This is a genomic window from Streptomyces sp. NPDC004609 (assembly GCF_042873655.1).
Taxonomy (GTDB): Bacteria; Actinomycetota; Actinomycetes; order Streptomycetales; family Streptomycetaceae; genus Streptomyces.
Window position 1 is genome coordinate 1 of sequence record NZ_JBIALS010000039.1, and the last position, 57,671, is coordinate 57,671.

At 71.8% G+C, this 57,671-nt stretch carries 43 protein-coding genes and 1 pseudogene (1 of these 44 running past the window's edge); 12 read left to right on the forward strand and 32 right to left on the reverse strand.

The genetic code is table 11. The annotated features are described in order from the left end of the window. The 5 genes from ACFYT4_RS29795 to ACFYT4_RS29815 form a co-directional block, all read right to left on the reverse strand. Nucleotides 1-1,018 (reverse strand): AMP-binding protein (locus tag ACFYT4_RS29795; RefSeq protein WP_389275742.1); only part of this gene is annotated, 1,018 nt, incomplete at its 3' end. An 80-nt stretch (nucleotides 1,019-1,098) separates the two neighbouring features. Beyond that, nucleotides 1,099-1,539, reverse strand: a complete 441-nt coding sequence (locus ACFYT4_RS29800; protein ID WP_389275744.1) for a MaoC/PaaZ C-terminal domain-containing protein — start codon at nucleotides 1,537-1,539, stop codon at nucleotides 1,099-1,101. Then, a complete protein-coding gene (locus tag ACFYT4_RS29805; protein ID WP_389275746.1) occupies nucleotides 1,536-1,967 on the reverse strand; it encodes a MaoC family dehydratase N-terminal domain-containing protein in 432 nt (143 codons plus the stop codon). Before ACFYT4_RS29805 ends, ACFYT4_RS29800 begins: the two co-directional genes overlap by 4 nt. Continuing rightward, the gene (locus ACFYT4_RS29810; protein WP_389275748.1) at nucleotides 1,964-2,866 is read right to left on the reverse strand and encodes an SDR family NAD(P)-dependent oxidoreductase; all 903 of its coding nucleotides are present in this window, start codon (nucleotides 2,864-2,866) and stop codon (nucleotides 1,964-1,966) included. Before ACFYT4_RS29810 ends, ACFYT4_RS29805 begins: the two co-directional genes overlap by 4 nt. A gap of 49 nt (nucleotides 2,867-2,915) precedes the next feature. Further along, nucleotides 2,916-4,130, reverse strand: coding sequence for a lipid-transfer protein (locus ACFYT4_RS29815; RefSeq protein ID WP_389275751.1), 1,215 nt, complete (start codon nucleotides 4,128-4,130; stop codon nucleotides 2,916-2,918). Nucleotides 4,131-4,275: 145 nt separating this feature from the next. Between ACFYT4_RS29815 and ACFYT4_RS29820 the strand changes: the two genes are divergently transcribed. Continuing rightward, nucleotides 4,276-4,593, forward strand: a complete 318-nt coding sequence (locus ACFYT4_RS29820) for a zinc-binding dehydrogenase (protein ID WP_389275754.1) — start codon at nucleotides 4,276-4,278, stop codon at nucleotides 4,591-4,593. A gap of 329 nt (nucleotides 4,594-4,922) precedes the next feature. Here the strand turns inward: ACFYT4_RS29820 and ACFYT4_RS29825 are convergent, their stop codons facing one another. The 5 genes from ACFYT4_RS29825 to ACFYT4_RS29845 all read right to left on the reverse strand — a co-directional run bounded on the left by ACFYT4_RS29825 (nucleotide 4,923) and on the right by ACFYT4_RS29845 (nucleotide 8,676). Beyond that, a complete protein-coding gene (locus ACFYT4_RS29825; protein WP_389275757.1) occupies nucleotides 4,923-5,693 on the reverse strand; it encodes an SDR family NAD(P)-dependent oxidoreductase in 771 nt (256 codons plus the stop codon). Continuing rightward, on the reverse strand, nucleotides 5,690-6,220 hold the full coding sequence (locus ACFYT4_RS29830) for an acyl-CoA thioesterase (RefSeq protein ID WP_389275760.1): 531 nt from the start codon (nucleotides 6,218-6,220) through the stop codon (nucleotides 5,690-5,692). Before ACFYT4_RS29830 ends, ACFYT4_RS29825 begins: the two co-directional genes overlap by 4 nt. A 17-nt stretch (nucleotides 6,221-6,237) precedes the next feature. Beyond that, entirely contained in the window at nucleotides 6,238-7,848 is a 1,611-nt protein-coding gene (locus ACFYT4_RS29835; RefSeq protein WP_389275763.1) for a thiamine pyrophosphate-binding protein, read from the reverse strand. A gap of 34 nt (nucleotides 7,849-7,882) precedes the next feature. Then, the gene (locus ACFYT4_RS29840) at nucleotides 7,883-8,059 is read right to left on the reverse strand and encodes a hypothetical protein (protein WP_389275766.1); all 177 of its coding nucleotides are present in this window, start codon (nucleotides 8,057-8,059) and stop codon (nucleotides 7,883-7,885) included. 62 nt (nucleotides 8,060-8,121) lie between these two features. Next, entirely contained in the window at nucleotides 8,122-8,676 is a 555-nt protein-coding gene (locus tag ACFYT4_RS29845) for a 2,4'-dihydroxyacetophenone dioxygenase family protein (protein WP_389275769.1), read from the reverse strand. A 113-nt stretch (nucleotides 8,677-8,789) separates the two neighbouring features. On the opposite strand from ACFYT4_RS29845, the gene ACFYT4_RS29850 reads away from it, so the two are divergent. After that, nucleotides 8,790-9,794, forward strand: a complete 1,005-nt coding sequence (locus ACFYT4_RS29850) for an AraC family transcriptional regulator (RefSeq protein ID WP_389275772.1) — start codon at nucleotides 8,790-8,792, stop codon at nucleotides 9,792-9,794. A gap of 299 nt (nucleotides 9,795-10,093) precedes the next feature. Then, the gene (locus tag ACFYT4_RS29855) at nucleotides 10,094-12,034 is read left to right on the forward strand and encodes an alkyl/aryl-sulfatase (protein ID WP_389275775.1); all 1,941 of its coding nucleotides are present in this window, start codon (nucleotides 10,094-10,096) and stop codon (nucleotides 12,032-12,034) included. Nucleotides 12,035-12,355: 321 nt separating this feature from the next. On the opposite strand, the gene ACFYT4_RS29860 is transcribed toward ACFYT4_RS29855, so the two are convergent. The 10 genes and pseudogenes from ACFYT4_RS29860 to ACFYT4_RS29905 form a co-directional block, all read right to left on the reverse strand. Beyond that, the gene (locus ACFYT4_RS29860; RefSeq protein ID WP_389275778.1) at nucleotides 12,356-13,030 is read right to left on the reverse strand and encodes an esterase/lipase family protein; all 675 of its coding nucleotides are present in this window, start codon (nucleotides 13,028-13,030) and stop codon (nucleotides 12,356-12,358) included. A gap of 377 nt (nucleotides 13,031-13,407) precedes the next feature. Continuing rightward, nucleotides 13,408-13,623: pseudogene (locus ACFYT4_RS29865) on the reverse strand (acyl-CoA dehydrogenase family protein); the annotation flags it as partial. 212 nt (nucleotides 13,624-13,835) lie between these two features. Continuing rightward, complete coding sequence (locus tag ACFYT4_RS29870) at nucleotides 13,836-15,095, reverse strand: ABC transporter substrate-binding protein (protein WP_389275781.1); 1,260 nt, start codon at nucleotides 15,093-15,095, stop codon at nucleotides 13,836-13,838. Continuing rightward, complete coding sequence (locus ACFYT4_RS29875) at nucleotides 15,095-16,330, reverse strand: branched-chain amino acid ABC transporter permease (RefSeq protein WP_389275784.1); 1,236 nt, start codon at nucleotides 16,328-16,330, stop codon at nucleotides 15,095-15,097. The genes ACFYT4_RS29870 and ACFYT4_RS29875 overlap by 1 nt, the downstream gene beginning before the upstream one ends. Then, complete coding sequence (locus ACFYT4_RS29880; protein WP_389275787.1) at nucleotides 16,323-17,210, reverse strand: branched-chain amino acid ABC transporter permease; 888 nt, start codon at nucleotides 17,208-17,210, stop codon at nucleotides 16,323-16,325. Before ACFYT4_RS29880 ends, ACFYT4_RS29875 begins: the two co-directional genes overlap by 8 nt. Next, nucleotides 17,207-18,124, reverse strand: coding sequence for an ABC transporter ATP-binding protein (locus ACFYT4_RS29885; protein WP_389275790.1), 918 nt, complete (start codon nucleotides 18,122-18,124; stop codon nucleotides 17,207-17,209). The genes ACFYT4_RS29880 and ACFYT4_RS29885 overlap by 4 nt, the downstream gene beginning before the upstream one ends. Further along, nucleotides 18,121-18,969: an ABC transporter ATP-binding protein gene (locus ACFYT4_RS29890; protein WP_389275793.1), complete on the reverse strand. Its 849-nt coding sequence runs from the start codon at nucleotides 18,967-18,969 to the stop codon at nucleotides 18,121-18,123. Before ACFYT4_RS29890 ends, ACFYT4_RS29885 begins: the two co-directional genes overlap by 4 nt. Nucleotides 18,970-20,032: 1,063 nt before the next feature. Continuing rightward, a complete protein-coding gene (locus ACFYT4_RS29895; RefSeq protein ID WP_389275796.1) occupies nucleotides 20,033-20,986 on the reverse strand; it encodes an acyl-CoA thioesterase in 954 nt (317 codons plus the stop codon). Nucleotides 20,987-21,784: 798 nt separating this feature from the next. Next, nucleotides 21,785-23,740 carry a sulfatase-like hydrolase/transferase gene (locus ACFYT4_RS29900; RefSeq protein ID WP_389275798.1) on the reverse strand — a complete coding sequence of 652 codons (1,956 nt, stop codon included), beginning with the start codon at nucleotides 23,738-23,740 and terminating at the stop codon, nucleotides 21,785-21,787. A 453-nt stretch (nucleotides 23,741-24,193) separates the two neighbouring features. After that, nucleotides 24,194-25,153, reverse strand: a complete 960-nt coding sequence (locus ACFYT4_RS29905) for a formylglycine-generating enzyme family protein (RefSeq protein ID WP_389275801.1) — start codon at nucleotides 25,151-25,153, stop codon at nucleotides 24,194-24,196. A gap of 863 nt (nucleotides 25,154-26,016) precedes the next feature. On the opposite strand from ACFYT4_RS29905, the gene ACFYT4_RS29910 reads away from it, so the two are divergent. Continuing rightward, on the forward strand, nucleotides 26,017-26,751 hold the full coding sequence (locus ACFYT4_RS29910) for a dienelactone hydrolase family protein (protein ID WP_389275804.1): 735 nt from the start codon (nucleotides 26,017-26,019) through the stop codon (nucleotides 26,749-26,751). A 244-nt stretch (nucleotides 26,752-26,995) separates the two neighbouring features. Here ACFYT4_RS29910 and ACFYT4_RS29915 read toward each other — a convergent pair whose 3' ends face one another. Next, nucleotides 26,996-27,973, reverse strand: coding sequence for an aldo/keto reductase (locus ACFYT4_RS29915; protein WP_389275807.1), 978 nt, complete (start codon nucleotides 27,971-27,973; stop codon nucleotides 26,996-26,998). 348 nt (nucleotides 27,974-28,321) lie between these two features. Here ACFYT4_RS29915 and ACFYT4_RS29920 point away from each other — a divergent pair, with 348 nt between their 5' ends. After that, nucleotides 28,322-30,295 carry a TerD family protein gene (locus ACFYT4_RS29920; RefSeq protein WP_389275809.1) on the forward strand — a complete coding sequence of 658 codons (1,974 nt, stop codon included), beginning with the start codon at nucleotides 28,322-28,324 and terminating at the stop codon, nucleotides 30,293-30,295. Between the two features lie 209 nt (nucleotides 30,296-30,504). Here ACFYT4_RS29920 and ACFYT4_RS29925 read toward each other — a convergent pair whose 3' ends face one another. From ACFYT4_RS29925 to ACFYT4_RS29935, 3 genes are all read right to left on the reverse strand, one after another. Next, the gene (locus tag ACFYT4_RS29925) at nucleotides 30,505-32,055 is read right to left on the reverse strand and encodes an MFS transporter (protein ID WP_389275812.1); all 1,551 of its coding nucleotides are present in this window, start codon (nucleotides 32,053-32,055) and stop codon (nucleotides 30,505-30,507) included. A gap of 289 nt (nucleotides 32,056-32,344) precedes the next feature. After that, on the reverse strand, nucleotides 32,345-32,743 hold the full coding sequence (locus ACFYT4_RS29930; RefSeq protein WP_389275815.1) for a RidA family protein: 399 nt from the start codon (nucleotides 32,741-32,743) through the stop codon (nucleotides 32,345-32,347). Then, a complete protein-coding gene (locus tag ACFYT4_RS29935; RefSeq protein ID WP_389275818.1) occupies nucleotides 32,740-33,966 on the reverse strand; it encodes an acyl-CoA dehydrogenase family protein in 1,227 nt (408 codons plus the stop codon). Before ACFYT4_RS29935 ends, ACFYT4_RS29930 begins: the two co-directional genes overlap by 4 nt. Before the next feature lie 122 nt (nucleotides 33,967-34,088). Between ACFYT4_RS29935 and ACFYT4_RS29940 the strand changes: the two genes are divergently transcribed. After that, complete coding sequence (locus tag ACFYT4_RS29940; RefSeq protein ID WP_389275820.1) at nucleotides 34,089-35,705, forward strand: AMP-binding protein; 1,617 nt, start codon at nucleotides 34,089-34,091, stop codon at nucleotides 35,703-35,705. 15 nt (nucleotides 35,706-35,720) lie between these two features. Beyond that, entirely contained in the window at nucleotides 35,721-36,572 is an 852-nt protein-coding gene (locus ACFYT4_RS29945; protein WP_389275823.1) for a PaaX family transcriptional regulator C-terminal domain-containing protein, read from the forward strand. A 453-nt stretch (nucleotides 36,573-37,025) separates the two neighbouring features. Here ACFYT4_RS29945 and ACFYT4_RS29950 read toward each other — a convergent pair whose 3' ends face one another. From ACFYT4_RS29950 to ACFYT4_RS29975, 6 genes are read right to left on the reverse strand one after another with little or no spacing between them, the layout of a single operon-like run. Next, complete coding sequence (locus tag ACFYT4_RS29950) at nucleotides 37,026-38,195, reverse strand: cytochrome P450 (RefSeq protein WP_389275826.1); 1,170 nt, start codon at nucleotides 38,193-38,195, stop codon at nucleotides 37,026-37,028. Next, nucleotides 38,192-39,169: a methyltransferase gene (locus ACFYT4_RS29955; protein WP_389275829.1), complete on the reverse strand. Its 978-nt coding sequence runs from the start codon at nucleotides 39,167-39,169 to the stop codon at nucleotides 38,192-38,194. Before ACFYT4_RS29955 ends, ACFYT4_RS29950 begins: the two co-directional genes overlap by 4 nt. Nucleotides 39,170-39,171: 2 nt before the next feature. Next, nucleotides 39,172-46,527 (reverse strand): amino acid adenylation domain-containing protein, encoded by a 7,356-nt coding sequence (locus tag ACFYT4_RS29960; protein ID WP_389275832.1) that lies wholly within the window; start codon nucleotides 46,525-46,527, stop codon nucleotides 39,172-39,174. Next, nucleotides 46,524-47,096: a DUF6875 domain-containing protein gene (locus tag ACFYT4_RS29965; RefSeq protein ID WP_389275835.1), complete on the reverse strand. Its 573-nt coding sequence runs from the start codon at nucleotides 47,094-47,096 to the stop codon at nucleotides 46,524-46,526. The genes ACFYT4_RS29960 and ACFYT4_RS29965 overlap by 4 nt, the downstream gene beginning before the upstream one ends. Further along, complete coding sequence (locus ACFYT4_RS29970; RefSeq protein WP_389275838.1) at nucleotides 47,090-48,358, reverse strand: FAD-dependent oxidoreductase; 1,269 nt, start codon at nucleotides 48,356-48,358, stop codon at nucleotides 47,090-47,092. Before ACFYT4_RS29970 ends, ACFYT4_RS29965 begins: the two co-directional genes overlap by 7 nt. Then, nucleotides 48,355-50,016, reverse strand: coding sequence for a non-ribosomal peptide synthetase (locus tag ACFYT4_RS29975; RefSeq protein WP_389275895.1), 1,662 nt, complete (start codon nucleotides 50,014-50,016; stop codon nucleotides 48,355-48,357). The genes ACFYT4_RS29970 and ACFYT4_RS29975 overlap by 4 nt, the downstream gene beginning before the upstream one ends. Before the next feature lie 360 nt (nucleotides 50,017-50,376). Between ACFYT4_RS29975 and ACFYT4_RS29980 the strand changes: the two genes are divergently transcribed. Beyond that, nucleotides 50,377-51,381 (forward strand): ParB N-terminal domain-containing protein, encoded by a 1,005-nt coding sequence (locus ACFYT4_RS29980; protein WP_389275841.1) that lies wholly within the window; start codon nucleotides 50,377-50,379, stop codon nucleotides 51,379-51,381. On the opposite strand, the gene ACFYT4_RS29985 is transcribed toward ACFYT4_RS29980, so the two are convergent. Both ACFYT4_RS29985 and ACFYT4_RS29990 read right to left on the reverse strand, forming a co-directional pair. Further along, on the reverse strand, nucleotides 51,289-52,644 hold the full coding sequence (locus tag ACFYT4_RS29985) for an MFS transporter (protein ID WP_389275845.1): 1,356 nt from the start codon (nucleotides 52,642-52,644) through the stop codon (nucleotides 51,289-51,291). The two genes, ACFYT4_RS29980 and ACFYT4_RS29985, sit on opposite strands and share 93 nt — an antisense overlap. Then, nucleotides 52,641-53,795, reverse strand: a complete 1,155-nt coding sequence (locus tag ACFYT4_RS29990) for a sulfatase (RefSeq protein WP_389275848.1) — start codon at nucleotides 53,793-53,795, stop codon at nucleotides 52,641-52,643. The genes ACFYT4_RS29985 and ACFYT4_RS29990 overlap by 4 nt, the downstream gene beginning before the upstream one ends. A gap of 187 nt (nucleotides 53,796-53,982) precedes the next feature. Between ACFYT4_RS29990 and ACFYT4_RS29995 the strand changes: the two genes are divergently transcribed. The 4 genes in view from ACFYT4_RS29995 to ACFYT4_RS30010 are tightly spaced (at most 13 nt apart) and all read left to right on the forward strand, a layout consistent with a single transcriptional unit that may run on beyond the window. Beyond that, a complete protein-coding gene (locus tag ACFYT4_RS29995) occupies nucleotides 53,983-55,647 on the forward strand; it encodes a B12-binding domain-containing radical SAM protein (protein ID WP_389275851.1) in 1,665 nt (554 codons plus the stop codon). A gap of 3 nt (nucleotides 55,648-55,650) precedes the next feature. After that, complete coding sequence (locus tag ACFYT4_RS30000) at nucleotides 55,651-56,682, forward strand: sulfotransferase family protein (protein ID WP_389275854.1); 1,032 nt, start codon at nucleotides 55,651-55,653, stop codon at nucleotides 56,680-56,682. Further along, nucleotides 56,679-57,422: a class I SAM-dependent methyltransferase gene (locus ACFYT4_RS30005; RefSeq protein WP_389275857.1), complete on the forward strand. Its 744-nt coding sequence runs from the start codon at nucleotides 56,679-56,681 to the stop codon at nucleotides 57,420-57,422. The genes ACFYT4_RS30000 and ACFYT4_RS30005 overlap by 4 nt, the downstream gene beginning before the upstream one ends. Before the next feature lie 13 nt (nucleotides 57,423-57,435). Further along, nucleotides 57,436-57,671: the 5' portion of a rubrerythrin family protein gene (locus ACFYT4_RS30010; RefSeq protein WP_389275860.1), read on the forward strand. 226 nt of this gene lie beyond the right edge of the window; 236 of the gene's 462 nt are visible here — the first part of the coding sequence; its start codon is at nucleotides 57,436-57,438; its stop codon lies off the right edge, out of view.

Consider the following 57,671-nt stretch of genomic DNA (forward strand, 5'->3'; position numbering starts at 1 on the left):
GCACATGATCCTCATGAACCAGCATGGTGAGCACACCCGTCTCCGTCAGACCGTAACCCTGAGTGAAACGGGCCCGCGGAAAAGCCTTCATCGCCTCACGCAGAAGACTCTCCGGACTGCCCGCACCACCATAGGTAATGGTCTCCAGACCACTCACATCGTACGAACCGAACTCCGGATGCTCACACACCATCTGGACCATGACAGGCACCAGAATGCACGTCGTCACCCGATGCCGCTCCACCGCATCAAGGAAACCCTCCGCCGAGAAAACCGGAAGGAAAACCAGCGTGCCACCCACCACGCTCTGGTTGTACCAACTGCAGAACGCGGCGATGTGGAACAGCGGCGCGGTCACCAGGGTGACGCTCCCGGGCCGGACCGAGCGGTTGGTGAGCATCGAGCCGAACGTCGACGTCATCAGGCTGCGGTGGGTGGCCATGACGCCCTTGGGCAGGCCGGTGGTGCCGCCGGTGTACAGCAGCAGCCCCACCTCGTCGCCGCCGCGACGGACGTCCGGCACCGGCTCGGCGGCGGCCACCAGATCCTCGTAACCCACCATGCCCTCGGGCACGGGACCGTCACCGCAGTAAACCAGCGTCCGCAGACCGGGACAGCGCTCGTACAGCTCCGGTCCGAGGTCCGCGAAGCGGTCGTCGAGGAGCAGAATCCCGGTGCCGGAGTCGGCGACGGCGTAGGCGATCTCGGCCGACGACCACCGGGTGTTGATCGGGTGGGCGACGCCGCCCGCCCACCAGGAGGCGAAGAAGAACTCGTGGTGGCGGTCGGAGTTCAACGCCAGGATCCCCACCCGGTCCCCGGCCTTCAGGCCCAGACCCCGGAAGGCACCGGCCAGACGGGCAACCCGGTCGGCCACCTCCCGCGTGGTGCGGACCCGGTCGCCACACACCGTCATCGGACCGTCGGGGAACTGCTGAAGCGCCCGGTGCAGGGCCTGAGTCAGATACACAACATCCTCCGAGTGCTGCCCGACGGCGTCGGCGGGCCAACGGGGCAAGCCCCGGTTCGTACAGCGGGTTGGGCGCCCCGGTCGGCAGGGGGTGGATCCGGTCGGCCGGGGAGTGGGGCGGGGCGCCGTCAGGCCGCGAGGGCACCCTCGTCCAGCACGAACTCGGCGGTGCCGAGCAGGGCCGGGTTTCCGGTCTGGCGCAGCGCCTTCAGCTCCAGCTTCACGCGCTTGCCGCCGCCGGGCTCGTCGGTGATCGCGGCCACCCTGGCGGAGCAGGTGAGTTCGTCGCCGGGCCACATCTGATCGACGAAGCGGACCTTGAACCGGCGGATCTGCTCGACACCGATCCAGTCGGTGACGTAGGTGGCGAGCATGCCGGCCTGGAGCATGCCGACCGAGAAGACGCTCGGGAAGCCGACCGACTGCGCGTACACCTCGTCGTGGTGCAGCGGGTGGAAGTCACCCGAGGCGCCCTGGTACTTGACGTAGTCGGTGCGGGTCATCGGCGCGAAAGCGCGCGGCTCGGCCTCTTGGCCGACGGCCAGGGTCAGCGGGGTGACGGTGCTCATGCCTGCTTCTCCTCGGCCTTCGGCGGTCGGGCGGTCTCGACGATGGTGCTGTTCTGCTCGGCGACCAGCGTGCCGTTCTCGTCCCGGAACTCGGTGACCAGCTTGGCGAACTTCATCACGCCGCCGCGTTTGCCCGGCTTCTCGAACCGGTCGGTGATCCGGGTCTCGCAGGTGAGCACCTGCCCGGCGCCCGGCAGCGGGCCGTGGAAGACGTACTCCTCCTCACCGTGCAGGATGCGGCTGCGGTCGAAGCCGGTCAGTTTGGTGATCGTCCGCTCCGGGTCCTCCCAGATCAGCCGCGCGCTGGTGAGCATGGTCGGTGGGATGACCGGCTTGGGGCCGAAGTGCGCCTCGTTCTCGGACTTCACCGCGCGGGCGAACTCGCGGATCTTGCTGGAGTCGAGCGGGAACTCGTACGCGTGGCTCACTGGGCACCGCCCTGCGGGACGATGCGCCGGCGGGTGATCTCGACCGACTTCGGGAAGTCCTCGGCGCCCATGATCCCGGCGAGCTCGGCGACGCTCCACTGGTGGTCCGCGGAGTCGATGGCGTGGCCCAGCGAGTAGCCGCCGTACAGGCCGACGTGGCCGCCGTGGACCGAGAACGCCTGGCCGGTGAAGGGGCAGCCCGCGGTGGACAGGTAGGCCACGAGCGGGGAGACGTGCTTGGGGTGGTAGCGGTCGAAGGCGCTCTCGTCCTGCGGGGCGGCGACCGCGGCGCCGATGCCCGGTGTGGCCTTGACCGGCTCGGTGCGGCCGACGGGGGCGATGGCGTTGGCGCGTACTCCGTAACGGCCGAGCTCGCGCGAGGCGTTGACGACCTGGATGGCGAGTCCCGCCTTGACGGCCGAGTAGTTCCACTGACCGATGTTGCCGTGCAGGCCCGAGCCGGAGGAGGTCTGGATGACGGCGCGGTCGGTGGTGGCGCCGTTCTTGGACTGCTCGCGCCAGTAGCGGGCCGCCGCCCGGGTCACCGAGAAGGCGCCCTTGAGGTGTACGGCGACGACCAGGTCGAAGTGCTCCTCGGTCATGTTGACCAGCATCGCGTCGCGGATCACACCGGCGTTGTTCACGACCACGTGCAGGTCGCCGAAGGACTCCACCGCGGCGGCGGTCAGCTGCTCGCCGACGGCCAGGTCCGCGACGCTGCCCTCGACGGCGACGGCCTCGCCGCCGGCCGCGACGATCTCCTCGACGACGTCCTTGGCGCCCGCCACGTCGTTGACGACGACCTTGGCGCCCTCGGCGGCGAAGAGCAGTGCGTGCTCACGGCCCAGACCGCCGCCCGCACCCGTGATCACCGCGACGCGGCCATCCAGCTGTCCCATCAGATACTCACTTTCCATACGAGAGGGGGTGGTACTTTCCGACGCCGGGTCAGGAGAGCTTTTCGTAGAGGGTGACGACGCCGACGCCACCGAGTCCGAGGTTGTGCTGCAGGGCGAGGTTCACACCCTCGACCTGCCGGGCGTCGGACTTGCCGCGCAACTGCCACACCAGCTCGGTGCACTGGGCCAGACCGGTGGCGCCCAGCGGGTGGCCCTTGGACATCAGACCGCCGGAGGGGCCGACGACGACCTGACCGCCGTAGGTGTTCTGCCCGTCGGCGACGAACTTCTCCGCACCGCCCTCTTCGCACAGGGCGAGGGCCTCGTAGGTGAGGGCCTCGTTGACGGTGAAGCAGTCGTGCAGCTCGACGACCCTGATGTCCTTCGGGTCGACGCCCGCGGCCTCGTAGACCTGCCGGGAGGCGCGGCGGGTCATGCCGGCGCCCACCAGCTCGATCATGCTCTTGGGCTCGAACGACTCCTCGGTGTCCGAGACGAACGCCTGGGCCTTGATGGCTACTTCGGGGTTCAGGCCGTGCCGCCGGGCGAACTCCTCGGAGCACAGGATCGCCGCGCCGGCGCCGCAGGTGGGCGGGCAGGCCTGGAGGCGGGTGACCGGGCCGAAGATGTGCGGGGAGTCGAGGACTTCCTGCTCGGTGATGGGGGTGCGGAACACCGAGTACGGGTTGTTCGCCGCGTGGGTACGGGACTTGACGGCGATCTTGGCGAAGAACGCGGGATCGGCTCCGTACTTCTCGACGTATTCGATGCCCGCGCCGCCGAACAGCTGCGCGGCGCGCGGCAGCGACTCGTCGATGCCGTGCAGCTCGTCCAGGACGGCGTCGAAGCGGGTGGTGGGGCTCGGACGGTCGCCGACCCAGTGCTTGACCAGGGCGCCCGGCCGCATCTGCTCGAAGCCGACGGCGATGGCGCACTCGACGATGCCCGCCTCGACGGCCTGCTTGGCCAGCCAGAGGGCGGTGGAGCCGGTGGCGCAGTTGTTGTTGACGTTGACGACCGGAATGCCGGTGATGCCGACGCTGTAGAGCGCGGCCTGGCCACTGGTCGAGTCGCCGTAGACATAGCCGGCGTAGGCCTGCTGGACGAGGGCGTAGGAGATCCCGGCGTCCTCGACCGCGGCGCGGATCGCGCGCTCACCCATGACGTTGTACGTGTCGCTCTTGCCCGGTTTGGCGAACGGGATCATCCCGACGCCGGCGACAAGGACTCGACGGCCCATCGCTGCCTCCAAGTGGAGATTCATGTGAATGGATTTTTAGTTTGTTGAGCTTTCCGCCTACTGTCAAGGCCTTGTTAGCTCTCAACTATGAGATGCAGGATTGGGCGCTGGTGATCTGGCTCCGGGCGGGCGAGAGGACGACGCATCGCCTCGCGTTCCGGGCCGACGAGTGGACGCTGTTCGCCCGGGCGCGGCCCCCGGCGGTGGACGGACGCGGCCGCGCGTCGCCGGCGGCTTCGATGACTCCTTCGAGGCGGTCGGCCGGCCCGGCACCCTGCGCGCCGCCTACGACGCGACGCGTCTCGGCGGCTCTGTGATCCTGGTCGGTACGGGTTCCCGCACCGCAATGACCGACATCGGCGTGAGTGACCTCTTCGTCAACGAGAGGAGAATCCTGCCCGCGTTCTCCGGCGGCCACGATGTCCGGCGGCCTTCACCGAGGTCATCTGCCTGTGGCGGGCGGGCCGCCTCGGCCTCAAGGCCGTGATCACTCACCGTTTCCCGCTCACCGAGATCAACGAGGCCGTCCGCCAGATGCACACCGGCGAGGCCCTCCGGACCGTCATCGACATCGCCTGAGCCGACCGGCTCTGCCGCCGGGCCCCGCAGCGCGCGGGGCCCGGCCCATGGCAAAAAGGGCCGCCCGAAAACGTACGCTGGTACAGCCTCAGGCCGGCGGCAGGGTGTGCGGCGGCTGCGGACCGACGGACTGACCGGCCCCGGCGGACCCGATGCGGTCCACGGCCGGCGGGCCGTTCACTCGATCACCGGCCAGGTTCTTCACCAGCGCGGTGATCCCGTGGCGCGGGTCGCGGATCACTGCGCGGCGTACGCACCGTCGACCAGGTGGTGGCTGCCGTTCACGAAAGAGGCCCGGTCGGATAGCAGGAAGGCGGCCATCTCGGCGATCTCCTCAGCGGTACCGAGCCGGCCGGCCGGGTGCAGGCCGACGAGATACGCGCGCTCCGCATCGGTGGCGTCGGCCAGCAGAGGAGTCTCGATGAAGCCGGGCACGATCGCGTTGATCCGGACCCCGCGCGCCGCGTACTCCAGCGCCGCGGTCTTGGTCAGACCGATGACGCCGTGCTTGGCCGCGGCGTAGCCGGCGACGCCGGCGAAGCCGTTGATGGCACAGCTGGAGCCCATGTTGACGATCGCGCCGCCGCCGGAGGCGAGCATCATGGGCAGCTCGTACTGCAGCGAGTAGAAGACGCCGTCGAGGTTGGTGGCGATGACGCGCCGCCACTCGTCCTGCGGGTAACGGTGCGTCGGTACGACGGGGCCGCCGATGCCGGCGTTGTTGACCGCCAGGTGCAGGGCGCCGAGCTGGTCCACGGTGGCCTGGACGGCCCGCTGAACCGATGCCGGATCGGTCACGTCGACCCCGACCGCGATGGCCTTGGTACCGCCCGCCCGGAATTCATCGGCGACCGCTTGGGCGCCGGTCTCGTTGATGTCCGCGATGGCCACGGCGGCGCCGCCCGCTGCGAGGCGACGGGCCACAGCGCGGCCGATACCGGAGGCCGAGCCCGTGACCAGGGCGATCCGGCCGGCGAACTCGGTGGCGTAGTCGGTGGAGGGGTTCACCGGTCTGTCTCTCCCTGTGATCGGAGGGCCTGTCCGGCGTTCTCGCCGGTCGGCGAATCGGCGGCGCCGACCCGGTCGCGGAAGGCGGGTCGCGGTCCGGGATACCGGCCGAAGGCCTCGCGGGTCGCCTCGTCCATCGGCCAGGGGCGCCCGGTGTCGCGCGCCACAAGGACCGCGCTGGACTCGGCGACGACGGCAGGCTCGGCATGGCCGTCCTCGTGGATGGCGGCGGCCAAGGCCATGCTGCTGCGGCCCAGCACCGGGATCCACATCCGGACCTGGACGGACCGTACGGGGTACCAGACCTCGTGCCGGAACTCGACGAGGTGCTGGCCGATCACCAGGCGGGCGCGGGCGCCGAGCACGTCGAGGAGGCCTCCCTGGTGCCTGCCCGGCCTGTGCAGGTTGACCCCGAGCAGCCGGCTGCGGGCCTCGTCCAGCAGCCGCACGTAGGCGACATTGCTGACATGGCCGCTCGGCCCGAGGTCACAGACCCGGACATCCAGGTCGACGACGAGATCGGACATCGTGTCACCCACTCCTCTCACACCATGACGTTGACGTGCGGGTCCAGCTTGACGTCCACCAGGAACGGCCCGTCGAGTTCCGTGACGACGTCCTTGAGTGCGTCGAGGTCCTCCGGCTTCCGTACGGTCATGCCGCGGGCCCCCATGGCCTCCGCCAGCGGAACCAGCTCGGGCCAGGCGTTGAGCGAGTGGTCCGGGTCGACTCCGTAGTGGATCAGCTTGTAGTGCTCGGCGCCGTAGGCGCCGTCGTTGAGAACGACCACCAGCAGCGGCAGCTTCTCCCGGACGGCCGTGGTGAACTCGGCCATGTTCATCATGAAACCGCCGTCCCCGATGACGGCGACGGTAAGGTCGCCGGGCCGTGCGACCGCGGCGCCGACGGCTCCGGCCAGCCCGAGGCCGATCGAGCCGAAGCCGCCCATCGAGACGAAGTCCCTGGGGTGGGCCACATGGAGGTAGGGCCATACGCCGACCACGAACCGGCCGATGTCGCTGACCAGGACGCGCTTGCCGGGCAGGACCTCGTCAAGGCGGCTCATCGCGGTCCGCACATCGACGGTGCCGGCAGCCGTCCGGTCCTGGAAGTCGTCGGCGATCCGGTGCTCCCGGAGCCGCTGCTGGACCTTCTCCAGCCAGCCCCGGGGCGGGGAGTGGCCGGCCGCGCGCAGCGAATCGCCCATGGCCGCGGCAACGGCCTTCGCGTCGCCGGGTACGGCTTCGTCGACTCGGGTGAACCAGCCGAACGCGCCGGGGTCGGCGTCCACCTGAACGATCTTCTTGTCCCCCAGGAGCTCGCCATGGAAGCTGGTGGCGGAGTTCAGACTCGCGCCGAAGGCGATGACGCAGTCGGCCTCGGCGATGGCGGCCGTCGCCGCGCTGTGCGAGAGGTTGCCGAAGATACCGAGGCTGCCGGGGTGGTCGCGGAACCAGTCCTTCGCGAGCGCGGTGGTGGCGAGCGGGGCGGCGAGTTGCCCGGCGAGCGCCACAAGCTCCTCCCGGGCTCCCGATGCGACCGCACCCCGCCCGGCGAGGACCACCGGCCGCCTGGCACCGGCGATCAGCCCGAGCGCACCGTCCAACTCCTCCTCGGTGGGCAGGCCCGCGGAGCGCGGCAGAGGGCGGGCCACGGGCCGCTGCGCGCCCGCTTCCTTGCGGACCAGGCCGATCGGCAGGTCCAGGAGGATGGGGCGGTCCTCGGCCACCACGCGCTGCAGGGCCCGGTTGAGGTCGCGCACCAGGGTGGTCGGCTTGTACACCTTCTCGTACCCCGCACCGGCCATGGCGGCCACCGCGGCCAGGTCCAGCCGCTGGAAGTGGGTCGGCTCCGGCGGGGTCTCCCCGGTGAGGAGAAGCACCCGGCTGCGGCTGCGCACGGCCTCGATCAGCGAGGTGACGGTGTTGGAGACCGCCGGTCCGTGGGTGACCGAGGCCACGCCCACCCGACCGGTCATCCGCGACCAGCTGTCCGCCATGCCCACCGCGCTGCCCTCGTGGACCACGGGCACGAAGCGGCCCGTGCGCTCGATGTAGTCGCACAGGTACAGCATGTTGGCGTCACCCATGAGCCCGAACACCGTGTCCACCCCGTGTTCGAGCAACGCGGCGGCGACCTCCTGATAGACCTTCATTTCCCGGTGTCCTCACTTCTGGGGCGGCGCCGGCTCAGCGTGCCGGGACGATCAGGACCTTGGCGTCCTCCGGGGAGGCCGACGGGCTCACGAACACATCCGGCACCTCGTCGAGACCGACGGTGCGGGTGACCAGCGGTGCGACGTCGAAGTCGCCGCCCGCCGGGTGGGCGGCCGGGCGGCGGCGCTCCGCGGAGAAGCCGGCCGCCACGATCGGGCCCGCGTCCGCGCATCCGCGGCACGGCGATCACCGCGTTACGACGGCCCGCACGACTATTCCGTCTCCACGAAGCCGGCGCCGGTGGCACCGATGTAGCGCAGCTTGACGCCCTGGTCCTGGGCGAACCTGCCCAGCAGGTACTGGAGGCTGACCGCGTCGATGACCGAGTGGAACCGGCCGTCCTCGGAGAAGTTGACGTTGGCGCCGGTGACCATCACCAGCATCACCGTGTCCTCGGCGCTGTCCGCGGGGACGGTGAGCGTGTGGACCGAGCCGCCGGGCTCGAAGAGGTACGAGCCCGCGGTCTGCGGCTGGTCCGGGTACTCCTTGTAGATCCACGTGCCCCGCAAGGTGTACACCTCGGCGGTGCCGGTGTGGTAGTGGATGGGCACTTCGGCGCCCGGAGCCATGGTGACCATGACCACCCAGCGGCCGGCTTCCGGGTCGAGGCGGAGCAACTGCACGCTGGTACCCGGTCCGAGGGTGCTCTCGACACTCGGCACCTCGTTGACGTTGAGGGTCAGCAGTTCGCCCTGCGGCAGGCTGGGAATCGGCAGCCGGTTCCCGCTGGTCGTCGTCGCGAAGGCCGGCTTCGGTGCAGCGGGCACAGTGATTCTCCCTTGTCGGCTTCGGAGCAGTGCTCCACGGCGTGCTTCATGATGCGCCCGGCGCTCCGCTCCGGACTTGACACCAGACGACAGTTCTTTTGACCCTGGGCGACATGTCTCTGATCCGCGGCACCTCCCTGCAGGGCTATCCGGAGCTCGTACGGACGCTGGGCACCGACCCGGGACCACTGCTGGACGCTGCCGGCGTGCCGCGCGAGGCGGTGGGCGACCCCGGCACCTTCATCCGCTACCGGAGTCTGGTCGCCGCCGTGGAATCGGCGGCGCAGGCGACCGGGGCCCGCGACTTCGGGCGGCGGCTCGCTCTGCGTCAGGGCATCGAGATCCTGGGTCCGGTCGGTGTGGCGGCGCTGACCGCCCCGGGTGCCGCCGAGGCGTTCCGGGCGGTCGGCCAGTACCTGGCGGTCTACAGTCCGGCGATCAAGGGCACGATCGACCCCTGCCCGGGTTCCCGGTACGCGCGGTTCGAGTTCCGAGTGGAGCTCAGTCGGCTGCCGCCCCACCAACAGGTGATCGAGCTGTCGCTGGGTGCGTCGCTGCGGATGTTCCGGCTGATCCTCGGCGCGGGCTTCACGCCGGTCTCGGTCCACCTGCCCCACGACGCCGTCGCGCCCGCCGCGGACTACGCGGCCTACTTCGGCTGCACGGTCCGCTTCGCGGAACCGTTCAGCGGCTTCCGGCTCCGGCGGTCCGAACTCCGGCGGCCGCTGCCCTCGGACGGTGCCGTCCACGACGTCGTACGGGAGTATCTGCGGTCGATCGCCCCGCCGACCGGTGCCACGCTCGCGGAAGCGGCCTGCACCCTGGCCCGGCGGCTGCTGCCCACCGGCGGCCTCACCCTGGAACTGCTCGCCGGGCAGCTCTCGGTCCATCCGAGGACCCTGCAACGGCACCTGGCCGCGGAGGGGACCTCGTTCGAGGCCATGGTCGACACGCTCAGGCGGGACGAGGCCGTGCGGTATCTGCGCGACACCGACATGCCGCTCAGCCAGCTCTCGGGCCTCCTCGGCTACAGCGAACAGAGTGTTCTCACCCGGGCCTGCCACCGCTGGTTCGCTGCCGCCCCGTCGGCCTGTCGCCAGGCCCTGCGCCGACCCTGACTCACCGGTGCGACTGGCGGACAGGCCGGGCATTGTCGAAAACTATGTGAACAGATTTTCTGTTCACTTCAAAAATCCCTTGCTGTAGAGGCCTTGTTCGGTAGCTTCTATGAGATGCACTATTAGGCACGCATGCTCGGACGCGAGACGTCGTCGCGCCCCGGGCAGAGAGATCTGAGCCCACGAGCTCCCGGACAGCCGGCTCGGACGGCCGGCTCGCCGGATTGCGACCGACGCACGCCTCCGTCGTCCCCTGCCCCGCAGAGCTCATCCGCGCCTGTACGTCCTGAAGGTGTCCCATGCCCAAGCCTGCTCCAACGTCCAGCACCGCCGTCGCACCCAAGCCCGCCACGGAGGCCACGGCGGCGGCCCACCGCGAGATCGCGGGCCGACTTCCCTTCTCCGACCGCCGCGACTTCGAGGACGCGGCGCGCGGGTTCATCGGCACGCTCGACCCGCCGGTCATCCGGCGCGCGGACGGCCACCCGGTGATCGACCTGAGCGCCTACGAGTTCCTCCGGCCCGACGAGGCGCCGGCGACGGTCAACCCCGGCCTGTGGCGCCACGCGAAGCTGGCCGCCTGCCACGGCCTGTACCAGGTGATCGACCGCGTTTACCAGGTCCGCGGTTTCGACCAGGCCAATATGACGATCATCGAGGGCGAGAGAGGCCTGATCGTCATCGACCCGCTGATCTACGCCGAGACGGCGAAGGCCGCCCTCGACCTGTACTTCGATCACCGCCCGCACCGGCCCGTGGTCGCCGTGATCTACACCCACAGCCACGGCGACCACTTCGGCGGCGTCAAGGGCATCGTCGACGAGGCGGAGGTCAGGGCCGGACGGGTGACGGTGATCGCGCCGGAGGGCTTCCTCAAGGAGGCGGTCTCCGAGAACATCTACGCCGGCAACGCCATGACCCGGCGCGCCGTCTACATGTACGGAACGGTGCTGGGCCGCGGCACTCGCCGCCAGGTCAGCGTCGGGTTGACAGCCACGCCCGCGCGCGGCGGGACCTTTACGCTCATCCCGCCGACCGACACCGTCCACACCACCGGCGAGCGGCGCACGGTCGACGGTGTCGAGATGGTCTTCCAGATGGCCAACGGCACCGAGGCCCCGTCCGAGTTCATGATCCACTTCCCGGGTCTGCGGATGTTCTGCTCCGCCGAGGACGCGGTGCACACCATGCACAATCTGTACACCCTGCGCGGGGCGGAGATCCGCGACGCCGCGAGCTGGTGGAAGAAGCTCGACGAGTCCATCGAACTCTTCGGCGCCGACACCGACGTGATCATCGCGCAGCACCACTGGCCGCGCTGGGGCAACGCCGATGTGGTCACCTTCCTGGAGCAGCAGCGCGACATGTACAAGTACCTCCACGACCAGTCGCTGCGGCTGGCCAACCACGGCCAGACCATGGACGAGATCGCCGAGCAGATCCAGCTGCCGCCGGCCCTGGAGAACGAGTGGCACTGCCGCGGCTTCTACGGCACGGTCAACCACAACGCCAAGGCGGTCTACCAGCGCTACCTCGGCTGGTACGACAGCCACCCCGCACATCTGCACCGGCTGCCCCCCGAACAGTCGGCCCCCCGCTACGTCGAGGCGATGGGCGGCAGCGACGCCCTGCTGGACAGGGCCCGCACGGCGTTCGCGGCGGGCGAGTACCGCTGGGTCGCCGAACTCCTCACCCATCTGGTCTTCGCCGATCCGGGCAACGACGAGGCCCGCCACCTCCAGGCGGACGCGTTCGAGCAGCTCGGCTACCAGGCCGAGAGCGCGGTCTGGCGCAACGAGTACCTCGTGGGCGCGCTGGAACTCCGCCAGGGCATACGCGACCTGGGCGCCGTCAAGCTGGCCACCCCCGACATGCTGGGCGCGATGACCCTGGACATGCTGCTCGACTACGCGGGCATCCGCCTCGACGGCCCACGGGCCTGGGGCCGGAGCAGCAGCTTCAACTGGGTCTTCGAGCAGGCCGACGGCACCCAGGCACGTTACGCGGTCCGGCTGAGCAACGGCACCCTGCTCTACACCGCCGACAAGCACGTTCCGGCCGCCGACGCCACGGTCGCCTGGGACCGCGAGGCCTTCCAGCGGCTCCTCTTCGGCGGCTCGGACCTGGAGTCCGAGGTAGCGGCGGGCCGGGTGCGCATCGACGGCGACAAGGCGCTCGTGGCCGACCTGTTCGAGCTGCTGGACGACTTCCCGTTCTGGTTCCCCATCGTCACCCCCTGATCCGGTCCCCTGCGTGAGTCCCTTCCCCCGGCCCGCCGATGCGGTCGGGCCGTTGCTTCGGTAGATGTCGCGTCTTTGGCCCAGGCCCCGCACCGGGCGCTTCAGCAGTTCCGTCATGCCTGCCGCCCCGCCGGGCAGCTCGCCCGACCGCGGCTCGCGGGCGCCGACGGGCCGCTGCTCCAGTACCCCACCTCGCGGGAGTCCCACGCCGTGCCTCCCGGGCCGCACGCAGTCATCGGCGTCGCTGCCCACGGACGACCGCGGCCGGACCCCCCGTTCCCCGGGGGTCCGGCCGCGGTGGCCGATCGGCTCAGAGGCCCGTCACTGGACGGCCTGCATGGCGCGGACGGACACGGTGCCCTCGAAGATCAGGGCGATGTGTCCGACACAGCCGGCGTTCCAGTTGACGGCGCCCTCCAGCGTGGCGAAGCTGTCCGGCTGGACCGCCTCGTCGCACCACGACCAGATGGTGGTGTAGTTCACCGGGCCGGGGCTCGGATCGCCCCCGTTGAGCTGGTCCAGGAAGCTGCTGCCCGGCCAGGCCTCGCGGCAGGAGTCGAGCACGCAGGTGAGGGCGCCGTAGGTGCCGTAGTTGACACCGCCGATGGAAACCCAGTCGTCGACGTAGGAGGCGCCACCGAGGAACTTGATGTACCACCGGGAGTTGAGCGCACCCAGCGAGTGGCTGACGATGTCGACCTTCGCGGCACCGGTCCTCGCGCGCAGGGCATCGGCCTCGGCCTTGATCTCGGCGGCGGTCACGACACTGGACTGCGCCGTGTTGTACGAGATCGCGTGGAGCCGGTCGCGGGACCAGCCGGCAGCGACGAAGTCATCGATCATCTCGTCCCAGTTCCAGGACGCCCCGCCGAGACCGTGGACGAACAGCACGGGGTCACGGGTGTCGGCGTGTGCGGCGGGCGAGGCCGGCAGCAGCAGCGCGAGGGCTGCCGCGAAAGCCGTGCCTACTCTGCTGAGCGTTCTTGCGAATCGCATGAGTGCTCCTTGGTCGGAGTGGGCGCAGGTCCGGTTGCCGTGGTCGGTCGCCTTCAGCGACGGCACCGGCACGACCGGGCGACGGTTCGAGCGGCCGTACCGCAGGCGCGCCACCTGCGATTCGGAGTGTGCGGCCCGTGCTGAGCCCGGTCGAGGCCCTGGACACCACGTGTGGCGTCGGCCCCCGCATCGTGTCGCCGCGCACAGCCGGCGCTCGGCTGCGTTGGAAGCACGCCCAGTGGACGGCCTGGGAACCGGGGCCGGGGTGCTGATGGCCGCCGGCCCGTCGTCGCCCCCACGACGCCTCCGGCCCGGCTGCTCACCTCTTCGGCGGGAGCAGCCGGGCCGGGTGTCGTACTCGGGTGGCCGACAGGCCACCCGAGTACCTCGGCGATGACGGTTTTCATGACCTCGCTGGTGCCGCCGTGGATGCGGTTGACGCGGGTTCCGGCGCAGAGCCGGGCGATCGGGTACTCCAGCATGGAGCCGTAACCTCCGTGCGGCTGAAGGCACTTGTCGATCACCCGGCCCGCCACCTCGGTGCCGAACAGCTTGACCCGGGCGGCATCGGCCGGGGTCGGCTCGCCGGTCTCCTCCGGCAGCGGCGCCGCGGGTGGACGGGCAGGCCCGGAGGCGGCGGCAACTCCGGCTCCACCTACTCAACGGCCGCCCACGCAAACGCTCGGCTGGGGACCCCAGCCGAGCGCCTGCACAAACTGCTCGCGGCCTGAACAACCAGCCACGTGCGGCGACGACCCCCAGAAGCCGCCGATGTCCACACGAGGCCTGTGGAGCCCTCCGGGCGTCAGCCCTTGGTCGCCTCGTATTCGGCTACCGCCGGGACCTCGGTGGCGTCCTGGACGGCCTTCAGGCCACCCGGCACGTTCTCGGCCGGCCGCAGGACGTAGCTCTTGCGGTTGGGGGACTTGGCGGGGTCGGAGAAGTCCAGGACGCCGCCCAGGCCCTTGTCGAAGTTCTTGATGGTGTGCAGGCCCTTGGCGATGCCCTCGCGGCTGAGGTCCTTGGCCGCGCAGGCCGCCTTGAGCGCCTCGATGAGCACCGCGCCGTTGGTGGTTCCGACCTGGATACCGGCGTTGAGCTGCTCCTTCGGGTACTTCTTCTGATAGTCCGCGACCAGCTTCTTCACACCGGGCAGGTCGCTGCTCAGGGCGGGCAGCCCGCCCGTGATGTAGAGCATCTGCTCCAGTGCCGGCTTCGCGGGAGTGGCGAGCAGCTGCGGGACGTAGGCGGCCGCCTGGGCGAGCACCGGCACCTTCAGGCCGCTGGCGGCGGCGACGCCGACCAGCGAGGCGGTCTGCCCGGGGGTGCCGGCGAAGACGATGGCCTTGACCTTCTTCCCCGCGAGGGCGGTCACCTGCGGAGTCATGTCGGTGGCGGTGGGCTTGACGGTCTGCGCGACGAGTTCCAGTCCGGCCTTCTTCGCCGCGAAGCGCGCGCCCTCGGCGGCGTTCTCGCCGAACTCGCCGGGCTGGTTGATCAGGCCGACCTTGTCACCTGCCTTGAGTCCGGTGGTCTTCACCAGCCAGTCCACGCCGTTGATCATGTCGAGGTCGTAGGTGGTGTTCATCACCTGGACGTACTCATGGCCGAGGTTGGAGCCGGAGTTGCCGCCGACCAGGGTGAGCAGCTTGTCGCGCTCGATGGAGTCGAGCAGCGCCGCGGTCTGGCCGGAGCCGAGCAACTGGCCGAGCGCGGCGACCTGGGGCTGGACCTCCGCGTAGGCGGCGACCGCCTTCTGGACGTCGTAGCCGTGATCGCGGACGACGAGCTCCACCTTGCGGTCGCACACGCCGCCCGCTGCGTTGACCTCATCGATGTACATCTTCGCGGCCTGCATGGAGGGCTTGCCGAGCGGGGCCGCCGCGCCGGTGAGGTCGGTGATGACACCGACCTTGATGGTGGTGTCGGTGACGCCTGGGCCGGTCTTGACGCCGCCGCTGTCGCCGGAGCCCGAGGACGAGTCGCCCTTGGTGCTACAGCCGGTCAGGGCCAGTGCCAGCGAGATGCCGACCGCTGCCGTGACGCGGAGGTGCTTGCGGTTCATCAGGTGTGCTCCTTGAGGGTGTCCCCGCCGGCTGTCGCTGCGGCGGAAGGCTGGGGAACAGCGGTCGCCCGCCGGGCCCAGGGCCAGGTGGGACGGCGGTGGGTGAGGGAGGCCAGGCCACCGGGGAGGAAGAGCAGGGTCAGGACGAGGGCCGCGCCGTACAGGTAACGGGCCGCGTCCACCGATGCCAGGCCCTGCTCGGCGGAGCCGGGGGCGACCACCAGCGGCAGCTGATCCGCGTAATGGGTGAGCAGTTGCGGGAGTACGGTGACGAAGACCGCTCCTGCGGCTGCGCCGGCGACCGAGCCGAGGCCGCCGATCACGAGCATGGCCAGGAAGTCCATGGACAGGGTCAGTCCGAAGGTGTCCGGCACGATGCGCTGGTACGCCAGGGCCAGCAGGGCGCCTCCGGCCCCCGCGTACATGGAGGAGATCGTGAAGGCGGCGGCCCGGAAGCGGGTGGCGGGTATCCCCATCACCGCGGCGGCGACCTCGCTGTCGCGCAGTGCGCCCATGGCCATGCCCGGACGGCCGCGCAGCAGGTTGCGCGCGCCCAGGTAGGCGGCCACCACCAGGACCAGACCGAAGTACCACAGCCGTTCCAGTCCGCCGAAGGGGACGCCGAGTACGGTCAGGGCGTCGCCGGTCCCGGAGAAGGAGAAACCGAAGATCTCCATCGGCGGTACCGACCGGCCGTTGAAACCACCGGTGACCGGTGTCGCGTTGACCAGCACGTGCTGCCCGATGAAGACCAGAGCGAGCGTCGCCACGCCCAGGTACATGCTGCGCAGGCGCCCTGAGATGGGGCTGAAGACCGCTCCGGCGGCCCCGGCCAGCAGCACAGTCGCCACAAGGGCGAGCAGTGGCGGCAGGCCCAGGCCGGTGAGTGCATGGTCCCCCTTTCCGTGCGAGCCGTCGGCGAACCAGGTGTAGCCGTAGGCGCCGACCGCCAGGAAGAAGGCATGGCCCAGGGAGAGCTGGCCCGCCGTCCCGGTCAGGAGGCTGAGCCCGATGGCGGCGATCACCGCGGCCATCGCGAACAGCCCGGTCTGCAGCCAGAACGCGTCGAGGTAGAACGGCGGGACCAGCAGCAGGAGACCCGCGGCGGCGGTCACCCGCCCTCGGGAGACCCGCGGGCGGGTCCGGCGGGCGCCTGCTTCCGGCGCGGAACCGTCCGCAGGGGGGGCGGTCCCCTGGTGTTCCTCGACCGCGGGGTTCGACGATGTGTCAGACACGGGTGAGCTCCTTGGATCCGAGCAGGCCCTGTGGCCTGGCCATCAGGACCAGGACCATCACCAGGTACGGGACGATCTCGGCGAGTCCGCCGCCCAGCACGTCGAGGTGCTGCTGGTAGCCGACCGCGGCGGCTTCGGCCATCCCCACGACGAGGCTGCCGAGCAGCGCACCGCCGACCGAGCCGAGCCCGCCGAGTACGGCCGCGGGGAAGGCCGCGAGCGCGATGTGGCCGGTGGTCCGGTCGAGACCGGGGGTGGGGAAGGCGGCCAGGAACACCGCGGCGGTGGTGGCCATCAGCCCGGCGAGCGCCCAGGCGCTCATCCGCAGCCGGCTGCCGCGCACGCCCATCAGGGCCGCCGCCTCCTCGTCGAGGGACAACGCGCGCATCGCCAGTCCCCACCGCGACCAGCGGAAGGCGGCGAAGAAGCCGCCGACCAGCACCAGGGTCACCAGCAGGCAGGCGATCCGGGTCTGCGGCACGGTGATCCCGGCGAAGGACACCACCTCGGCGCCCCACGGGTCGCCCGAGCGCAGGACGTCGCCGCCGATCCGGCGGGCGAGTTCGGTGAGCAGCAGGATGTCGACGCCGATGGTGAGGATCGTCGGCACGGCCGACCCCGACTGACGCAGCCGGCGCAGCACCAGCGCCTCCAGCATCGCCGCCGCCGCGGTACCGGCGGCCGCGACGGCCACCGCGCCGACGAACCCCAGGTCCTCGTGGAGGACTGTGACCAGGTACCCGCCGAGCAGCAGAAGGGAGCCGTGGGCGAAGTTGACCACATGCGAGGCTTTGTGCACGAGGCTGAATCCGAGGGCGATCAGCGCGTAGACGGAACCGAGGGCCAGCCCGTTGAAGAGAGTCTGCAGCAGGGTGTTCACCGGGCCTCCTCCACGCCCCGGCCGTCCGCCGCGGTGTCACCGGTGACACCCGCGTCACCGGCTTCGTCGTCGGTTTCACCGGCGTCGTCTGCTTCGTCGGTGCTGCCGGTACCGAGGTAGGCCCGGATCACGGCGGGGTCCTGCTGGACCTGTTCCGGCGTGCCGCCGCCGATCCGGCGGCCGAAGTCCAGGACGGTCACCTCGTCGGCGAGCCGCATGATCATCCCCATGTCGTGCTCCACGATCAGAATCGAGATGCCCAGCGCGTCCCTGATCGCGGAGATGGTCCGCGCCATGCCGACGCGCTCGGCCGTGTTCATGCCCGCCACCGGCTCGTCCAGCAGCAGGAGTCTGGGCTCCATGCACAGGGCCCGGGCCAGCTCGACCCGCTTGCGGTCGCCGTACGAGAGGAGCGTGACCGGGGTGTCGAGTACGGGTCCCAGACCGGTGAACTCGCCGATGTCCCGCACCCGTTCACGGTGGCGCCGCTGCTCGCGGACGGCGACCGGCAGCCGCAGGGCGGTGGCGGCGAAGCCCGCACGGGTGAGGGTGTGCCTGCCCAGCATCAGGTTGTCGGTGACCGTGCCCGCTGTCAGCACGATGTTCTGGAAGGTCCGGGCCACCCCGAGAGCGGCGATCCTGTGCGGCGGCAGCGCGGTCAGTTCCGCGTCGCCGAACCGCACGCTGCCCTCGGTGGCGCGGTAGACACCGGACAGCACATTGAAGGCGGTGGACTTCCCCGCACCGTTGGGGCCGATCAGGGCATGCACGGACCCGGGTGCCACGGCGAAGCCGACCTGGTCGAGCGCGGTCAGTCCGGCGAACCGCACCGTCACCCCCTCGACCGTCAGCGTGGGCACCTGCGGGTCGGCGGCTGCCGCACTCGTGGCGGACGGGGACGTCGTACGGCTCATCCCGCCCACCGGCTCAGCGCACGCGGCCCCGCCGTGAGCGGCTCGGGCTCCGCCTCGGTGTCCTCGGCGTCGGCTTCCGGGCTCTCGCCGAGGTAGAGCCGGCGGATCTCGTCGGACCGCGACAGCTCCTCGGAGCTGCCGGACAGCCGCACCCGGCCGACTTCCAGGACATAGGCCGTGTCGGAGAGTTCCATGGCGAGGGCGGCGTTCTGCTCGACCAGCAGCACGCCGGTGCCCTGCTGGTGGATCCGCCGGATGATCCCGGCGATCTGCCCGACCATCTGCGGGGCCAGCCCCAGCGACGGCTCGTCCAGCAGCAGCAGCCGTGGACGGGCCATCAGCGCCCGGCCCAGCGCCAGCATCTGCTGCTCACCGCCGGAGAGCAGTCCTGCCGCCTGGCGCCGGCGCTCGGCCAGCACCGGGAAGAGTGTGCAGACCTGCTCCATGGCCTCCCGGGCCTCGGCGCGGCGCCGCCCGGGGAGGCCGAGCCGGCCCGCCCGCAGGTTCTCCTCCACCGACAGCGCGCTGAAGACGCGGCGGCCCTCGGGTACCTGAACCACCCCGGCGGCGACGACATCGGCCGGCGGCCGGTTGGTGAGCGGCATGCCGTCGAAGACAACCGAGCCGCGCCCGACCGTGCCGGAGTGCAGCGGCAGGGTCCCGGACACCGCACGCAGCAGTGTCGACTTGCCCGCCCCGTTGGCTCCCAGCAGGGCGACGATGGCGCCGGCCGGCACCCGCAGCGAGACGCCGTCCAAGGCGCGGACCGACCGCCCGTAGACCACGGTGAGATCGTCCACATCGAGCGTGCCAGGAGGTGGTACGGATGGTGGTGAGGCGTTCATGAGCGCACACTTTCGACGAGTGGCAGGAGCCCGGCACAGCCGCTGACCGCGGCCGTCCCCCTCTGGGGGAAGGCCAGATCTCCCGCGCAGCGTCCGGGGTGAGGGTCACCGCAGGGCAGCGCCGGCCCTTGTGGGAACGACGGAGCTGCACCGTGACGCGGGAATCGCCGGCCCTCCCGCCTGAGGTAGGCGGGTGGCTCTGGATTATGGAGATCGCGGGGAGGGGGAGTCCATGGGTCGCGAGGGAGTCCGAGGCGCCCGGGAACGAACGTGTTCACCTGCACAGTGATGAGCCGACAGGTCGTTGCCCGGGCACAGATCTGGCGCGCGAACACGGCCGTTCGGTCACGGCCCCGTATACGGCCGCCGAGATGCCGCGCGGCGCGCCCGAGTCATCGCTCAGGCAGGGGTGGGCGGGAACGTGCCCAGGTCAGAATGCTGCGGATCACGCACCGAGTCCGGCGCCGGGTTCCTTCCACCGCTCGATACGGTACGGAGAGCCACTCGGCAGATCGCAGGCGGTGGGCGAGCTCGCACAGGCCATGGTGCGCGGCACGCTGTCCCGTACCGCCGGCCGGAGCGCACACGCGCACGTCCTCACCCGGTCCGGCTTCGTCGAAGCCATCGCCGGCTTCCACCGCCACGGCCGGGGCGCGGGTCGGCCTCCGGCAGGACGGCGCCCCGGTCTCCGTCGACCGCGGCGCCCGCCCTTCCCTCACCGCCTCCTTCGCCCCGGACGACGACGCGAAGGAGCGTGACAACCCGGGGAACCCGCCCACGACCGGGCGACCCGGCTCACGCCGTGGAGGCAAGTGCTCGCCCACACCGGCGGCCAAGTCGCCGAGGAGGCCGAGCGGACGCCGCGCCCCTGCTGCCCGACGTGCCGCGCTGCCGCACGGCGCGTCCCGTCGGCTATCCCGGCGGCCACCGCAGCACGCTCGCCATGGCCTGCGGCGGCAGGATCACCGATGCCCCCATCGGCCCGCGCACTGATGTGCTCCCGGGCTTCCCGTACCCAGGCCGCCTCCGCCCCGTCGGACAGCCGGGCCCGGGACCGCCGGGGTCACACGGGCTCGCCCGCCGCGGAGGACGGCCGGCCGGGGGCACGTCGGCGGAGCACCGCCTCCTGGACGACGGAGGCGACCAGTGTGCCGTCGCGGGTCCAGAAGTCGCCGAGGTTGAAGCCTCGGCCGTCCCCGGCGGAGGGGCTGCGCTGGGCGAAGAGCAGCCAGTCGTCGGCGCGGAACGGGCGGTGGAACCACATGGCGTGGTCGAGGGAGGCCATGGCCAGCCGGGAGGGCCCCTCGCGGAGGGGGTAGAGCGCCTCCCGGTCCAGTGCCGAGGTCGGCGCGAGGCTCAGGTCGGAGCAGTAGGCGAGAGCGCAGACGTGCAGCAGCGGGTCGTCGGGCAGCGTCTCGACCGCCCGGAACCACACGTACTGCTCGTTCTGGCCACGGCCGCCTCCGGCGGCCTTGCCCGCGGTGGACGGCGGGACCACGCGCATCGACATGACCTGCGCGTAGGCGGCCTCCCGGTACTCGTCGGGGTTGTTCTCGGCCCAGTACCGGTAGGCGTCGGGCAGGTCATCGGGCCGGGGCACGTCCGGCATGACCAGGTAGCGGTCCGGCTCGTCGTCGGGCAGCTTGAACGACGCCGAGAGCGTGAAGATCACCTCGCCGTCCTGGACCGCGGTGACCCGGCGGGCCGTGTAGCTGCGGCCGTCGCGCAGCCGCTCGACGCTGTAGACGACGGGGCGCCGGGTGTCCCCCGGCCGGAGGAAGTACCCGTGCAGGGAGTGCACCGGCCGCTCGCGCGCCACCGTGTGCCCGGCGGCCGTAAGGGCCTGGGCGGCGACCTGTCCGCCGAAGGCGCGCAGCGGCGCTCCGTCATGGCACCACCCCCGGAACAGGTCGAGCTCCAGGCGCTCCAGACTCAGGAAGCCGACCAGCCCGGTGGGGACGGTCCCAGGGTGCTCGGCGGTGCCCTCCCCGCTCCCGGACGACGTGGTTCCGTACACGCTCGACAACCCTTCGCCCTCCGGGGCAGTGGCACCCCGAACGCCCAAAGTTAATCCGCGTTAGCACATGATGTCCAACCCCGTCAGCCGCTCCCACAGTGCTGTCCTGAGCGCCTTGCCCGCCGGGCCGAGGGGGAGCTCCGGCGGAAGCGGACCTCGCGGACGCGGTGGTAGGGGGCAACCCGTTCGTCCACGTGCGCCGGCCGTCGGTGATCTGCGGCCCGCGCACCCAGATCTCGCCGACCTCGCCCTGCGGTACCGTGCTCGCCCCGTCTTCGGTGCGGAGTTCGGTCCCGGTGCCGAACATCGGCAGCCCGCCACTGCCGGCCAGGGAGGCGAAGGTCAGTGCCAGGTCGCCGTCGCGGCAGCGCGATCCGCTCCGGATACGCGCGGGCGACCCCGGCAAGCACGGCGTCACAGCCCACCCGGGGGGCAGTCGAACGGGCGCGGCATGCGGGAGATCCACGGTTCGGTCATGGCTGAGCTCCTTCGAGGGGAAGCGTGAAGGGAAGCCGGCCCAACGGCCGGATAAGTGAATGAACCTTCGCCTGATGCGACAAGAGTCACGGGGTGCGGAAAAGCGCACCGCCCGACGCCGACGCAGCGCGGGCCCCAGATGCGGCACGTCCTGGACGCGTTGGAAGCCACGTTCCCCGAGACCGCAGCCCACGGGGACGCCGCTCGGCACGATCTGCTCGCCGGCGCCGGGCTCCGGGCGGCGGGCGGCGGGCGGCGGGCGGCGGGCGGCGCAGCAGGGCGCGCCGCCCGCCCGAAGCGACAGGAGCGGCCAACAGAGGACTACCGGCCGCCGCCCCATGTGAAGACGGGGCTTGCGGGTGTGTAGGTGCCGTCGAGGACGAACTTCAGATAGCGGCCGGCGCTACGGAGGTATTCGTCCTGGTCGAGTGCGGCCTTCTGTACCGCCGCGTAGACGGCGCGGGCGGATTCGCGGGGGATGAAGGTGAGGGCGTTGAGTGCCTGGAGGCGTACCCGGGAGTCGTTGTGGTGTTCCAGGGTGTCGGCGAGGAACGCGACCGCCCGGTCGGCGGTGTGGTCAAGGTGGATCAGGGTCTCCGCCGCCGCGATCCGGACCTGTGGTGACGGGTCGTCGGTGAGGGTGCGGGCGAGGCGGCGTGCCGCCGGGGCGGCCTCGGGGCCGAGGATGAGCAGGCCCTGTGCGGCCCAGTAGCGCATGGCCTCGTTCTCGTGGCCCAACAGGCCGGTGAACTCGGAAAGATGCCGCCTTCTTCCGGTGATCGCCCGGCCGGCCAGGCCGAGGACACGGCGCAGCGGGTACGCGCCCGGCGCGCGGCTGGCCTCCCAGCCCTCAAGGGGGCTGCCTTCGGGAATGAAGCCGTTGTCGTGGATGTCGATCAGGTGCCGGTCGAGGGCTCGGCCGAGGCGGCGGCGCGTGGCATCGTGCGCGGGATCGTCGGCGAGGTTGTGGACTTCGTCGGGGTCGGTGTGCAGGTCGTAGAGCTCCTCGGCCGGCTTGGTCCCCCAGAAGCGGTCCTGTACGGCGGTGAGGGCGCCGTCGATGTGGGCCTGTTCCCAGGACTGGTAGCCGCGGGCCAGCCACGCGAATCCCTGGTGCTGGCCCCACGGCCGGTGGGGGGTGTAGTTGCGCAGGTAGCGGTAGCGGTCGTCGCGGACGGTACGGACCATGTCGTAGCGCTCGTCCATGCGGTCGCGGCCGCCGAAGGCGTAGCGGGCGGGCCGATGACGGTGTACGCCGAGGAAGGGCTTGCCCTGGACATGCCGGGGTATGCCGACGCCGGCGAGGGCGAGGACAGTCGGCGCGTAGTCCACGGAGGTGACGGCGCCCTCTTCGACCGAGCCGGGCGGGCGCGGTGCGAGGTGTTGCCACGCGGCGGGGAAGCGGACGATCAGGGAGGTGCGAAGGCCCTCGTCGTAGCAGTACCGCTTGGAGCGGGGCAGAACGCCTCCGTTGTCGGAGTAGCAGAAGACGATGGTGTTCTCCGCGAGGCCCGCCGCTTCCAACTCCGCCAGGCGGGAGGCGACTCGGGAGTCCATGGTCTCCATGGCGTCGTAGTAATGCGCAAAATCCTTGCGGATCTCCGGGGTGTCGGGCAGGTAGTCGGGCAGGGTCACGTCCTGTGGACGGGTGCGGCCGTCGACGGCCGAGAAGAGCCCGGATTCATGGGTGCTGACGTCGTTGAAGACGGCGAAGAACGGTGCGTCGGCGGGTCTGTTCCGCCAGTGGGCCGACTTACTGGACTCGTCCCAGGTGGCGGCCATGTCGACCTGCGTGTTGTAGTCGGTCTTGTCATTGTTCGTGGTGTAGTAGCCCGCCTCGCGCAGGTACCGGGGGAAGCCGTGCAGGAAGTCCGGGATCGCGGCCCGGGCCCGCATGTGCTGGGCCGGGCCCGCGGTGGCCGGATAGACGCCGGTGAGCAGCGCGAACCGGGAGGGTGCGCAGACAGGGGCGGCGGAGTAGGAGTGCTCGTACCGGATTCCCTCGCGGGCGACCTGGTCGAGCGTGGGGGTCCGGGCGAGTGTGTCGCCGTAGGCGCCGATGAAGGGGTAGTGGTCTTCGGCGACCAGCCACAGGATGTTCGGCCGGACTCGTCCGCCGGGCCGGCCCGGGTCGGGGGCCCGGGTATCGGCGGCTGCCGGCGTGGCGGCTGCGGCCACCGCGCCGGCGGCGACCAGTCCGCCCAGGCCCCGGCGGGAGAGACCTGGGCCGGGCGCGGCAGAGCTGGGGGAATGTGCGGGACCACGGGATGTGGGCATGGGTTCACTCCAGAGGGTTTCGAGTGGAGACGCTGGATTGCGTCGGACAGTGGCCGAGGGCGTCTGTGGGGCGGAAGCGGTGAACCGCCCGGGAAGGGGGCGAGCGGTTCACGGACCGTCCGGTCGCCCGGCTGCGGGTCGCCACGCGCGGCCCCGGACGCCCGGTCCGGCAGGCGTCGGTGCACGGAGGCCGGGAGGCATCCGTGGCCGACCGTGCCCCGCGCCCGTCGTCTTCCGCTCCGGGCCGCTGTGTGTGGCGACCGGTCCCGGGTGTCCCGCGCATGGACACTCCGTCCGGCGTTCCCGTGTTCCGGACACGGTCGCCGGCGAGCCGCGCCCGCCGCGGGGCCAGGGCTTCGTCCGTCCGGACGCGAACGCGACGGCTGAGACGTCCCGGGTCGCCACCCTGCGGGACGGGCTTCGGCTCCACATTTCCGTACACCGTAGGCGGATTCAGTCTTCCGTACGGGGGTCGGACCCGTTCCGTACGATGCGAAAGCCGCAGTTGCCGACCGAGGAATCCGGGGTATTGGCCGAACGGGCCGCGACACGGTACCGATTGCAGTAGGACCGGTGGCACAGGTAGGAGCCGCCACGGATCACGCGGGTGTCGCCACTGGACGGGCCCTGCGGCGCGCGCCGCGGAGAATGGGCGTAGTACGCCGGTGAGTACCAGTCCCCGCACCACTCCCACACGTTGCCGGCCACCTCGTACAGCCCGAAGCCGTTCGGCGGGAAGGACCGCACGGGGGCCGTGGTCAGGAAGCCGTCCCTCAGGGTGTTGTGGGTCGGGAAGGTGCCGTGCCAGATGTTGCAGCGGTCCTCTCCGTCCGGGGTCGGCTCGTCCCCCCACGGGTAGCGCGAGCCACTGCGTCCCCCGCGCGCCGCGTACTCCCATTCCGCCTCGCTGGGCAGCCGGGCCCCGGCCCAACGGCAGTACGACACCGCGTCGTGCCACGACACATGAACGACGGGATGGTCGGGGACGTCCTCCCAGCGGGAACGCCTGCCACCCGGGTGCGCCCAGTCCGCGCCCTGCACGTTGAGCCACCAGGAGGCCCCGGCCGCATGTCCGAGGACGTCGTGTGCGCGGGCGCGCAGCGCGAGGTGGAACACCGCGGACGAGCCGTATCGTTCGGCATCCGTGCGGTAGTCCGTCTCCGCCACGAACGCGGCGAACTCCGCGTTGGTGACCGTGGTGGCCCCGATGGCGAACGGGTCCAGCAGCACCGTGTGCACCGGGGACTCGCCGTCGGACGCGTAGCCCTCACCGAACGCGTCCCCCATCCGGAAGCTGCCGCCTTCGAGGTGCACCAACCCCACATCCGGCTCCGCGCCCGGGGCGTCCACGACGGGCCTGCCCGCGGCGACGAGGTCGGCCGGCTCACGGCCCGGCCCGCAGCACACACCCACACCGACTCCTCTCCCCGGCGGCGCAACCCCGCATCAGTGGACAGCAATGAATGTATACGCCATCAACTGACCTGGCGACAGGCTTGACATCAGCCCCCTCGCGACCCGGCGCGAGCTCGCCCGGTGCCCGGGTCCGCGGCTGCCCGCCCCCGCGGACCCGGGCGGCGCATCAACCGGCGCCTGGGTGGGACGGTTGTCGTCTCGGCGGGTCCGCACCGCCCCTCGCCGAGGTGGCTCCCGAAGTCGTCGACAGGCTGCGGGAGATGGCCTGGCGCACCATCGCCGAGCACACGGCGGAAGAGGGGACACGGATGGGGCGCCGCGCCCCTGAGCCGGAAGCGGCCGCACGGGATCACCGTCCCGGTGCCGACGGTCAACGGCCGTACGGAGTCGGAGGACCGTGCGCGGATGGCCGGTCGGCTCGTGAGGAAGGTGGCGAACGGCGGGACGGTGGTCGTCGAACACGCTGCCCACTACCCGGACAGGGAACGCCCCGAGATCTTCAGCGAGATCCTCGCGGAGTTCCCGGATGTCCCGCTCGGCCGGAGCGGCCCGGCGCTCCAGGTGGCACCCGCCGGATTTCCGGGCGGACCGGCCCCTGTGGTCCGGTCCGGCTTCGCAGCCCCGGCCCTGGTCGGTGACGACCAGGCAGCATGTTGGCTTTGCCCGGTGGGCTATGCTGTGCCGCCATGAATACCGGGACGGCATCGCGCCACGCACGGATTGGTGACCCGGCCCTCCTTTGAGCGCCGTAAGGGCCGGTGCCGACCCGCTGTTGGATCGAGGGTCCGGCGCTGCTGCGCGGGCTCCGCCTCCTGTCGTGTTGACCACAACTCGACACGTCAACCACGACAGGAGAACTCATGCCCACCAAGATGCTGCACATTCCCACCGCGGACGGCCAGGCCGACGCTTTCGCCGCTTTCCCCGACCGTGGCGAGCGGCACCCAGGGGTGCTGATGTACGCGGACGGCTTCGGCATCCGGCCCGTGCTGCGGGAGATGGCCCGCGAACTGGCCGGGCACGGGTACTACGTACTCGTCCCCAACTTCTACTACCGAAACGGCCCGGCACCGGTGGTCGAACTTCCCGAGCACATCGGAGATGAGGTCCGGCCCGCGCTCATAGCCCAGCTGATGCCTTTGTTCGAGGCGCACACCGCCGAACGCGTACTGCGTGACGCCGACGCCTACCTGAGGTTCCTCACCACCCAGCCCGAGGTCGCCGCCGGACCGGTCGCGGTGACCGGCTACTGCATAGGCGGCCTCCTGGCGATGCGCACCGCCGCGGCCCACCCCGGCCAGGTGGCCGCCCTCGCCGCGTTCCACGGTCCCGTGGGCGCGGACGGGCCCGACACCCTCGCCGAGATCACCGCCCAGGTCCACTTCGGCCACGCCGAAAGCGACCTGACGCCCGAGGCCCTGGGCGAGCTCAACCGGGCCCTGGACGCCGCGAAAGTCGACTACACCTCCGAGATCTACCCCGGCACCGTCCACGGCTTCACCATGTCCGACACCGACGCCTTCGACCCCGCCGGACTGCGGCGCCACTGGGACCGCCTGCTCCCCCTCCTCGACCGCACACTGGCCAACAGCTGAGGCTCCGGCCCGGAATCCCAAAGATGAAGTACACGCCTGCGCCCAGCAGACGGCTCGACGGGCCACACCGAGGTAGGCAGGGCCGACCCGCCCGGCCTCCGAGCACTGGATGGCCGACGAGCAGGCCGACTTCGTCCAGGAGCCTTCGGATGGCGCGGTTGAGGAGTGTTGTGGCCAGCCGGTGCAGACGTCGGTGCGGCGACGATGCGGTACGCGTGGGGGGCGGGGCTGCGGCCCGGAGCCCTCACGTCCAAGCCAGCCGCGCTCTGTGCGCCCAATAGGCTTCGGCCGGCTCGGCCAGAGCGGTCAGCCGCTCAAGCTGGTCGGGGACGAGGCTCACGCGCGTCGCTGAGAGATTGCTGGTGAGTTGCTCGACGGTGGCCGCTCCGGACAGGACGATATCCGCCCACGGCTGCGCGGCGACGGCCGCGAGTGCCACGGCGTCACACGGCACTCCCGCGAGCTGCGCGACCTCGCGCAGGGCAGTCGTTTCCGGCCCGGTGGCGTAGCGATCGGCCAGGCGGCCGTTGGCCATGGCCTCCTTGACGATCACTGTGCACCCGGCGGCGTGCGCCTCGGCAAGCGCAGGGCCCACCGACGGCTCCATGAGGTTGTACGTGGCCTGCACGCTGGTGAAGAGCGCTTCGCCCCCGACGGTGATCTCCAGCGCCGCGCGGACGGCTTCCGCCTGATCCGGTCCGCTGGTCGACAGCCCGATCGTCACACCCTCGGTGGCGAGCACGGCCAGACTCTCGTGCAGCCCGGGATCGGTCAGCGCCGGACTGCCGGGAGTGACCGAGTGAACCTGGTACAGGTCGAGCCGGGTGCCGAGCAGCGCGCGGGTCTCCGAGAGCTGCCGCTCGTACGTGGCGAGGCTGTGGTCCTTCACTTCGTGCGTCGCGGCGTCCGTACGCCAGCCGGCGGTGTACGAGTAGCCCCACTTGCTGCCGATCACCACGTCCCGCACATCGGGGCGCGCACGAAGCCAGCCGGCGAGGAACTCCTCGGCCCTGCCGTAGGAGCGGGCGACGTCGAGGTACCGCACTCCCCTGGCATAGGCCGCGTCCAGCAGCCGGTGGGCATGGGCGCGCATCACGTCGACCGAGCGGTCGGCGGGCAGATCCAGGTCACGGCCCGGAGTGATGTAGCCGGGGCGGCCGATGGCGGCCAGGCCGAGGCCGAAGCGCTCTGCCGGCGAAGCGTTGGGGCGCTTGAGGGGCATGCGCAGCATCCTTGAGGGTTGGTGGGGCGCTGAGGGATGGGGGCCCGCTCGTCATCGGGGCGTCCGGTGACGAGCAGGGTATCCGTCATGCGCCTGGTCATGGCAGCGACGGTCGGTGCCGCCCGTGACCGGGCCCGTATCCGCCGAGACCGGATCCGCCGGGCCCGGGCCCGTCCTCCTGTCGGGGCGGGGGGACGGGCCCGGGCTCACGGCGGGCTCACGGCAGGTGGCGGCACGGGCCGATGACATCGCCTCAGTTGTCGCAACAGCCCCAGAAGAAACGTACAGACAGGGATAAATGGGCATGCGGGTTGAAGAGGTCGTGAAGGGACCTTCATGCTTTCCGCCATGAGTTCCGCTACCGCCGCCCTGGATGTTCCCGATCTGCGCGACTACGCCCATGACTGGGCGCTGGTGGACGTGGAGACCTCGGGGCTGGTGCCCCGGCAGGACCGTGTGCTGTCGATCGCGGTGATCACGATCGGTCCGGACGGTGAGCAGACCGGTGAGTTCTCCACCCTGCTCGACCCCGGCTGCGATCCGGGGCCCGTGCACGTCCACGGTCTGACCGCCGAACGGCTGCGGGGCGCGCCCGCGTTCGGGGAGGTGGCCGACCGGATCGGGGCCATGCTCCAGGGCCGGGTCCTGGTGGCGCACAACGCGCGGTTCGACTACGACTTCCTCGCGCACGAGTTCGCCCGCGCCGGGGTGGCGCTGCCGGTCGCGCGGCGGCTGTGCACCCTGGCGCTGAACCGGCAGGTGGACCCGCCGACCGGCGATCTGCGCCTGGGCACCCTGGCCGCGCACTACGGCGTCCGCCGGCTGCGCGCGCACGACGCCCTCGACGACACCCGGGTGCTCGCCGGAGTGCTGCGGGCCTCGCTGCGGGAGGCCGCACGGCTCGAACTGCCGCTGCCGCTGGTGACCTGCCCGCCCCGGCAGGACCCCCGGTTCACCCCGAAGCCGCCGAAGGCGCCGTGCGGATTCCGCAACCCGGGGCGGCTGTCCCCGGGCGGCCCGCTGACGCAGGGCATGAAGGTCGCCGTCACCGGGGAGACCGCCATCTCCCGGGAGGAGCTGGTGGACCGGGCGGTCGCCGCCGGACTGAACATGATGTCTTCCGTCAGCGGGCACACCAGCGTCCTGGTGACCAACGATCCGGCGTCTGGCTCCGCGAAGGCGCGACGGGCGGCCGCCGAGGGCGTACCGGTCATCGACGAGACGGCGTTTCTGCGCCTGCTCGACGACGTACGGCCGGGAACCGCCCACCAGGACACGGCCACGACGGCCACGACGGCCGCGGTCACGACGGCCACCGCCCCCGTCCCGGCCGCCCGCCGGCCCGAACCCGCCGAACTCACCGGACCCGCCGGGCCACCGCACGCCGAACCGCAGGACCAACCGGGGCAGGACCAGCCGGGGCAGGACCAACCGGGGCGCGGGGAGACGGAATCCGCCGAACGGCAGCGCACCCGGCCCGGCCCCGCGCGCCCGCCGGGGCGCCCCCGGCGAGCCGTCGCCACCGCGGAGAGGCCGCTGGCCGGACGGCGGGTCCTCGTCCTGGGCGGCACCCATCCGGACGCGGCGGCCGCCCGCGTCCGGATCGTCGAACTCGGCGGAGCCGCCGCGATCAATCTCTCCGCGAGCGTCACCGAGGTGGTCCTGCTCGCCGGCGGCGAGTCCGACCGCCGGATGCGCCGGATCACCTCGCTGGAGATCCCGGCGTACCGGAGCGACTGGCTCGACGCACCCGCGGTCACGGCCCCCGGGTCGCCGGACGATCGCCGCCCCGTCCTGGTGCTGCCGCGCGGCGGCGTCGCCGATGTGCCGGAAGGGAGCAAGCGGTCCGCCTGGAACCTCACGGCCACCTGGGCTCAGCGGACGACCTGCGAGGTCGACCTCGTCGCGTTCGTCGTCGACGAGGAGGAACAGGTCTCGTGTGACGAGGACTTCGTCTTCTACGGAGCGCCCGAGAGCCCCGACGGCACCGTACGGCTCTCCACGGACGGGCCCACGGAGCAGACCATCACCATCGATCTCGCCTCGATGCCGCCGGGTGCGCGCAAGGTGGTGATCGCCGCCGCCGTCGACGGCACCCCGACCTTCGGCGATGTGGGGGCGATCCAGATCAGCACCGGCCCGGACGGCAGCGCGGCCCCGCTCGCCCAGGCCGCCCTGGACGCCGCGACCACCGAGCGGACCATGCTGCTGGCCGAGATCTACCGCCGGGATCACCTCTGGCGGTTCCGCGCGGTCGGCCAGGGGTACGACCACGGGCTGGACGCGCTCGCCCGCGGCTACGGGGTCGACATCGCGGACTGAGCGGACCGGCGCGGCGCGGTCGCACCCCCGGACGACCGTGCGGCCCGGGCTGAACCGGCTGACAGAGCAGGCCGTCCGGGCACCTCGGCGGCGGGCAGGCGGCCGCCGGGAGCAACCGCGCACGGCACCGTACGGCACGGCGGGTGCGGAGGCTTCTCGGCATGGGCACGGGCCTCAGGAGAGCAGGAGCTCCAGAAGGGGCACGGGCCTCAGGCACCGCCCCCGCGTGGCACCCGGCCCTTGAGGCGCTCGATGTCCGACGGCCGGACCTGGATGACGAACAGGGCGATCAGGGCCGCGACCGCCGTGAAGACCGCCGCCATGACGAAGGCCGCCGAGATCCCGGAGGTGAGGATCTCGGCGCCCCAGGGCGGCGGCAACTGCCCGGTCCGCTGGAAGGCGATCCTCTCCGCCGGGGTCCCCTGCGCCAGGAACGCGGGGACCTGTGTCCCGGCCTCGTTGCGGCTGGCGGTGCCGAACACCGTGACCAGGATGGACAGGCCCAGTGAACCGCCCACCTGCTGCATCGCGTTGAGCATCCCGGACGCGGCGCCCGACTCGTGGCGCGGCACCCCGGAGAGCGCCATCAGCGTCAGCGAGACGAACTGGAGGCCCATCCCGAGGCTGAAGACGAGCATCGGCCCGAGGATGCTGCCGAGATAGGTGGAGTGGATGTCGATCTGCGTCAGCCACGACAGACCGGCCGCCGCCAGGACCGCGCTGGTCACCATGAAGGGTTTGGGCCCGAACTTCGGCAGGAGCCGGGAGGTGATCCCGGCGCCCGTCGCGATGACGACGCTGACCGGCAGGAAGGCGAGCCCCGCCTGGAGCGGGCTGAAGCCGAGTACGTCCTGGACGAACAGCGTGAGGAAGAAGAACATGCCGAAGATCGCGGCGGCGAAGCTCAGCATGATGCCGTAGGTGCCCGCTCGATTGCGGTCGGCGAACATGTGCAGCGGGGTGATCGGCTGCCGGGAGCGCCGTTCGACGAGGACGAACGTCACGAGCAGCACCAGCGCGGCGGCGAAGGAGCCGAGGGTGAGCCGGTCCGTCCACCCCTGCTGGGCCGCGCGGATGAAGCCGTACACCAGCGCGACCATGCCGAGGGTGGAGGTCAGCGCGCCCGCGACGTCGAAGTGGCCGGGATGGCGTTCGGACTCCTTGATGTGACGGGGGGTCGCCAGCAGGATCAGGGCCGCGATGGGCACATTGACGAAGAACACCCAGCGCCAGTCGAGCCATTCGACGAGCATGCCCCCCGCGAGCAGTCCGATCGCGCCGCCGCCCGCGGAGACCGCGGCGAACGCCCCGAACGCCCGGTTGCGGTCCGGCCCTTCCCGGAACGTGGTGCTGATCAGGGCGAGCGCGGTGGGGGACGCGATGGCGCCGCCCACGCCCTGGAGGGCACGGGCGGCGAGGAGTTGCCCGGAGTCCTGGGCCAGCCCGCCGAGCAGGGAGGCGATCGCGAAGAGCGCGACACCGGACATGAACACCCTGCGACGGCCCAGGATGTCTCCCGTACGGCCGCCGAGGAGCAGCAGTCCGCCGAAGGTGAGGGTGTAGGCGTTGACGACCCAGGACAGCTGTGTCGTGGAGAAGTTCAGGCCGCTCTGGATGTGCGGGAGCGCGATGTTCACGATGGTGATGTCGAGGACCACCATCAGCTGGCAGGAGGCGATGACGAGGAGCGCAATTCCGTTTCCGTCGCCGGACCTCGCGGGGGCGCCGGTCGTCGCGGAAGAGGAGCGCGGGGTCGCCATGGCGCATCGTGCCCTCACTGGCGGGTGGGTGAACGGTTCCGTCCACTGAGGTCCACCCCACGACCGTACGCCCGCCCGTCGGGCCCCACCAGTCGATCACGGCCGGTCCGGGGCACCGCACGACGGTGGTGCCGTACGGGCCGTCGGCGCGGTTGCGCACGGCGCCGTACGGCATCGCGCCGGGCGCCGAACCGCCGCCCGTACCGGAGTACACGGCCGCGAGCCGGGACGGTCGGATGCGGGCGCGCCGGGGCCGCGCCCGCGGGCGGCTCAGGGCAGTTCGGGCCGCTCAGGGCAGTACGGCCATGCCGTCCAGCTCCACCAGTGCCTGTTCGTCCCACAGGCGTACGGCTCCGATGACCGCCATGGCGGGGTAGTCGCGGCCCGCCAGCCGCCGCCAGACGCGGCCCAGCTCGGGGGCGTGGGCGCGGTAGCCGTCGACATCGGTGGTGTAGACGGTGACGCGGGCGAGGTCCCGGGGGGCGCCTCCGCAGGCGGCGAGGGCGGTGAGGAGGTTCGCCAGCGCCGTCTCGAACTGCTCGGGCAGTGTCGTTCCCACCACCTTCCCCGCCGTGTCCAGCGAGGTCTGCCCGGCGAGGAAGACCAGCCGTGACCCGGTGGCGGTGACGGCGTGGGAGAAGCCCCGGGGCGGCGACAGTCCCGCCGGGTTGTGGCGGTGCAGACTCATGCGTACAGCTCCTTCGCGATGATCGAGCGCTGGACCTCGGTGGCGCCTTCGTAGATGCGCGGCGCCCGCACCTCCCGGTACAGATGCTCCAGCAGATGTCCGCGCTGGAGGGCCCGGGCGCCGTGGAGTTGTACGGCCGCGTCCACCACGTACTGCGCGGTCTCCGTCGCGAACAGTTTGGCCATGGCGGAGCGCATGGGGACATCGGCGGCGCCCGCGTCGTAGGCCGCGGCCGCCGCGTACACCAGGGTGCGGGCGGCCTCGGTGCGGGTGGCCATCTCGGCGACCTGGTGGGCGACGGACTGGAGGTCCCTGAGGGGGCCGCCGAAGGCGGTGCGGCGGGCGGTGTGGGCGATGGTGGCGTCCAGGGCGGCCCGGGCCATGCCGACGGCGAAGGCGCCGACGCTGGGGCGGAAGAGGTTGAGGGTGTTCATGGCGACCCGGAAGCCGCGGTCGGGCTCGCCCAGGAGGTCGTCGGCGGTCACGGGCACATCGTCGAAGGCCAGGGCGCCGATGGGGTGCGGGGAGAGCATCTCCAGGGGGGTGCCGGTCAGCCCCGGGCGGTCGGCGGGGACCAGGAACGCGGTGACGCCGCGGGCGCCCGCACCCCGGGTGGTCCGGGCGAAGACGGTGTAGAAGTCGGCCTCGGGGGCGTTGGAGATCCAGCGTTTCGCGCCGCTCAGCCGCCAGCCGGGGCCGTCCGGTACGGCCTTGAGGGCCAGCGCCGCCGCGTCGGAGCCCGCGTCCGGCTCGCTGAGCGCGAAGGCGGCGACGGCCCGGCCCGCGATCACCTCGGGGAGCCAGCGGTCGCGCTGGGCCGGGGTGCCGGACTGGACGACCGGGAAGGTGCCGAGGCCCTGGAGTGCGAGGGCGGTCTCCGCCTCCGTACAGCCGTGGGCGAGGGATTCGCGCAGGAGGCACAGGTCCAGCGCGCCCCCGCCGCCGAACATCCTCTTCAGCAGGCCGAGTTCGGCGAGGGCGGCGAGCAGGGGGCGGTTCACGCGCCCCGCCCGGCGCGGTCCCGCGGGCTCCTCCGTCCCCGCACCCGCGCCGGTGGGCTCCCCCGCGCCGGTCGTGTTCTCCGCGCCGGCGGGATCCACCCCGCCGGCGGCGCCCTCCGCGCCTCCACCGCCGTGGGCGAGGGGTCTCAGTGTCTCGGCGGCGAGCGTACGAAGCCGCGCACACCAGGCGATCTGTGCGGAATCGAGCGAGAATACGGGCATTCGTGCCCCCACTCCTCTGATGGATCCGTGCCGGATACAACCCATCTATCGCGGACCGTTGACTGCCGTCATCATCACGATACGCTCCATTCACGACCCCACCACGAGAAGGGGGCGAACCATTGGAGCTGTCACCGTCGGCCCACCTCGACACCTTCGCGCGGGACCACCTCCCGCCCGCCGGGCAGTGGCCCGGCCTCCTCTTCGACCTGCCCGAGCTGCACTATCCGGACCGGCTCAACTGCGGACAGGAACTGCTGGACCGCACGATCGACCGCTTCGGCCCCGGCCGTCCCGTCTTCCGGACCGGCGGCGGCGCCATCTGGACGTACGGGGAACTGCGCGACCGGGTCGACCGGATCGCCCACGTCCTCACCTCCCGGCTGGGCGTGGTCCCCGGCAACCGGGTCCTGCTGCGCGGCCCGACGACACCCTGGCTCGCCGCCTGCTGGCTGGCGGTCATGAAGGCGGGCGCGGTGGCCGTCACCGTGCTCGCCCAGCAGCGGGCGAAGGAGCTGGCCACGATGTGCCGGATCGCCGCCGTCGGCCACGCCCTGTGCGACATCCGCTCGCTGGACGACCTGGCCCAGGCCGGGGTCCCGGGGCTGCGGATCACCCCGTACGGCGGTGACTCCCCCGGCGATCTGCTGCGGCTGGCCGAGGCCGCGCCCGCGGAGCCGTACCCGGCCGTGGCGACGGCGGCCGACGACGTCGCGCTGATCGCCTTCACCTCCGGGACCACCGGCCGCCCCAAGGGCTGTCTGCACTTCCACCGGGATGTGCTCGCCGTCGCCGACACCTTCTCCGCGCGGGTGCTGCGGCCCCGGCCCGACGACGTGTTCGCGGGGAGCCCGCCGCTCGGCTTCACTTTCGGGCTCGGCGGGCTGGTGATCTTCCCGATGCGCGCGGGCGCGTCCTCCCTGCTGCTGGAACAGGCGGGCCCGGCGCAGCTGCTCCCCGCGATCGGCGAGCACCGGGTGTCCGTGCTGTTCACCGCGCCCACCGCCTACCGGGTGATGCTCAACGACTCCCGCCACCCTGAGCTGGGCTCCCTGCGGCGCTGTGTCTCCGCCGGGGAGAACCTGCCGGCCGCAACCTGGCAGGACTGGCTGGAGCGGACCGGTCTGCGCATCATCAACGGCATCGGCGCGACCGAGCTGCTGCACATCTTCATCTCCGCGTCCGACGGCTCCATCCGGCCGGGGACGACCGGCGTTCCCGTGCCCGGCTGGCAGGCCCGTGTGGTCGACCGCGGCGGGGTCCCCGTCCCCGACGGGGAGCCGGGACTGCTCGCCGTGCGCGGTCCGGTCGGCTGCCGCTATCTGACCGATCACCGCCAGCGGGAGTACGTACGCGACGGCTGGAACCTCACCGGTGACACATATGTACGTGAGCCGGACGGCTACTTCCGCTATGTGGCCCGCGCCGACGACATGATCATCTCTGCCGGTTACAACATAGCCGGACCCGAGGTGGAGGAGGCGCTGACGCACCACCCTGATGTGACCGAGGCGGCGGTGATCGGCCGCGCGGACGGGCTCCGGGGGCAGATCGTGGTCGCGTACGTCGTCCTGAGGGAGGGCGTGCCGCGGGGCGACGGCACGGCCGCCGCGCTGGCCGAGGCGGTGAAGGCCCGGCTCACCCCGTACAAGTGCCCGCGGGAGTTCGTGTTCCTCGACGCCCTTCCGCGCACCCCGACCGGCAAGCTCCAGCGCTTCCTGCTGCGGGCGCACGAGTGAGCCTAGAGTGATCACGTGGCCGACCAGCACACCCCCCGATCCCTGATCGTCACCCTGTACGGCGCGTACGGACGCGAACGGCAGGGGCCGCTGCCCGTGGCCGAACTCATCCGGCTGATGGCCGCGCTGGGCGTGGACGCGCCGTCCGTACGCTCCTCGGTGTCCCGGCTCAAACGGCGGGGGCTGCTGGTCCCCGGCCGCACCCGGGACGGCGCGGCCGGCTACGCGCTGTCGCCCGACGCCCGTCAGCTCCTCGACGACGGCGACCGCCGTATCTACGACCGGCGCACGCCCCTGCTCTCCGACGGCTGGGTCCTCGCCGTCTTCTCCGTTCCCGAGGCCGAACGCCACAAGCGCCACCTCCTGCGCTCCCGCCTCGGCCGCCTCGGCTTCGGCTCCGCGGCCCCCGGGGTGTGGGTCGCTCCCGCCCGGCTGTACGAGGAGACCCGGCACACCCTGCGCCGCCTCCAGCTCGACCCGTATGTCGAGCTCTTCCGCGGCGAACACCTCGGCTTCGCGGCGACGGCCGAGGCGGTGGCGAGCTGGTGGGACCTGGGGGCGATCGCCAAGCGGCACGAGGAGTTCCTCGACGCGCACGAGCCGGTGCTCCGGGAGTGGGCGGCGGGGCGCACCGCGTCCCCGGAGGACGCCTACCGCGACTATCTGCTCGCCCTGGACTCCTGGCGGCGTCTGCCGTACGCCGACCCGGGGCTCCCCGTCGAGCTGCTCCCGGAGGGGTGGCCGGGGGGCCGCTCGGCGGAGGTCTTCGGCCGGCTCCACGAGCTGCTCCGGGACGCGGGCGCGGTGTTCCTCCACCCGCCCGGCCCCCCTGACCTGCCCGGCCCGCCCCGCCCGCCCGGCCCTTAGGTGTGATGTCTCATGACGTTGGTTCCACGAACTCCTCGAACGTGAGCTGCTGCGGGAGCGTGTCGAGTGGTTCCGGCGGCTGGTCGAAGGTAACGCGGATGTCGCTGCCGGAGGCCCGGCTGATGGGCGGTCGGCCTCCGAGCGCGGCGTGCAGGTACGTGCAGCCGGCATTCCCTGTGCCGGGGCCGGTGCGTTTGGAGGCACGGGCGGCCTCGGTACCCATGCCGTGCATGCGCCGGCCGCCGCCCTGGGGGATGCGTCCGAGCCAGCCCGGGGTGCTTCGCCATCGAGGCCCGCGACCAGGGGGTGTCCTTGCCCGGAGTGGACTCCAACGTCGCCGTGAGCACGTCCTCGACCTGGTCCAGCAGGATCGAAGCCGGCCTGCCGGAGCGGGGCTCGTCCATCAGCCCGTCCAGCCGCATCCGGATCAACCTTGAGAGACCTCCTACTTGGTCACGTTCCTGCGATCCGTCGCGTCCCCCAGCGGAGACCAGGTTGTCGGCTCATGGGGGTGAAGGTGACCGGGAGGGCCTGGGGGCCGCGGAACGTCGGGGCGTAGCCCCAGTCGACCTCGCCGCTCGGGATGTCCAGGGTCAGGTCCGGCAGGCGACCGAACAACGTGGTGATCGCGATCTCCGTCTCCAGCTTCACCAGATGGCTGCCCAGGCAGGTGTGCGCGCCGTGGCCGAACGCCAGGTGCGGGCGGGCATCACGGGTGAGGTCCAGGGCGCCGGGGTCGGGGAACCGGTTCGGGTCGCGGTTCGCCGCCGCCAGCGACAGCAGCACCACGTCGCCCTCTCCCACGCGGGCGTCCGCGATCGTCATGTCCTCGCCCGCATACCGGTACTCCGCCACGTGCGACGGCGAGTCCAGGCGCAGCAGCTCGTTGATCGCCTGGGACCAGTCGATGTCGCCGCCGAGCAGGGCAGCTCGCCAGCCGGGGTGGCCGAGCAGGCGCAGGATGGTGGTACCGAGGAACTGGATCGTGGTGATGTGACCGGCGCCGATCAACGTCATGACCATCACCTCCAGCTCGTCCCCGGCCAGCGCGCCCGACTCGATCAACCGCGTCGGCAGGTCGTCCCCCGGGTGCGATCGTTTGTAGGCCACCAGCTTCCGGACGTAACCCAGCAACTCGGCCAGCTTCACCTCGTCACGCGGCTGCTGGAACTTCGCGCGGTACCACATGTCCAGCACGTCGGCGGCGGGCGCGCGCTCGGCTTCCGGGACGCCGAGCAGGTCGTGCATGACGGCGACCGGGACCTCCCGGGTGTACTCGGCGACGAGGTCCGCGCGCCCCCGCCCGGCGAACGACTCGACGGCGTGCGCGCAGGTCCGGGCGGTGCGATCGCGCAGGCGGGACACTGCGGCGGGGGTGAACGCCGCGGCGACGAGCCGGCGCAGCCTGGTGTGTCCGGGATTGTCCAGATTGGACAGACCGGGCGGGTGCGGGTCGGGGTTGACCGGGGCGCCGCTGCCCAGGCGGCGGTCCGCCAGGCAGGCGCGGACGTCGTCGTACCGGGTCACCAGCCACATCCGGCCCGGGACGTGCGGGCCGCTGACGGGGCAGACCGGGTCGTGCTCGCGCAACCAGGCGTAGCCCGGGTACGGGTCGGCGGTCACGACGGCCGGCCGGCGATCAGCAGCTTCTCCAGCGGGGACGCGGCGAGCGGCACGACCCGCGTCTCGGTGAGCCCGGCCTCGCCCAGCCATGCCGTGAGGTCGGCGTAGCTGTGCAGGCCGCCGCCTTGGCCCTGCCACAGGGTCAGGTCGAACATGCCGAGGAACCCGGCCGCGGCCGGGCCCAGCCCGGCCGGTGGTTCCCGGTCGTGGTCGAGGATGGCGATGCTTCCCGTGGGGGACAACGATTTCGCCGCGCGCTGGAGCAGCTCGCGGCATTCCTCGGGGCGGTGGCCGTGCAGGACGTTGAACAGCAGCACCAGGTCGTGCCCGGAACCCAGGTCTTCGGTGAGGTAGTCGCCTGCCCGCGCCGTCACCCGGTCCGGCGGGGCGTCTTCGCGGAGGGCCGTGATCGTCTCGGGCAGGTCGAAGACGGTGACCCGCACGTCCGGGCGACGGCGGCACAGTTCGACGGTGTGGTCGCCGTGGCCACCCCCGATGTCCAGGACGGTCGCCGCGGGAGGCAGCGCGGCGGCGATGTCATCCGCCAGGTCCGCGGCGGCGCCGGCGAGCATCCGGCGCCAGAGGGACGCGGTGGCGGGGCGCTCGCGCAGCCAGGTGTAGAAGCCGCGGCGGGGCGTGCCGGTACGGATGGTGTCCTCGACGTCGGCCCAGTACTCGAACAGGACCTCGTGCCAGAACAGTTCGGCGTCCACCGGGCCGGGCGTCGCGGCGGTCGTGACCCCGTCCTCGTCGTGCCGCAGGTAGCCGAAGGTCACCAGGACGTCCACCAGGCTGCGCACCCCGGCCGGGTCACCGCCGATCGTGGTGGCCAACTCCTCGACGGACAGCGGGCCGGCTTCCAGCGCGGTGAACACCCCGAGCCGGACACCGGCGATCATGGCCCGGTACCCGGCCGCGCCGAGCCGGTCCAGTACCGGAGCCGGGACACCAGAGGATTCTTCGGGCAAGGGCATGATCATCCACTTCCGGAAAGCGCGCCGGCACCGGTGAGGAAGTCCAGGTGCCTGCGCAGCATTCGCTCGTTGGCCGGGGGGAACCCCACCCCCGCCTCGGCCGCGGCGGCCCAGGTGCGGGAGCAGTCGAACCGCGGGTGCGGGCGGGGGCGTTCGGGCAGGGAGAAGGCGAGCGGGGCGAAAGGCCCGGCCGGGTCGGCGAGCATCCGCTCCCGCCATCGGTGGTACGGCACCACCTCGGTCGGGTGACCGGCCGAGGTGAGGGCGGCGGCGAGGGCGGCACGGGTGAGGCCGCCGTCGCCGTGGTAGTGGTGGTCCCGGCAGAGGTGCTTCGGGGCCTGTGAGAGCGCGACGATCGCCGCGGCCACCGTGTCCACGGGCACCATGTCCAGCACCTCGGCGGTGTCCGGGACTGCGCCCGCGGCGACGCATCCGGTGAGCCAGCGGCTGAACGCGGAGCGCGGGTCGGCGGCGCCGGTGGCGGTGTCGCCGACGATGGCCGCGATGCGGTGGATCGAGACGGGCAGGCCGTGGCCGCGGGCGGCGGCGGCCATGGCGTCGGCCACCCATTTGCTGAGGTCGTAGCCGCTGGTGAGGCCGCTCGGGTCGGTGGGAGCGTCGGCCTCGGTGACGACGCGGCCGTCGTAGGCGTCACCGAGGAAAACGCCGAGGGTGGAGATCAGGTGCAGCGGGGCGCCGCTGTCGCCGGCCAGGCGCAGGATCGCGGCGGTGGCGTCGACGTGGGCGGGTTTGAGGGCCTTGTAGGGCGCGGCGAAGTGCGGCACGGCGGCGTTGTGGTAGATCGCGTCCACGGTCGTGAGGGTGTCGTGATCCTCTGTGGACAGACCGAGGCCGGGTGCGGACAGGTCGCCGGGGACCGGGATCACGCGGTCGGTGACCGGCAGCCGATCGATCGAGCCCTGGCGGACGAGGCAGTGGATCCGGGCGTCGGTCCGGGCCAGGAGCTGGTCGAGGAGGTGGCGGCCGAGGAAGCCGGTGGCGCCGGTGAGCAGGATCCGGCGCGGCGTGCCGGCCGAGGGGACGCCGGGTGGGTGGACGGTGCGGAGACGGATTCCGGGTGGGGGGACGGCGTCGGCGCGCAACCGTTCGACCGTGGGCGGGTCCGCCGAGGCACCGTCATCGATGGCTGCCGCGAACGCCGCCACGGTGGGGGCGGTGAACAGTGTGCGCATCGGCACCGTGACGCCGAGGCGGTCGCGGACGGCGGCGAGGACGTGGGCGGCGATGAGCGAGTGCCCGCCGATGGCGAAGAAATCCGCGGTGCGGTCCAGGTCCACGTCGGACTGGTCGAGAACGGTGGCCCAGATGGCGGCGACGGCTCGCTCAGTGGCGGTCCGAGGCGGATCCGCCGGGACTGAGATGTTGGTGGGGCTGGTGGGGCTGGTGGGGGGTTCGGGGAGGGCGGTGTTGTCGACCTTACCGTTGCCTTTGGTGGGAAGGGCGTCGAGGACGACCACGGTGTCCGGCACGAGATGCGCGGGCAGGCGGTCGGCGCAGAAGGCGCGCAGGCCGGGAACGTCCGGGACGGCGACCCGCGAGTCGGGGGTGGTCGGATCGGGTGCGTTCCGGGTAGGTGTGGTCGAGGTCGGGGCGCCGACGTAGCCGATGAGGCGGTCTCCCCTGGCCACCACCACGGCCTCCGCGACGGCCGGGTGCGCGGCGAGCACGGCCGCCACCTCCCCCGGCTCCACCCGGTTGCCGCGGATCTTGACCTGGTCGTCGGCCCGGCCGACGAACTCGAGCGTGCCGTGCGGGTTCAGCCTCGCGAGGTCGCCGGTCCGGTACATGCGGGCGCCGGGGTGGGCGCCGTACGGGTCGGCGAAGAACGCCGCGGCGGTCGCGGCCGGGTTTCCCCGGTACCCCCGGGCGGGCGCCATCCCTCCGATGTAGACCTCACCGACCACGCCGACGGGCACCCGGCGCAGAGCCCGGTCGAGGAGGTGGACGCGGACGTATCGCAGCGGGCGGCCGATCGGCAGTCGGGTGGGGTGCTCGCGGCCGTCGACGGTGCGATGGCTGGTCGCGCAGACGGTGGCTTCCGTCGGGCCGTAGTGGTTGTGGAGGGGAATGCCGTGCTTCGCCCACGCGCGGACGGTCGCCGCCGGGACGATGTCGCCGCCGACCATCATGATCTCCAACGGGAGGCGTTCCCCGGCGAGATCGGCCACCCAGCGCTGCCAGAGGGGAGCCGCCGTGTCCACCGCGGACAGTCGGTGCTCGACGCAGAGCTTGAGGAGGTCCGGTCCGGTGAGGCCGCCCGGGTCGGGGTGGATGACCAGGGTGGCCCCGGCCGCGAGGACCGGGAAGATGTCGCCGAACGCGGCGTCGAAGTGCGGGGGCGGGACCATGAGGAGGCGGTGCGCGGCGGTGAGGCCGTGTTCGGCGATGAACGCGGTGGTGAGGTTGAGGAGAGTGTCGTGCTGTACTTCGACGCCCTTGGGTTCGCCGGTGGAGCCGGAGGTGTGGACGACGTAGGCGAGCTGCGACGGGTGGATGGGCGTGGGTTCGTGGTGGCCGGTGGCGGGGAGGGCGTCGCGGGTCAGGACGGTCCTCGCACCGCTGGCGGTGATCAGGGCGTGTTGGCGGGAGGGCGGCTGGGCGGGGTCGACGGGGACGAAGCATCCGCCCGCCTTGAGCACGCCGAGGATCGCGATGATCGCGTCGGCGCTGGACGGGATGGTGATCGCGACCGGGTCCTCGCTCCGGATGCCGGCCTCGCGCAGGTGGCGGGCGACGGCTGAGGATCTGCGGTCCAGGTCGCGGTAGGTGAGGGGAGTGGCGGCGAGGTCGAGGACTGCGGTGGCGTCAGGGGTCCGGGCGGTGTGGGCCGTGATCAGGTCCACCACGGTCGTGGCGGCCGGTCGGGTGTGGACGGCCAGGCCGGTGGACGGCGTGTCCGGTCCACCGGGGGAGGCTGGATCGGACCGGGTGCCGAGGGCGGTGTGGACGGCGCTGTCGGCCGGGGACAACAGGTCCAGGTGAGACAGGGGAAGACCGGGGTGGCGGGCCACGGCCTCCATGACCGCCAGCACCTGGTCGGCGATCCTGGTGATCGTGTCCGCCTCGTACCGGTCGGTGCGGTAGTCGATGAGGGCGGGCCAGTCGCCCTCGCGTTCCCTGATGTGGAGGGTGAGGTCGAAACGGCTGGTGGCGCGGTCGATCGGCAGCGGAGTGGTGGTCAGGCCGGGGAAGGTGACGGGGGCCGTCTCGCGGTTGAGGACCAGCATCGTCCGGAACAGGGGGTGGTCCTCCCGTGGGGTGGGGACCGTGGTGAGGATGTCGGCCAGGGAGATGTCGGCGTGGTCCATCGCGTCGGCCACCACCCCGGTGGCGTCGGCGAGCAGGTCGCGGGGGGTGGCTCGACGGTTCGTGCGGAGCCGGAGCGGGAGGGTCGTGACGAACATGCCGATCGCGTCGTCCCACCCGGCCGGGCGGGTGCTGACCGGGGCGCCGACGACGAGGTCGTCACCACCGTCCCGGGTGGAGGAGACGATGGCGAAGACGGCGAGGAGACCGGCGAAGGTGGTGGCCCGCTCGCCCCGGCACCAGGTGGCGAAGCGGCGGGCGAGCCCGGCGGGGATGGTGAACCGGTGGGTGGCACCGGGGACAGCGCCCGCGCGGCGGGGGTGAGCCGGGCCCGGGCCGGATTCCGGGTGCGGCGATCCGCCCGGCGTGGGGGCCCAGGCCGCGCCGTACGGGTGGTCCGGCAAGGGTCCGGAGGCAGGCGGGGCGTCGCGGAGTGTTTCAGCCCAGAATTCGGTGGTTCGTTGCTGTGGACCCACGGCTGCCGGCGCGGGGATCGATAGTCCCGGTGCGCTGGTCTTCGTGGTGAGCGCGGCCCTCGGCCCCTGGACATCCGTGGCACCGGACAGGGGCGAGGAGATCGGATCCGCGGTGGTCAGGGCCGTCAGCAGGATCGACAGCGATGTGTCGTCGCAGATGATGTGGTGAGCGGTGATCGCCAGGAGACGGGTCGTGGGGGCGGTTCTGATCAGGTGGGCTCGCACCAACGGGCGCCGGGTCAGGTCGAAGGGGTGGTCGGCGTCCCGGGCGGCCAGGCGTTCGGCCTCTGGCCACGGGTCCGCGTGAGCGCTCAGGTCGGTGGTGCGCCAGGCCCTCGCCGGCAACTCGTCCGTGTAGGGCGCCGCGCTCAGCTGCGGGGTGTCGTCATGGACGACGATCGCCGATCGCAGAACGGGATGGGTGGCCAGGATGTGGGCGAACCTGGCGCGCAGGTCCGCCTCGTCGAGCGCACCCTCCAACCGGAACGCGGCGTGCACGACGTAGGCGCCGTTGTCCTGGCCCGCCTGGTGGATGATCCACAGTCCGTGCTGCGGGCCGGACAGCCACCCTGGTGGAGCGGGCACCGCCCCCGACATGCCCGAGCTGTCCGGGATCTCCGGAGTATCGGGATTGCCCTGGCCCGCATCGATCGCGGCGGCCAGGGCGGCGACGGTGGGGTTGGCGAACAGGGTTCTGATCGTCACCTCCACGCCGACCGACGCCCGGATCTTGGCGACGGCCTTCACTGCCGCCAGGGAATGGCCGCCGGACAGGAAAAAATCGTCGTCGCGGTTCACCGGGCGAGCCAGCAGGCGCGCGAAGATCTCCGCGATCGTGGTCTCCAGACCCGGGTGGGGATCAGGGGCGGCGACATCCTCCGCCGGTGGGGGCAGAGCGCGTACGTTCAGCTTTCCGGAGCTGGTCAACGGGAACGCGTCCACGGACACCATCGCCGACGGCACCAGGTAGGCGGGAAGGACACGGCTCAGCCGCTCCCGCACCCTCGGCCAGCGGGGCCGCCCGGCGGCCGGGATCACGTAGGCCACCAGGCGGTCACCGTCACCGGCCACGCGGGCGTCGGCGACCTCCGGGTCCGCCCGCAGCGCCGCCTCCACCTCGGCCGGTTCCACCCGGTGACCACGCACCTTGAGCTGCGCGTCCACCCGCCCGACGAACTCCACGACACCGCCCGGCCGGCGCCGCGCCAGGTCGCCCGTCGCGTACATGCGCGCGCCGGGGACCGGCGAGAACGGGTCGGCGACGAACCTCGTCGCCGTCCGGCCGGGCGCGCCGAGATAGCCGCGCGCCAGCGGGAAACCACCCAGGTACACCTCGCCGACCACGTCGTCGTCAACCGGTCGCAGGCCCGCGTTCAGCAGATACACGGCCACGCCGTCGAGCGGGTCGCCGATGCCGAACCGGCTGCCCTGGTGCACCCGCTCGGCGGTCGACCAGATCGTCGTCTCGGTCGGGCCGTACGCGTTCCACAGCTCGGCCCCGCCCAGCGACCCGGCCAGCTCCGGCGTCAGCACCTCCCCGATCGACACCCGGACCCGCACGCACTCAGGCACACCCCCGGCCGCCACCAGCACCGCCCACACCGACGGGGTGACCTGGACGACCGTGACCGCCTCGGCCATCAGAAGCCGCGCCAGCGCGGGACCGTCCACAACGATCTCCGGCGGTACCGCCACCACCCGGGCGCCCACCGTCAGCGGCCCCACCAGTTCCCACACCGAGATGTCGAACGCCGGGGAGATCATGGCCGCCACCACGTCCCCGGCGCCCAGCCCCACCAACGCCGTCGACCGGGCCAGCATCCCGGCCACCGCGCGGTGCGGCACGCCCACCGCCTTCGGGCGGCCGGTCGACCCGGACGTGTGGAACACGTACGCCAGTGACTCGGGTGCGATTGTGGGATCGACGCGCTCGAACTCCTCCGGCAGGTCCGGGATCTCGGTCAGCACGACGCGGGCGGCCTCGGTGACGGCCCGGCGCCTCGGCTCGGGCCACAACGGTTCCACCGGCACGTACACCGCGCCCGCCCGCCAGATCCCGAGGATGGCCACCACCAGGTCCGTGCCGCGCGGCAGGTCCACCGCGACCCACTCCTCCGGCCCGGCGCCCTTCGCCCGCAGCACCGAGGCCAGCGCCGCCGAACGGCGCTCCAGCTCGGCGTAGGACAACTCACCCACCGCGAGGCCGTCCGCGCCGAACCGGATCAGCTCCAGCACGGTCGACGGCGCCGGAGCACCGGCCGGCCCGGCCACCGGCGCAGCCACCACCGAAGGCTTGGCCGTCAACGCTGACAACGCCGACAACCGGCGATCGGGGTCGGCGCACGCACGGTCCAGCAAGGCCAGCAGCCGCCCGGCGACGCCGTCGACCGTCGCACCGTCGAACAGGTCCGTGTCGTGCTCGGTGACCACGGCCATCTCGGCGCCGCCGGACTCCACCATCACGGTGAGGTCGACGTCGGCCGTGCCCGTGTCCGGCAGCATCCGGTCGGCCCGCACGCCGGGGAGCACCACCTCGGGTGGGTCCTGCATCACGAGGTGCGCCTGGCACAGCGGCGCGTGGCTCGGGTCGCGGGAGGCGCCGACCGCCTCGACGATCCGGTCGTACGGGACTGCCGCGCCGCCCAGTCCCGCCGCGACCGCGCGGCGGACCCTGGCCACCAGCTCGCGGAACGTCGGATCGCCGCCGATCCCCACCCGCAACGGCACCGGGTTCACGAAGTTTCCGACGACGCCGGCGAACTCCGGCCCCGGCCGCCCGGACACCAGGGTGGCGACCACTACGTCGTCCTGACCCGCCGTCGTGCCCAACGTGGCGGCGTACGCGGCCTGGAGCACGACGAACCGGGTGGCGCGCGTGACGCGGGCGAGCGCGTCGACCCGCGCGGTGAGACCCTCGGGGACGGCGTGGCGGCGCAACTCCCCCCGGAAGGCGCGCATCCTCGGGCGGGGCCGGTCGGTGGGCAGGGTGAGCAGGTCCGGCACACCGTCCAGATCGGACACCCGGCGGGACGGGTCGTGGTCGATGATGTCCGGCGGCGCTCCGGGATCCGGCAGTGGCCGGGCCGGGTCGGCGTACAGGGCGCTGATCTCCCCGCACAGCACCGACAGTGACATACCGTCGACGACCGCGTGATGCGTGTTGATCACCAGTACGTGGTCGGTCGGCGTGATCCGGCCCAGACGGATCCGGAACAACGGCCCGGTGCGCAGGTCGAACGGCTCCCGTGCGGCCTGCGCCGCGAACGCCTCAGCGGCTGCGTCTGCGTCTGCGTCTGCGGCTGGCACCGTCCGCACCACGACATCCGCGGCGCCCACCGGACCCACCCGTCCGGCCGGCTCGCCGTCGACCTCGTCGAATGTGGTTCGCAGCACCGGGTGCCGGGCCACCACCAGATCCGCCGCGCGCTGGAGCGCGTCCACCGACACGGGGCCGGCCAACCGGAACACCGCCGGGTTGTTGTGCAGGGGTGCGCCATCGGCGAACGCCTCAAGAAACCACAGTCGCCGGGCCCCGGGCGGGAGCGGAACCGTCATCGGTACGCTCCCCGATCTCCGAACCGGCGCCGGTACGCCGCCAGATGCTCCGGGTCCGCCCGCAGGAACGGCGCGTCGGCGGCCACCATGTGCCGCACCGCCAGCAACGGCAGCGGGCTGCGCATCGGCCGGAAGTCCGCGTTCCACAGACCGGGCGCGGACGGCGGTCCCGGGTGGAACTCACCGATCATCAGGCCGCGTTCCACGAACCCGGGCTTCAGCTCCCGCTGCGTGCGGTCGATCTCCCCGGGCGTGACGTCCGGCAGCACCACCAGGACCGTCCGGTATCTGGCCTGCGGCCCCTCACGCGGCGGCAGGTCGGGGAACCAGTCGCGGTAAGCGGTCATCACCGCCCGCAGGTCCGGCCGTCCGGGGTGTACGGCGAGGAAGAACCCGCCCCGTTCCAGCGAGAGGGCCGTGTACGGGCAGACGTCGCCGCTCCGCCCCAGATCGGGGTGCGGTCGGCACAGGTAGGACCGCGCCCACGCCAGCACCACCTCGGCGGCGGCAGGCAGGTCCGGGTGATCCGGCTCGAACAGCGCGACGTCACCCGCCGGGTGGCTCAGCATCTCCCGCTCCGCTTCCGCCGCGCCGCGGCGAGCAACGCGACTCCGCCGAGCCCGGCGAGTCCACCGAGGAGGCGGTCCTGGCGGCGGGCCCGGGCGAGCGCGTCGCCGTACGGGAGGCTGCTGTGGCTGATCATCGCGTACAGCGTCCGCCACCCCGGTAGCAGGCGGCCGAGCGCGAAGTCGATCCGCTTGCGGGCCAGGAACACCGGGGAGCGCACCCGGTCGCGCAGCTCCACGAAGTTGCGCGCGGACAACTCGGCGAGCACGTCGGTGTGCGGGCGGCGGCGGGCCTCGAACGCGGCGAGCGCGTCGCCGGGGGCGTGCTCGGCGAGACACGCGTCGAGCACCGCGCAGTCCTCGAACGCGGCGTTCATCCCCTGGCCGTAGAACGGGAACACGGCGTGCGCGGCGTCGCCGACGAGGACGACACGGTCGTGCTGCCACGGCGCGGTGCGCACCGACACCAGGCTGCCCGGCTCGTGCGCGAGGAACTGCGTGACGAGGTCCGGCACCAGATCGGTCAGGTCGCCGAACTCCTCGGCCAGGAACGCCCCGGCCCGCGCCGGGTCGCGCAGCCCCGAGAACCCGGTGTCGCCGTCGAACGGCAGGAACACGGTGCCGGTCAGCGATCCGTCCGGGTTGGGGTGTGCCACCACCAGTCCCCGCCTGCTCGGCCACACGTGCAACGCCTCCGGTCGGTCGACGGCCGGGATGGTGAACTCCCGGTAGCCCCAGTCCAGGTGCGTCTGGTGGAACTCGGCGCGCACCCGGCGGTGCAGGTGCGTGCGCACGGTCGAGTACGCGCCGTCCGCGCCCACGACGAGATCCGCCGAGAACGTCCGGTCCGGGGTCCGCACCTCGGTGCCGGCCAGGCCGGTGACGCGGTGCCCGAACCACAGCCGCACCCGGGGAACCGATTCGGCGGCGTCGAGCAGGGCGATGTTGAGGTCGTGGCGGCGGACCGAGTGCAGCACCTCGGTGTCGTCCGCGCCGTAGGGCTGGTAGGTGACCCGGCCGCTGTGGTGGACGATCCGCCCGCGCATGGGAACCGCTTTGGCCAGGGCCTCCTCGAGGAGGCCGATGTCGCGCAACGCCGCCCGCCCGCGTTCGGACAGCCCGACGCTGATCGACGCGGCGTCCGGGCCGTTCGTGCCGCGCGGGTCGCCGCGCCGCTCCACCACGTCCACCCGGTGGCCGCGGCGGGCCAGCCGGATCGCCAGCATGGTTCCGGCCATACCCGCCCCGACGATGACGACGTTCATGTCCGGCCCCTGGCCGAGGCCACCGAGGCCACCGGGTCCATCGCGGACAGGGCTTTGGCGAGATCGGCGGGTGTGGAGGCGTCGAACACGGTGGCCACGGACGCGTCCACGGCCCGTTCGACCCGGATCCGGCTGACCAGCGCGGTGGCCATGAGCGAGGTGCCGCCGAGGGCGAAGAAGTCGTCGTCCGGCGCGACCGAATCCACCGACAGCACCTCGGCGAACAACCGGGCGAGGTCGTCGGCGAGCGCGCCCGACGCCCGCGGCGCGGGCTCGGCGAACGCGGCCCGGTCCAGTTTTCCGTTGGGGGTCAACGGGAAGTGCCCGACCATCTCGATCATGTCCGGGACGAGGTGGGCCGGCAGCCGCTCGGCGAGGTGCGCGCGCAGGTCCGGCACGCTCGCCCCGCGCGGCACCACGTAGCCCACCAGGTAGGCGCCGAGCGGTCCGGAGTGGGCGACGACCGCCGCCCGCGCCACCGCCGGGTGAGCACCGAGCGCGGCCTCCACCTCGGCCGGTTCGACCCGGTGGCCGCGGATCTTCACCTGATCGTCGGCCCGGCCGAGGAACAGCAGTTCACCGTTCGGCAGCACGCGGACCAGGTCGCCGGTGCGGAACATGCGCGACCCGGGCGGACCCCACGGGTCGGCGACGAACCGCTGCGCGGTCGGCCCGGGGCAGCCAAGATAGCCGCGCGCGACCCCGGCGCCGCCGATGTACAGTTCGCCCTCGGCGGCCGGGGCGCACGTCTCGTCCAGCACCCGTAGTCCGGTGCCGGGGATCGCCGCCCCGATCGGCACCACCGGGCCGCCGGTGAGCGGCGCGCTCATGGTGGCGCACGCGGTCGTCTCGGTCGGGCCGTAGGCATTGATCATCCGGCGGCCGGCAGACCATCGGGCGACGAGGTCCGGGCCCAGCGCCTCCCCCGCGACGATCAGGCAGGCGACCGAAGGCAGCGCCATGTCCGGCTGGGTGGCGAGCGCGCTCGGCGGCATGCACACGTGGGTGACGCCGTGCTCGGCGATGAACCGGGCGAACGGTTCGCCGGGCGGAAGGCCCTCGGGCGGCGCGAGAACGAGCGTGGCCCCGGTGAGCAGCGCCATGCACAGGTCGGCGACGGCCACGTCGAAGCCGACCGACGCGTACTGCAACACCCGGGCACCCGGTCGGGCACCGAAGCGTTCCCGTTGCGCCGCGACGAGATGAGCGATCCCCGCATGGGGAACGACCACGCCCTTGGGCTTTCCGGTCGAGCCGGAGGTGTAGATGACGTAGGCGGCGCACGCCGGATCGGGATCCGCCACCGGGGCGGCGGACACCGCCGCGGCCTCCAGCGCCCGCAGCTCCCCCGGCGTCAGCACCAGGGCGGGACGGGCGTCGGCGAGCACGGCGGCCACCCGGTCCGGCGGTTGGGCGGAGTCGACCGGCAGGTACGCGGCTCCCGCGGCGAGCACGGCGACGACGGCCACCACCATGTCCGCGCCGCGCGGGATCGCGACGGCGACGATGTCGTCCGGCCCGACCCCACGGTCTCGCAGCCCGCCCGCCACCGCGGAAGCTCGGGCGTCGAGCTCACCGTAGGAGAGCGTGCCGTCAGCGGCGACAACCGCGATCGACTCCGGGGCCCGGGCGACCTGGCGCCGGAACATCCCCACCATCGTCTCGCCCGCTATGGAATTCACCGTATCTAATCGCGCGTCCACTGCCGTTTCACACTCCGTGACCCACGGAAATCTATTAGGGGAACGAGGGGAACTCTGTCGCATGACGCGGATCGGTGTCAACGCGGATCGGTTTAAACGAGGTCGACGAGGTGCTTGCCTCGGCGCTCATCCGATGCGCCGACCGCAATGGCAATGATGAGAACTTGCTCATGGAAATTATGTCCCGCCGGTCTGTTCGGTGCTACAACCTGGCCAGTATCTTGTAGCCGCTTCCCGAGACCTGCATCAGTTACGCGCTGCCGAGCGTGACCACGTCGTGCTCGGAAATGGGTTGGCCCATCTGGAGGAGTTCGGATGAGCGGGACATCGCCGGGTACGCGATCAAGGGACATGCCACCGACGTTCGTGCCGGTCGACCAGGTGACCGAAACGTGTCTCGTGCGGGTCGCCGGCTCCAGTCCCGACCACGTCAGCGCGCTCGCGCAGTGCCCGGACGACCTCCCGCCGATCCTCGTGCACCGGCCGACCATGCAGGTGATCGACGGTGTGCACCGCCTGCGCGCGGCCAAGCTGCGCGGGGACGCCACCATCGGTGTGCGGTTCGTCGACGGCACCGAGGAGGACGCGTTCGTGCTGGCCGTGAGCGCCAACGTGACCCAGGGGTTGCCGCTGACGCTGGCCGACCGTACCGCCGCCGCCTCCCGGATCCTCTCGTCGCATCCGCACTTGTCGGACCGCCTGATCGCGTCGACAGCCGGGTTGTCCACCAAGACGGTGGCCGCGATCCGGCAGCGTTCAACCGGGGAAATGACTCAGTTGAACACCCGCCTCGGCCGCGACGGGAAAGTGCGGCCACTCGACGCCTCCCACGGACGCACGATTGCGAGTCGGGCGATTTCGAACAATCCAGATCTTTCGTTGCGGAATATCGCCCGAATCGCCGGAATATCGGTCGGCACCGCCCGGGATGTCCGGGAAAGAATGCGCCGCGGCGAGGATCCTATTCCGTCGCGGCATCGCCTTTCCGCCGGACACCGCGCGGAGAACAACGCACCGGAAAACAATGCACCGGGCAACAACACCGGCGGTGACAACGGCACCAACGGCACGCCTCGCGCCGAACGAGGCCGGTTCCTGCGCTCGCTGCGCACCGATCCGTCGTTGCGGTTCTCCGAGATCGGCCGCGCGCTCCTGCGGCTGCTCGACGCCAACACCCTCGACGCCGCGCAGTGGGACCGCCTCGCCGCCGCCGTCCCCCAGCGCTGGTCACCGGTCGTTGCCGACCTCGCCATGGACTGCGCGGCTGACTGGTCGGCGCTCGCCTGCCGGGTCCGCGGCCAGGTCCGCGTCAGCGCGTGAGTCCGGCGCGCACGCCACGGCGATCGCCGCCGCCACCTCGACCACCGCGAACAGCGCGACCACCGGAAGCAGCGCCGACGAGCCGCCGGTGATCGCGACCGCGACCAGCGGCAGGAAGCTGGAGATCGTGACGCCCACCTGGTAGGTCACGGCGATCGCGGAGAACCGCACCATGGTCGGGAACAGGTCCACCAGGAACGCCGCCAGGCCACCGTAGATCGCGCCGTGCGCGATGGTCAGCGCGGGGATGAACACCAGGGCGACCAGCGTCGGATCACCCGAGGACAGCCAGGCGCCCGCCGGGATCATCGCCACCACCGCGACCACATAGCCGAAGATCATGACCCGCCGGCGGCCGAACCGATCGGACAGCGCGCCGAACACCGGCAGTGTCACGCACTCTCCCAGGGCCGCGATCATCAGCCCGGTCAGCACGGTCGACCGCACCTCCGGCCCGGCCTTCGCCGCGTGCGCCACCAGGAACACGGTGGACATCGCGATCACCGACCCGGTGCCGAGCGAAGCGAGAATGCCGATCACCACGCGGCGCGGCCACCGCCGCAGCACCATGATCACCGGCACCCGGGCGGCGCGGTTCTCCGCCCGGCCACGCACGAACTCCGGTGTCTCCTCGACCCCCAGCCGGACCCAGACACCGATGCCGACCAGGACGCTCGATGCCAGGAACGGCAGCCGCCACCCCCAGGTCAGGAAGTCCTCCTCGGGCAGCTTGGAGATCAGCACGAAGGTCAGGTTGCTGCCGAACAACGCCACCGCGAAGCCCATCGCGGGCCAGCTGCTGAAAAAGCCCCGACGTCCGGGCGGGCCGTGTTCGGTGCTGAGCAGCACCGCGCTTCCCCATTCGCCGCCGATGCCGATGCCCTGCGCGACGCGCAACGTCACCAACAGGACCGGCGCGAGGACACCGGCCGTGTCATAGGTGGGCAGCAGGCCGATGCCGAACGTGGCGATGCCCATGACGAGCAACGTCCACACCATCATCGACTTGCGGCCCACCCGGTCGCCGAAGTGGCCGAACAGCAGGCCGCCCAGCGGGCGCGCGACGAACCCGGCCGCGTAGGTGGCGAACGACGCGAGCACACCGCCGGCGGCCGACGATCCCGGGAAGAACAGCGGGCCGAACACCAGCGCGGACGCCGTCGCGTACAGGTAGAAGTCGTACCACTCGATGGCGGTGCCGACCGTGCTCGCGATCAGCACCCGGCGGACCGAACGAGGCGCCGAGGTCACCCCGGGTGTCACGCGTCCTCATCGGACACGAGAACCCGCCCGCCGAGCTCGTGGGGATCGGCGGCGAGGTCGTAGGCCCACACCTGCCGCCCGTCCGCCTCCCAGATCACCTTCCGCCCGTCCGCCCGCACCGCGTGCAGCGCCTTCAGGTCCGGGTAGTCGTCCGAGGCGGCGGCCCGCTCCTGCGGGAAGTAGGTCTCCGAGTACGCCTCGCGGGACGCCCCGGTGCCGTCCGCGAAGAACTCGGTCAGCGAGGCACCGTCCGACGAACGCGGGTCCAGCCCGAGATGGTCGAGCACCGTCGGCATGATGTCGACCAGCCGCACCTGGCTGTCCACGCTCATCCCCACCGGCACCCCGGGGCCGCTGATGATCAGCGGCACGTGCTGGGTCGCGTCGAACAGCAGGCAGCCGTGGCCCTCCTCGTACGGGTGGCCGAGGTCGCCGGCGTGGTCGTTGGGGTACCACCCGGCCAGGTCCTCGCCGTGATCGGAGAAGCACACCACCAGCATCGATTCGATGTCGTGGCCCATCTCGGCGATGCGGCGCAGCAGGAGCTGGACGTAGTGGTCGGTGTAGGCGATCTCGCCTTCGTACGGGTTCGCCACCTCGACGCCGACATCCTCCGGCGGCTCGTACGGCCAGTGCGCGTCGAAGAAGTGCGCGAACAGGAAGAACGGGCTAGCGCCGTCCAGCGACTCAAGCCAGCGGGTGGCGCGTTCGACCACCAGCGGCGCGCGCTTGAGCGCCAGCCCGCGCAGCTTCACGTCGCCGACCGACAGCGGGTCCCGGCCGTCCGGCAGCAGCGGGATCTCGTCGTCGTAGAAGTCGAACCCGCGGTCAATCCCGTACCACTGGTTCAGGCCGGGGCAGGACACCACCGCGCCGGTCGTGTACCCGGCCGCCGACAGGCACTCCGCCAGCGTCGGCACCCGCTTGTCCAGCGCTTCGCGGAACAGGTGCCTGACCCCGTGGCGGGGCGGCTGGAGCCCGGTGAACACCGTGGCGTGGCTGACCGGCGTCAGGGGGCACGACGAGATCGCCTGCGTGAAGCTGACCCCGCTCGCGCGCAGCCGCTCCACGCCGGGGTACTTCCCCGAATAGGCCACGTCGGCGCGCACGGTGTCCAGGGAGATGAACAGGATGTTCGGCTGTGTGGTCACCGGGATTCCTCTGTATTTCTCTGTCGAGCCGCCGGGCCGGACGCCAGCGGCACCGAAGGCTAGCAACGGGCTCCCCGCGTACGACAACGTCGAACAGTGCGGCATGAACACCAGTGCCGAACAGCACATCCCGCCACTACAGTTACCTGGCGGAGCGTCCGCGACCGTGACGCGAGGGAGAATTCACATGGCGCGCAAGTTATCCCTGGCCCTGGAGCTGTATGCCGACGCGAACGACACCGTCGACCAGCGCTACATCGAGCAGATGCGCAACCAGGACGCCGAACCGGTGCCGGTCGATCCCGCGCTGCCGAGGTTCACCCTCGTCGTCGGGCCCTCGCCGTTCACCATGCCGCGCGGTTGGGAGTTCTTCCTCACCTCACCCTACGAGGGTGCGACGTACATCTCGACCGTGCTGCACAACGCCGGGTACCCGGTGCGCATCGTCGACGTCCGCTACACCCCGAACCCGCTGCAGGCCGCGTACCAGCAGATCATCGAAGGCACCGACGTGCTCGGTGTGTGCACGTTCGAGGACAACTTCCCGTTCTGCCGCGAACTGATGGCGATGGTCCGCGAATCGCACCCGGACATACCGATCATCTGCGGCGGCTCGCTGGTCACTTCCGTTCCGTCAATCTTTATGTCGGACACCGACTGCGACATCGCGGTGATCAGCGAGGGCGAGATCACCATCCTGGAGCTGATGGAGAGTTACGCCCGCGGCTCGTGGCAGAAGGATCTCCCGACCACAAAGGGCATCTGCTACCGGGACGAGAAGGGAAAGACGCGCCGCACGCCGCCGCGCGGCCAGATGATGGATCTCGACGCGCTGCCCAGGATGCGGCTCGACCTGTGGCCCCAGTCGCGGTCGCCGCTCGGCATGCAGCCGCAGGTGATCTCGTCCTACAGCCGCGGCTGCAAGATGGACTGCTCGTTCTGCTACCGCACCACCCCGCAGGTACGGGCGAAGTCGCCGGAGAAGATGGACCGCGACCTCGACTGGCTGAAAACCCAGTACGGCGTGGATTTCTGCTTCTTCGTCGACCTCACGTTCAGCTCGCACCGCGGCCAGACCATCGAGATGTGCGACGTGATCTCCCAGCACGATCTGCGGTGGACCTGTCTGACCCGGTGCGCCGACATGGACAAACCGCGCATCGACGCGATGCGGGAGGCGGGCGCGGACATCATCCTGTACGGCGTCGAGTCGCTGGGCCGCGAGGTGTTGCGCGAGGCCCGCAAGGGCAGCAGCGAGAACCTGACCGTCCGCGCGATGCGCACCACGTTCGACGGCGGCGTGCGGTTCGGCTCGCTGCTCATCGTCGGTCTGCCGAACGAGACCGAGGAGTCCCTGTCGGACATGGTGCAGTTCGCCGAGCAGTACAACCATGTGACCCGGGTGAAGTACCTGTCGGCCATGCCCGGTACGACGGTGTACCAGGACGCGGTGCGGAACAAGGTGATCCGCACCGAGATCGACCACCTCAACTGGCTGTCGGTCGAACAGGCGCTGCACGAGGACGAGTTCCTGAACGTGAGCGGGCTGCCCGAGCAGGTCTGCCGGGACGCGTACAAGCGTGTGTACGACGCCTATCAGCCCGGCCCGGTGATGGACTTCCGGCACTGGCCGGAGCACTTCCAGTACTTCCACCCGCAGCCGGCCGACGGCACCGAGCGGTCGACGTCGTACGCCGGGACCGGCTGGCGCACGGAGTGGAGTTCCGCCGCCGCGCCACTGGTTCCCGGTTCCGAACAGTACACACTGGACAAGGTGGCCGACCCGGAGGTGGCCGCGGCCGGGAGCACTCTGATGGACTGCGGCGCGAAGAAACTCACGGTCGGGGCCTGACCTGTGTCCCCCCAGGACGGCCCGATCCTGATCATCGGGACCGAGCGCTCCGGGTCGAACCTGCTGCGGCTGGTGCTCGACGCGCACTCGCGGATCGCGGTCCCGCACCCGCCGCACTTCATGCGGTACCTGTCCGGCATCCCGTACAACGGTGATGTCGACGCGATGGTGGGCGACGCGATGTGGTTGCTGCGCAACCACATCCACCCGTGGCCGCACGTGATCGACCGGGCCGCGGTGACCGAGACTGCCGTGAGTGGAAAGGCGCCGTCGCTGTTCGGGGTGGTGTCGGCAATCTACGACCAGTACCGCGTCGCGGAGGGCGCGGCCCGGTGGGGGTGCAAGAGCACGTTCATGGTCGAGCACGTCGACGAGGTGCTCGCCGAACTCCCGGACGCGCGGTTCCTGTGGCTGGTGCGCGATCCCCGCGATGTGGTCGCGTCGGCGAAGCGGGCCGTGTTCGGCTACTGCCACCCGTACCGAATGGCGCTGCGGTGGACGGCCGAACAGGAGCTCGCCCGCGCGGCCCTGGAGCGGTGGGGGCCGGGAGTGGTGCACCTGGTGCGGTACGAGGACCTGGTGTCCGCGCCCGACCGGGAGATCCGGGCGATCTGCGACTTCATCGGTGAGGCGGTCGAGCCCGCGATGCTGGCGCACCACCTCAGTGGCAACGCCCGGGTGACCGCGTCGCTGTCGGCGTCCTGGCGCACGGCGGGCGACCCGATCACCACGGCCCGGATCGGCGCCCACCGGCGGGGGCTGTCCGACCGGGAGCGGCGGCAGGTGGAGAGCGTGACCGCGCGGGCGATGGAGACGCTTCGCTACCCGTTCGACGTGGCCTCGCTGGACGAACCGGCTCCCGGTCCGCTCGACGTCGCGCTGCGCGGGTTCGCGGTGCGGCTGGCGGTGGAGGCGCGATCGCTGTGCACCGACCGCAACCACTTCCGGCGCTGGCGGCGCGACGCAGGCGTCCGCCGGCTGCGCCGCCGCGCGAGGCCGGGCCGCGCCCTGGTTCCGGCAGGAGAGAGCAGATGAACGAAACGGGAAGCGTCCGCACGCACTTCGCCGACCGCGCGAGCACCTACGACCGGTCCAGTTCGTGGTGCACCGACGACGCGCTCGGCGAGCTGATGCTGTCCACGGCCGCGCCCCAGCCGGGCGACGCGGTCCTGGATGTGGCGTGCGGCACCGGACTGGTGTCAAGGCTGTTCGCCGGGCGGGTGCGGCGGCTGGTCGGCGTGGACATCACGCCGGAGATGGCCGAGCAGGCGCGCGACATGCTCGACGAACTGGTGATCGCCCCGGCGGAGGAGCTGCCGTTCAGTGACGGCACGTTCGACATCGTGGTGTGCCGTCAGGGGATCCAGTTCATGACGCTGCCGGACGCGGTGCGGGAGATGGTGCGGGTGACCCGGCCGGGTGGGCGGGTCGTGCTGACCCACCTGTGCGCCTACGGGGACGACGACCGCGACGAGTACTTCGAGATCCTGCGGCTGCGCAACCCGGCCCGCCGGCACTTCTTCCGGCCCGGCGATGTCGAGGCCCTGCTCGCCGGCGCGGGGTGCGACCCGGTGCGGTCGCAGCGGTACGTGTCGGTGGAGGACGTGGACGTGTGGTCGGACAACGGCGCGATCGGCGAGGACGCGCGGGAAGCCATCCGGGACCGCTACGGGAAGGCGTCACCCGCGTTCCGCGCACGGCACGCGGTGGCCGAGGCGAACGGGCGGATCACCGACCACATGCTCTTCGTCGTCGCCTCGGGAACGAAGGTCTGACATGGAACGAGACATGGAAGACGGGGCACCGGACCAGTCCCTTGCCGACGGCGTGCGGGCCGCGTTCCTCGCCGAGGCGGCCACCGCGGCGCGGTACACCTACTTCGCACAGGTCGCCGAGATCGAGGGTCACACCGAGGCGGCCCGGGTGTTCGGCGAGCTTGCCGAGAGCGTGGCCTGCGCCGCCCACGGGCACCTGGATGTGCTGCGCGACCTGCTGGGCGGCGACGATCCGGGCACCGGCCGCGC

Bases quoted from the DNA above. Each gene is read 5' to 3' on its own strand.
- ACFYT4_RS29800 (WP_389275744.1), bottom strand. From the start codon at position 1,539: ATGAGCACCGTCACCCCGCTGACCCTGGCCGTCGGCCAAGAGGCCGAG.
- ACFYT4_RS29810 (WP_389275748.1), bottom strand. From the start codon at position 2,866: ATGGGACAGCTGGATGGCCGCGTCGCGGTGATCACGGGTGCGGGCGGC.
- ACFYT4_RS29815 (WP_389275751.1), bottom strand. From the start codon at position 4,130: ATGAATCTCCACTTGGAGGCAGCGATGGGCCGTCGAGTCCTTGTCGCC.
- ACFYT4_RS29830 (WP_389275760.1), bottom strand. From the start codon at position 6,220: ATGTCCGATCTCGTCGTCGACCTGGATGTCCGGGTCTGTGACCTCGGG.
- ACFYT4_RS29835 (WP_389275763.1), bottom strand. From the start codon at position 7,848: ATGAAGGTCTATCAGGAGGTCGCCGCCGCGTTGCTCGAACACGGGGTG.
- ACFYT4_RS29850 (WP_389275772.1), top strand. From the start codon at position 8,790: ATGTCTCTGATCCGCGGCACCTCCCTGCAGGGCTATCCGGAGCTCGTA.
- ACFYT4_RS29855 (WP_389275775.1), top strand. From the start codon at position 10,094: ATGCCCAAGCCTGCTCCAACGTCCAGCACCGCCGTCGCACCCAAGCCC.
- ACFYT4_RS29860 (WP_389275778.1), bottom strand. From the start codon at position 13,030: ATGCGATTCGCAAGAACGCTCAGCAGAGTAGGCACGGCTTTCGCGGCA.
- ACFYT4_RS29870 (WP_389275781.1), bottom strand. From the start codon at position 15,095: ATGAACCGCAAGCACCTCCGCGTCACGGCAGCGGTCGGCATCTCGCTG.
- ACFYT4_RS29885 (WP_389275790.1), bottom strand. From the start codon at position 18,124: ATGAGCCGTACGACGTCCCCGTCCGCCACGAGTGCGGCAGCCGCCGAC.
- ACFYT4_RS29890 (WP_389275793.1), bottom strand. From the start codon at position 18,969: ATGAACGCCTCACCACCATCCGTACCACCTCCTGGCACGCTCGATGTG.
- ACFYT4_RS29900 (WP_389275798.1), bottom strand. From the start codon at position 23,740: ATGCCCACATCCCGTGGTCCCGCACATTCCCCCAGCTCTGCCGCGCCC.
- ACFYT4_RS29910 (WP_389275804.1), top strand. From the start codon at position 26,017: ATGCCCACCAAGATGCTGCACATTCCCACCGCGGACGGCCAGGCCGAC.
- ACFYT4_RS29915 (WP_389275807.1), bottom strand. From the start codon at position 27,973: ATGCCCCTCAAGCGCCCCAACGCTTCGCCGGCAGAGCGCTTCGGCCTC.
- ACFYT4_RS29920 (WP_389275809.1), top strand. From the start codon at position 28,322: ATGAGTTCCGCTACCGCCGCCCTGGATGTTCCCGATCTGCGCGACTAC.
- ACFYT4_RS29925 (WP_389275812.1), bottom strand. From the start codon at position 32,055: ATGGCGACCCCGCGCTCCTCTTCCGCGACGACCGGCGCCCCCGCGAGG.
- ACFYT4_RS29930 (WP_389275815.1), bottom strand. From the start codon at position 32,743: ATGAGTCTGCACCGCCACAACCCGGCGGGACTGTCGCCGCCCCGGGGC.
- ACFYT4_RS29935 (WP_389275818.1), bottom strand. From the start codon at position 33,966: ATGCCCGTATTCTCGCTCGATTCCGCACAGATCGCCTGGTGTGCGCGG.
- ACFYT4_RS29955 (WP_389275829.1), bottom strand. From the start codon at position 39,169: ATGCCCTTGCCCGAAGAATCCTCTGGTGTCCCGGCTCCGGTACTGGAC.
- ACFYT4_RS29960 (WP_389275832.1), bottom strand. From the start codon at position 46,527: ATGACGGTTCCGCTCCCGCCCGGGGCCCGGCGACTGTGGTTTCTTGAG.
- ACFYT4_RS29965 (WP_389275835.1), bottom strand. From the start codon at position 47,096: ATGCTGAGCCACCCGGCGGGTGACGTCGCGCTGTTCGAGCCGGATCAC.
- ACFYT4_RS29970 (WP_389275838.1), bottom strand. From the start codon at position 48,358: ATGAACGTCGTCATCGTCGGGGCGGGTATGGCCGGAACCATGCTGGCG.
- ACFYT4_RS29975 (WP_389275895.1), bottom strand. From the start codon at position 50,016: ATGGTGGGGATGTTCCGGCGCCAGGTCGCCCGGGCCCCGGAGTCGATC.
- ACFYT4_RS29980 (WP_389275841.1), top strand. From the start codon at position 50,377: ATGAGCGGGACATCGCCGGGTACGCGATCAAGGGACATGCCACCGACG.
- ACFYT4_RS29995 (WP_389275851.1), top strand. From the start codon at position 53,983: ATGGCGCGCAAGTTATCCCTGGCCCTGGAGCTGTATGCCGACGCGAAC.
- ACFYT4_RS30005 (WP_389275857.1), top strand. From the start codon at position 56,679: ATGAACGAAACGGGAAGCGTCCGCACGCACTTCGCCGACCGCGCGAGC.